Source organism: Wandonia haliotis (assembly GCF_039523435.1).
Lineage (GTDB): Bacteria > Bacteroidota > Bacteroidia > Flavobacteriales_D > Crocinitomicaceae > Wandonia > Wandonia haliotis.
Genome location: NZ_BAAAFH010000007.1, coordinates 1 through 57,671, shown reverse-complemented (window position 1 = coordinate 57,671; position 57,671 = coordinate 1). Strand labels below are relative to the sequence as shown.

Sequence of the window (57,671 nt, the reverse complement as noted above, 5' to 3'; positions counted from 1 at the left end):
CCCGTATCAATAAGAATTAATTTATTGTCTTGTTCAATAAGCATACTGCGCATGGCCCAGTTACACATATTATTCTCATCGGCCGGATTGGTACGTTGCCAAATTGATTTCGGAACAACACCAAACATAGCTCCGCCATCTAATTTAAACATACCGGTGTTGAGAGGATGTATTGTCATTTGTCTGTATTATTTCTTTGTCTAAAATAACAAACATTTGGAGAATTCGGGAAAGGAAAGGGACAAAAACAAAAAATCCCGGGATTTTCCGGGATATATAGTACTGGGGTAACAATAGGATTATTTTTTAGTAATCCAGTTTACGATCTCCTCATCAAGTGGTTTGGTTCCGGAATAAAACACTTTTTCCAGCTCTCCTTTTTCATTAATCAGATACTTCTGAAAATTCCATTTTACCTTGGTGTCCATTACACCATTTTTGGCAGATTCTGTGAGGAATTGATAAATGGGGTGTATGTCATCTCCTTTAACGCTGATTTTTTCCATCATTGGGAAGGTGACACCATAATTTTTTTTACAAAACTCCGCGATTTCTTCATTACTTCCCGGTTCTTGCTTCATGAAATTGTTTGCAGGAAATCCCAGTATGACAAAGTTGTCATCTTTGAATTGAGTGTATAGTTTTTCCATGTCTTCATACTGGGGTGTATATCCGCATTTTGAAGCGGTATTAACGATCATGATCTTTTTCCCTTTGAACTGATCCAGACAGATTTTTTCTCCTTCTATGGCGTTGGCACAAAGGTCATAAATACTCTTAGGTTGTTGTCCTTTTAGTGTAAAAGAGAGAAGTGTGCCAAGGATGGCTAAAACTCCTGTAAATAGTAATTTTTTCATAATTAATCTATTTTATGTAAAACATTCGATCAGGTTGATTTGTTCAAAAAACGGGAAACGCTTTTGATCGTGTTTCCCGTTTTTAGAATACTCAGTGTTTTTTTATTTCATTAGAGGTTCCATCACTTCCGCAGAGATACGTAGCGTTGTGATAACAGGATCTGTATTTGCTTTTACAGTAACTGTTTTGGACTGATTTCCTAACTGATTGGGTTTCGGACTGAAGATAACTTCAATTTCTCCCACTTCTCCCGGAGCAATCGGAGCTTCCGGTTTTTTAGGTACAGTACAACCGCAAGTGGCAGAGGCATCTGTTATAATCAAAGGAGCCGTACCTGTATTGGTTACTTTAAAAACGTGTTTGTTATCCGTGCCGGCAAATACTTTTCCGAAATGATGCTCATAGGTATCAAAAGCCAGTGTTGTATATTGCTTTTCGTTCGGATTTTGCTCCGGTTCTTTGTAATCCTCTTCAGACCATCCGTCTGCAGCCATTTTACTTCTTACTTCTTCCGATTTTACGGTTCCTTCATTTCCTTTTTCTTCAGAACATGCAGTAAATAATGCAACTGCTATTAAGGGAATCCATACTTTTTTCATACAACTTAATTTTTCGCTAATTTAGATTTTTCGTATTCTTTATTTCCTAAAACTTCAACGGCTCTAAGTAAAATTTCGTTGGTTGCGTTGTAAATTTCGTAAAAACGATCGTAATCCCATAGGTTTTGAGCTATAAATGCAAGAACACGCGTTTTGATAAGAAATTCACTTTCTTCGTACTCTTCATTATCTAATGTTAACTCAGGATCTTCTTTTGTTAGATAGGCCCGGAATGCTTTTTCAACTTCAGGATAAAACGTATCCAAAGAAGCTTTATAAGATTCGAAAGTCGGGAATCGCTTCTTTAATTGTTCACGATTATCATTTACGTAATCAATAGAGAAACCATTCATGTGTCCTTTTCGGGCAAGGGTGCGTAAAACATCTGTTACACCGATTGTGTCCAATGGTACGAATATATCGGGCATGATACCACCACCTCCGTACACTTCACGTCCACTGATCTTGGTACGGTGTAAAAGAGAGTCCGGAAGACGTATGCTGTCTTTGTGCATATACTCCCCTCTCAGGTAACGGTTGACAGCATCTTTTTCATAAGCTTCGGAATCTTCGTATGGTTTTTGAATGAAGCGCCCGGAAGGTGTGTAATAACGAGCGATAGTCAGACGAATCTGTGCTCCGTCAGAAAGATCAATAGGACGTTGTACCAGACCTTTTCCAAAGGAACGGCGACCGACAATTAATCCTCTGTCCCAGTCCTGAACTGCTCCGGATAAAATTTCACTGGCAGAAGCAGATCCTTCGTCAATGAGTATAACCAAACGACCTTTTTCAAAGATTCCCTTTTGATCGGCCAGGTATTCCTGGCGAGGTTGTCTTCTTCCTTCCGAATATACAATCAATTGGTCATCGCTAAGAAATTCATCTGCTACAACTTTGGACGCATACAAAAGACCTCCTCCGTTACCTTGCAGGTCAAAAATAAGGTCTTGCATTCCTTTGGATTTCAATTCTTTGATGGCTTCACGTACTTCGTCTACCGTTGTTCTTGAAAAGCTGGTCAGTTTGAGGTACCCGATTCGATTGTCAATCATATAATGGCTGGCAACGGAATGTAAAGGAATTTTATCCCTTTTGATTGTGTATTCCAAAGGTTCAGTTTCATTTTTACGCTTGATGGTAACGTTTACTTTACTACCTAATTCACCCATTAACTGATCACGTACATCAGCATTCTTTATTCCTATTCCGGCAACATTTTCACCATCTACGGCAATGATTTGATCACCTGCACGAATTCCTAATTTTTCAGAAGGCCCGCCGGGGATCGGATTGACGATCATTAAAGTGTCCTTAATGATTTGAAAACGGACTCCGATACCTACAAAACTTCCGTTAATCTGTTGGTTGGCATCGTCTACATCTTCCTTTGGAATATATACTGAATGCGGGTCTAATTTTTCCAACATTGCAACGATGGCTTCATTAGCAAGCTCTTCGGCATTTACGTCATCTACATACAGGTAATCAATAAAACTCAGGGCTTCTGAAACCCTGTTTTCCGGTCGTATTGCTGTTTGTTCCTGAGCCTGAATCGTGACTCCGGTTAGTAAACAGACAAAGAAAGCAGATATATATAAGCGGAATTGTATCATCGTGTTCATTTGTTTTATGCCGTAGCCTAAAATTACAAAAATATCAGGAACGGGGTTATTTATTAACGAATCATTATCAAAATCCGAGCCATTTTTGAAAGAAAAAGAGAAAAGAAATGGTGTCTCTTTATTCTGTAAGTTAACAACGGATTGTGTATTAGATGTCCGATAGAGCAGGAGAGGCGAACGTTATAATTACGATTTTTGTTCGTAATGAAAATGGGTAGCATGCGCAATTTTGTTTTTCTTTTTATACTGTTCCCTTTTCTGGCAGCCGCACAGATAAAGGAATTCGATCAGGTGGAAATGTTGTATGATCAGGGACACTACAAAAAAGTACTGAGAAGGTCTAACAGATTGTTGGATAATCCGGAGTACGATTTTTCAATGATTCCGACTTATTATAAGAGTTTGGCATTGTTTCAACTCTACCGGGATGACAACTGGAGAAAACGAAACGGAACTGCTTTTGACGAGGCAATTGCTTTGTTTCAGGAAGTAAAAAAAGAAGATACCGGAGGAAAAATTTTCCGCGCACATTATTATGAATTACAGGCATTGAAACAAGACTTACAATCATTTGCCCTGCTTTGTAAGCAAACAGGAAATGAGGAACTTTTTGCAAAAATAAATACTGCACTTACAACTTCATTTTCAGGTATTGAAGGCCTGGATGAGTTGGAGTCAATAGTAGAGACAGTAGAGCCTTCACCTGAAATGAGTGATAAAGGAGACGATCATCATGGAACAGAGCGCGCTAAATTAGTTGCCTTTGCTCAAAGTTATGTGGGTGTGCCATACAAACCGGGAGGAATGGATCCGAAAGGGTTTGATTGCAGTGGGTTTACGTCCTATGTTTTTGAGAAGTATAACCGACAGCTTCCGCGAATAGCACGAGATCAACAGCGTTCTTCACGCAAAAAGGATATGGGAGGTGCTCAACCCGGAGATTTAATCTTCTTTAGTAGCGGATCGGGTGTCAATCATGTAGGTATTGTTGTTGAAAATCAGGATAAGTCAATCAAAATGGTACATGCCAGTACGAGTCAGGGGATTATAATAACGGATGTGCAGTCATCAACGTACTGGAGCAGAAGAGTACATAGTGTTGGTTCCTATCTGGATTAATCTTTTATTTGAAATCAGGAGATTTTTTGTCAATAATCATCCGGAGTGAACTGAGAAAACTCAATCCTATCAACAGAAGAATACTGTTAAAGAGTGAATTGTTTGGATAAAAAGCAAATAAGACCGATAATACAATTGCAACCAAGGTGAAAATAAAGGTCAGTTTTCCAAACAGATGTGATGGTGATTTTGCTAAAACTCCGGAATGATTGATAAGCAGAGTTCCAAGGCTTATCATAAATGAGAAGATCAAATAATCGGAAGCTTCCAATATAATGAACCGAATGGGGAAAAGACTAACGGGAATTACGGGAAGAAGACTAAAAAATGTAAATAGAAAGCGAATCCTGTTTTTATTGTCTTTATGGTAATCAATTAATTGGTTTAACACTACAATAAATATAGCTGCAATTATAAGCAACCATCGGATATCTCCCGGGAAATTTAATTGGGATGGATCTAAACGTAATGCCATTCCTATTGCCAGAATTGGCAGGAGTAGTATTAATGCAAGTGACAGATAATATATTTTCTTTCTCATACGCGTACGGCAAATATGCAAACATCATCAATTTGTTCCATATTCCCTTTCCAGGATTCAAACTTTTCTTTCAGAATAATTACCTGTTGATCCATGGGAAGATGATGTATTTGTGTCAACAGTTCTTTAAAGGGCTTTGATTTGAATTTTTTTCCTCCATTTTGGGCATCAGGTCCTCCAAACTGATCAATGAAACCATCCGTATACAGATAAATAACATCCCTGTCCTGAAGAGTTATACTCTGTAATCCAAAGGGGGAGGAGTATTCGTACTGTCCTACCGGTTGTTTATCCGCTTTCAGTTCTATGATCTCTCCGTTTCGTATAATGACACACGAGTTATTTGCTCCGGCAAACAATAATTCTTTTGTAGAACTATTCCATGAACATAACGCAATATCCATACCGTCTTTTACTTCCGACTGATGTTGTCCTTTAAATGATTCAATTACAATTTCCCTGAGCTTATCCAGTATTTCATTGGGTTTTCGCAATGAGAATTCGTTGATTGCACGGATGATTCCATTATGTCCCACAATACTCACGAATGCTCCCGGAACACCGTGTCCGGTACAGTCCGCTGCTGCAAACAAAAACAGGTCGTCCAATTGTTCAGCCCAGTAGAAGTCACCGGAAACAATATCTTTCGGTTGGTAAAGAACAAAATGCTCGGTATGTAAGTTGTCCAGTTCTTCTTTATCAGGAAGTATTGTATTCTGAAGTCGTTTTGCATAACGAATACTGTCCACAAGATCCCGGTTGATCGTCTCGATTCTGTTCTTTTGTTTTTCAATTTCCTGAGTTCGTTCTGAAACGGTGTCTTCAAGACGTTGATTTTGTTGTTTTACACGTAACAAAGAAACACGAATCAACAGGTAAATAATGGAAGCTATTCCTATCAGATAAAGCAGATAAGCCCACCATGTTCTGTACCAGGGAGGAAGAATAGAAAAAGTATAGGTCGTTACTTTGCTTTCTCGTCCATACTGGTCACGCGCCTGAACGAAAAATTGATAGCGACCTTCACGGAGTTTATTATATACAACAAAACCGTACGAATTCCAGTCCGACCAACTTTCTTCCAGTCCTTCCAGTTTGGTTCTGTACTGAAGTTTATCTGTTCCGGTAAACAGATAGGAAGTAAATTCAATTTTCAATGAGTTTTGGTGATAGGAAAGAGGAGTTGGAGATTCTAATTCGATTGATTGTTTATGAAGAGTATCCAAAGAATGAACACGTCTGATAAAAACGGGAAATTCTGCAGTAGTATTATCTATTGCATTTTCGTTAAGAACATATACACCTCGTTCTCCTCCGAACCAGGTTTTACCTGACTGATCGGAAAAGATAGCGTGAACAACATCTTCTTCTATTTCAGTAACCGGAGGATGATGCCAGAACCATCTGTTTTTTGCGTCTTTTTCGAGATAGCCGATTTCTCTATACTCTGATTCCATGTCTTCGTTGTAAAAAAGAACCATCCACAGTCGTTGATTGTTAGCATTGTATAATCTGTGAACATAAAGATTCTCTTGAATAAGTGATTTGTTTTCGATGTTGGAAAAAGGTACAAACTGATCTTTTTCTATTCTGAAAAGTCCATTGTTTGTTCCTGCAAATAGCTGGTCTTCAAAATGACAGATATAATACACGTCATTTCCGGTTTGTTTAGGTTGCTCTGTTATAAATCGGACACTACTGTCTCTAAAATTATAAATACCAACTCCCTTATTTTTTACAGAGAAATACAGATTCCCGTTGTTTTCGACAATACTTCTGACTTCCCCGTTCACTCCTGTCAGAAGAGGAGTATAAGTCCACGTATGATCTAGTTTTTCTAATCGTCCTATTCCTCCCGGAGTATCCAGTCCACAGTAAAACACATTTTTGTTTTCTTTCGACTGAACAATTGTCCATGTATAGGTGCCTTCCTGTACCGTTTGTTTTTTTAAATCCTTTGTTAACTCGTAGATACCATTATACCCCACAATAAGACACGTTTTCCCGAAATCTGTATCAAACACCCGGATACCAAAAGTGGGTTCCCGAATCAGGTGGGAGTTGGTGAAAAGGGATAATCCTCCACGGTTTTCATACATAAACAAATCTGTTCGCGTTGCCAGAAGGTAGGTATCCATAAAACGAGTAATAGCTTCTGTAGCAGCTGTAATTCCCTGCTTTTTGTAAAAAGAAGTGACCGGTGATGAGGTTTCGATAAGTGAAATACCATTGTCTAACAAACACCACAGGTTATTATGATTGTCAAAGAACAGTTCGAAAACCGATATGTTTTGCATCCCTTCCTCCGGACCAAATTGCCGAACAATATTCCCTGCTCTGTCATAGACAACAACGCCTTCGTTGTCTGTTGCAATATAGATCAGACTTCCTTTGCTTTCTACTTTATTGATTTTTAATGCGTGCAGGGCATCATAGACAACCTGATTGGGAATCCAGTGAAATTCAGATTTCCCTGTCTGCAGAGCAGTAATATGTTTTCCTCTTTCGTCAAACAGAACCAAGGTATCGTTATACTGAACAGTTCCTCTGATGTTTTTTAGTTTTGTTGCTTCCGGAGAAGGGATTGCTGTAAACTGATACGAATGATCGGGGAGGTATAATAGTTTTACATTGTCTTTTATTGCCTCTGGATTTTTAAGGAGAATAAGTATTCCTTTTCCAAAAGGTTGAGAAGTTGTGATTTTATCTTTTTTGATTTCTAGAACTACCTCAAAGGAATTGTCATTTTTCTTAACAAGTACTCCTCGCTCGCCAAAGAAGAGTATATCACCGGATTGCCGTTCCAGTATGTTCCATATCGTTCCGAGGGTATGTTGTCGAAGCAATTCTTCTGCCAGTGGTAAGATTTCAATTTTTCCTGTCAGGTCTTTGTGTAGTATTCCGATTTCATTGTCAGCTCCCACATAAATGGTGCCGTCGGCAGATCTGAATAAGCGCGTAACAGGTGTTTGTCCCGGGGTTTGTATTCTGGACCACCTGTTACCGTCAAAAGTAATGACACCTTTATTGTTGGCAAAGTACAACTGTCCGTTTTTGTCCTGTGTGCCATGCCAAATTTGTGGAGCGGCTTTGTAATCGTTGACAGAAAAGTTGATTGCTTCTGGAAATGAACCGAAAGTAATTTCGTTTTGCGTCCGTCCCTCGAGAGGGAATACAAATAGAAACACGATAAGTAACGAAATAAACCTGTCCACCTGTACTTGATTCAGTTAATCAAATGTACAAAAAAGGCTCGTTTTTTGAAAGTGTGAAAAGTTAATTGATTATCAGTAGTAAAACAGAGATTACTAGTAGTTGAATTGCAAAAATGATGAAACCGAATCCTATAGCTTTACGCCCACTTTTGTATAAATTTGCAAAACTGATTTTCATTCCAATGGCAGTCATTGCCATGGTTAATGTAAGAGTCGCCAAAAAGCCGATTACTTCTTTTATTTCTGCAGATAGTGGAATATAGGAGCTGAAGAGCGTAACAGCGATAAACGCCCATAAATAAAAAGGGAGTTTGAAGTAATCCCGAAAATTCTTTATCTGTTTTCTATTGATTAGTAAAGTAAAGAAAATGACAGCGGGAGCAAGTAATGCGACACGAATCATTTTTACAGTCAGAGAAATTGCACCTGTTTCTTCTCCCATTGCATACCCGGCTCCAGTCACATTTCCGACACTGTGAAGTGATCCTCCTATGACTATTCCATCCTCCAGATTTGAAAGATCGAAGTAGGGGAGAATCAGAGGTAGAATAACCATTCCGATACCTCCGATAAGGTTGACAACAGCCATTGATACACCTATGTCCTCTTTATTTTTTGTAATACCGGGTGCGACAGCAGCGATTGCTGATGAGCCACAAATAGCTGTTCCGAAGCCAACTAAAAGCCCGCTTTCTCCCGGGCATTTTACTAATTTACTGGTTAGCCTTGTCAGAAGTAAGACGAGGACTATTGTTGCAATAATAATAGTCAGTGTTGTCCATCCCATTTTACCGATTTCAGATAAATTAATATCGAAAGCGAGTAGGACAATTGCTATTTCCAGGACACGCGAACTACTATAATTAATTCCGGGTTGAGTGCTTAGGGGGAGTTTGATAAGGTTTCCGGCAATTAAACCAAAGAGCAAGCCGAGTAATACGGAATTCATTCCGGGAATAAGTGGCGCAAGAAAATAAGCTGCAATTGCAAGTACTACGATAAATCCTAAACCCTTTGAATATACTGAGAAGTTAAATTTCATTATGGTATGTATAATATCAGAATATGCAATTTGTCCCAGACAAAAGTAGGTTTTCCGACGAAAAAATAAGGTGACAAAAGTCACATAACTGAACTTAATTTTTTCGGTTAACCGGGATGTAGCTTGTGTTTGACGGGTATTGCTTTAGGTGGAAATTAGTTCCGTCAAACTCTCCGTATGTAAAATAGCTGATCCAATCTCCCAGGTTGATATAGGTAGAAGCTTGTTCCAGATCAATAATTAAAGGGAGATGTCTGTGACCAAAGACAAAATAATCAAAATGTTCCTGTTGTAGAATTTCCTTGCAATATATGGCTAGCCATTCTTTGTCCTCTCCTAAAAAAACAGCATCCTGATTTCCTGTTGATTTTCGGCTTTTCGCAGACCAGTAATTTGCAATTCCTATCCCAAGGTTAGGATGGATTCTTGCAAATAACCATTGGCAGAGTTTTGAAGCGAATATTTTTTTCAGGAATTTATATCCGTGATCTCCGGGACCTAAGCCATCACCATGACCGATAAATAATTTTTTTCCTTCAAATTCGATTTGTACTGGTTCGCGATGTAGTTGCACTCCTAACTCCTTTGGCAGATAATCAAAAATCCACATATCATGATTTCCTGTGAAGAGATGTACAGGAATACCTTTGTCGGTAAGTTCGGCTATTTTTCCCTGTATCCGGGCAAACCCTCTTGGAATAGCATGTTTGTATTCAAACCAAAAGTCAAACAGATCACCTACAAGATAAACTGCTTCTGCGTCTTCAGCAATCTGATCAAGCCAATTAACGAGTAGCTTTTCACGCTCAAGACTTTTCTCATAAGAGGGAACGCCAAGGTGAACATCAGAAGCGAAATACAACTTTTTTTTCACAGTAGTCATTAAAAGCCGAAAATCGAAGCAAGTGTCATTTCGAGTTGTTGTCCTCGCAGGTTTTTCTGGATTACTTTCCCGTCTTTATCAATCAGGACAGTAAAGGGAATACTGGAAACCTTATAGAGTTTAGCCAGATCACTTCCCCATCCTTTCAGATCGGAAACATGATGAGGCCATGTCAGTTTATCAGACTCTATTGCACGAACCCAGGGTTCTCTGGATTTATCCAATGAAACGCTATAGATGGTGAATCCTGCGTCTTTATATTTTTCGTACAGCTTCACTACATTAGGGTTTTCCCGTCTGCAGGGACCACACCAGGAAGCCCAAAAGTCAATCAGTACTATCTTTCCTCTCAGGTCAGAAAGCTTACTGTCTTCCCCATTAATATCTTTCGTAACGATATCGGGAACTTCCTGTCCCGGACCTAAAAACTGCGAAGCATTATAACGTTGCTGCTGCTGTTCCAGCATGGTTTTTAACGACGCGGCAGTAGGACTTCCTTCCATTGCAACAATGACTCCCTCTGTTAACGATTTGTACAGGTCAAATTCATTCATAGGGTCAACAGACTGAAGGGGAGCAATAAGTGCCGGAGAGTTTGTGTTTTGACGGATGAAACTAGTCCGGTAATTTTGAAAAGACTGTAATTTTGGACGGAAGAAAGCATCCAATTCTCTTACTTTTTCAGGGTCCGTATTAGCCACTCGTTGAACAGAATCCCGTAGCGTATTAAAGCTATTGACTTCTCTGAAAAATAACATCATTTGTGTACTGGCTTCATTGCCGATGATGTTGGTATAGTATAAAAGGTTTTTTCCATCTCCATATACCTGAATAGTATCCGGTGAATTAATTGCCAGATTAATGGTTTGTTCCCCTACACGGAGCACATAAAAATCTTTATTAGGCAGCGTGTAGTTGATAGAAAAATTCCCTTTTTCATCAAGGGGAGTAGAGGTAAAGTCTTTATAGGAATTGTTCCCCTGGAAAACTGATAAACTGATCTCTTTTACGTCTGTATTGAAAATCTGCCCCGAAATTACGACAGGTAATTCCTGTTGGGCAATATAAATGCCTGAATAGATGAATAGTGATAAAGTCGTGAACAAATGGGTTAATTTCATCATTTCGTTTTTGGTTTTCAATTTACAAAAAATAATCCTATCGGTTATTTACCAAGTAACTCGATCAATTTTTGTTCCAATTCTGCTCCTCTCAGATTTTTCGCCAGTATGACACCATTTTTATCCAGCAATACTGTGTGAGGAATTCCGTTGAATTTGTACAATTGAACGACTAATGAATTCCAACGCATCAGATCTGAAACATGGTTGGGCCATACTAGTCCGTCTTTCTGGATTGCTTCTTTCCAGTTAGAGGCATTGTCATCCAGTGAAACACTGTAAACAGTAAAGCCTTTATCTTTATACTGATGGTATAAACGTACCACATTAGGATTTTCTCGTCTACAGGGCCCGCACCAGGATGCCCAGAAGTCAATCAGTACGTAATTTCCCCGAAGTGAAGAAAGTCTGAGTTCTTCACCGTTTGGCGTGTCAAGAAGGATGTCAGGTGCTGTGTCACCAATTTCTACCGGTTTGTTAAGGTCACCATAGAAAGCAAGTCTTTCCTGATATTTTTCATATTGTACGAGAGAACCTTCCCAGGAAGTAATCTGCTGTTGAAGTGAAGTTGTAAAGCTGGCATCCGGATACTCTTTTTTGTAGGATGAGTGTACTTTTTTCAGGACTTCCATGTTACTTTTCTCCCAGAACTGAAATCCGTTATTCGGAAAGAGTTGTGCGGTTAATACCTGATTAAGAGGAGAAGCTGGGTTTTCATCAATATATTCGATAGCGAATATTTCTAATGAACGTTTTTCCTTCATTAGTTGGCGCATTAATCCGTTGATACTGGAAGTATCGGAGGGATCTTGTTGCTGAATTTTTTGAATAAGAGGCTCTTGTTCTTTCAGGAATGTACTGAGTAATTCCATATACTCATTCATGACAGAAGCATAAGGGATATTAGAAACAGAGTAATTGGTACTCATATTCGGGTACCCGGTTTCTATATACACGGAGTCATTCCCTCCAAGCGGAACCGGAGTCCCGTTAGTGTTATCAACTACCAGCTGACAATAGAGGAGTTCTTTTGGAGCTGTTAGATGAAATGTACCTTCTCTGTCAATTTCATAAGCAGATAACGGATTCCATCTTTGTCCGTCAAAAGCCATTAACTTTATTGTTTTCCCCTCAGCTCCAGGAATTTTTCCGGCTACGATCTGACGCTCATTATCGGATTGAACGACGGCATCCTCTTTCTTTTCTCCTGAGCAGGAAAATAAAAGTAAGACTGAAACTGATAGGGAGACAAAAAGTTGTTTATTCATAACTGTATTATTTTTCTAACAATTCACGCATTAGTTTGTTGGCAGCTTTCGGATCTGCTTTCCCTTTGGATACTTTCATTAATTGTCCCATAAAGAATCCGACAAGTTGCTTTTCTCCGTTTTTATAGCGTTCAACTTCACCTGGATTATTTTCCATTACTTCTACAATAAATCCTTTAATACTGGATTCATCACTTTCCTGAAGGAGATTCATTTCTTCAGCAACCTGAAGAGCCGTTTTATTCGGAGTATTGATCAATTCGGGAAAGATTCGTTGAGAAGCAACCGAATGAGAAATCTTCCCTTCTTCTATCAGCTTGATAATTTCTGAAATACGTATGGCTGAAACAGGGAAATTTTCTATTTCAATTCCCATTTGGTTCAGGTAGGATTTAACTTCTACCATTACCCAGTTTGCTGCCGATTTATAGTTTTGCGTATTTTCAATCAACTGCTCAAAATACAAAGCAATCCCTTTATTATCTGTAAGAACCAACGCATCGTATTCCGAAAGGCTTAATTCCTGTGTATATTTCATGAAAAGGTCACGTGGAAGAGCAGGTAGCTTGCTTTTCACAGATTTGATGTAGGATTCGGTAACCTGCAAGGGTAATAAATCCGGTTCAGGGAAATAACGGTAATCATTCGCTGCTTCTTTCGAACGCATCGCTATAGTTATTCCTTTAAGTGCGTCAAAAGAACGTGTTTCCTGGAAAAGTGGTTCCCCGTTTTCAACTGCCTGAATCTGACGTTCTACTTCAAATTCAATGGCGCGTTGAACATTTCGCATAGAGTTCATGTTTTTGACCTCTACTTTGGTGCCAAAAGTCGTACTCCCTTTTAGACGTACCGATACATTGGCATCACAACGCAGTGATCCCTCTTCCATATTCCCGTCACAGATGTCAAGATAGCGAACAAGTTTACGAACTTCTGTGACGTAATTGTAAGCTTCCTGAGAGCTTCGGATATCCGGTTCGGATACGATCTCGAGAAGAGGAACTCCTGCACGGTTAAGGTCTACCAGTGTGTCAAAAGGATCAACATCATGAATACTCTTTCCGGCATCTTCCTCCATGTGAATACGTGTGAGATTCACAGCTTTTTCCTCCCCGTTTTCGTCTTTTATGAAAATATGCCCTCCCGTACAGATTGGAGTTGTATCCTGTGTAATCTGATAACCTTTGGGAAGGTCAGGGTAAAAGTAATTTTTTCTGGCATAGTGCATAGTCGGGGCGATATTGGCATCTACAGCCAACCCCAGACGAACAGCATATTCTATAACCTTTTTATTTGGACGAGGTAGCGTTCCGGGGTGTCCCAACGAGATAACACTGACGTTTGTGTTGGGAGCAGCACCGTATTCGTTGGCATCATTGGAATAAGCCTTTGATTGCGTCAAAAGCTGCGTATGTATTTCCAACCCAATAACCACTTCATATTTATCACGGATAGATTTATCTAACATATCTGTTTCTTAGATTCTACTAATCAATTCTTTCATTATCAGTGTCATTTTTGGCTCCTGACGGGAAGCTACATTGATGACATCCTGAACACTTACTTTTTTAATTTTCCCAGGTACTCCAAGGTCGGTAATGATAGAAATCGCAAACGTTGGAACTTCCATGTGTCGTGCTACGATTACTTCCGGTACTGTTGACATTCCTACAGCATCTGCTCCGATTACGCGAACATATTTATATTCAGCCGGAGTTTCCAATGTAGGGCCGGTTAATCCTAGATAAACACCTGTAGATACTTTGATGTCGTTCTCTCCTGCTATTTTTTGAGCGAGCTCAATCATTTCAGTATCGTATGGTTCACTCATGTCAGGGAATCGTGGTCCCAATTCATCAATATTCTTACCGATTAGCGGATGAGCAGGCATCAGGTTAATGTGATCATTGATGATCATGATCTCTCCAACTTCAAAGTCAGGATTAACCCCTCCTGAAGCATTCGAAACAAACAAGCGTTGAATTCCCAGAATTTTCATCACCCGAACAGGGAAAGTTACTTCCTGCATAGAATACCCTTCGTAATAATGAAAACGCCCCTGCATTGCAACTACCGTCTTTCCTCCGAGTCTTCCCAGAATCAATTTCCCTTTGTGACTTTCAACTGTAGAAACAGGGAAATGAGGGATGCTCTCATAAGGAATTTCATCAATCACTTCGATTTCTTTCACCAAACCACCCAGTCCGGTTCCAAGTATGATACCAATTTCAGGTTGTATGGATGTTTTACTCTGAATAAATTCAGCTGCTTCGTTTATGGCTTTCAACATATTGTATTATTTCATTAGTAAACCTTCCGCTGTCTTCAATGTCGACCTCTATCGGGAGCATGAACCAGGGAAATTCATTTGTCTCATTTTTAAACTCTTCTGTAAGCAGACGCATAGCGTCTTTTACCGTTGTTACGATAATTGCTTTTCCGTGGGTAAAATTACGGAATATTTCGTGAATGCGATGGATATCTTGGAGGGAAAAGCGATGGTGATCAGGGAATACTACCGGAGTAACTTTTGCTTCCGAAGATAAATATTCCCGGATAGGTTTGGGATTAGCAATCCCTGTTACAAGGATGATGTCTGAAATGTCTGAAGGTATTGAGTGTCCTGATAGCGGAATTAGCGAGCCATAAACAACAGAAGAAAAGAAAACCTGTTGCGGATTGTGAAACGTTGAACGATAGTGTGTTTTGTTTTGTTCAGATAGTTCCGGAGGACACTTGGAAAAAATGCAAAGATCAGCCCGTTTTTCTCCGTCTTTCCATTCTCTTAAGTTTCCTGCAGGTAGAACAAAGTCTCTAAAAAAAGGACGGGAATAATCGCTGATAAGAATTGACAGACCGGCCCGGACAGCTCTGTGCTGAAAGGCATCGTCCAGTAAAATTAGATCTGTATCAGGAAACTGTTTCAGTATCATCTCAATACCTGTTTTTCGTTTTTCACAAACAAAAACCTGCACATCAGAACCGAATTTTGACTTATACTCCAGAGGTTCGTCTCCGACATCTGCTGCTATAGAATCTGTGGTGACAACTAAAAAACCTTTCGTTTTTCTTCCATACCCTCTGCTGAGAATAGCGATGTTATATTTGTCCTTAAGAAAGGATGTCAGATACGCCACATGAGGCGTTTTTCCCGTTCCACCAACGCTAAGATTTCCAACGATAATGGAGGGGACAGGGATTTCATAAGAAGAGAAAATACCGACTTTATATAGCAGGTTGCGGATTCCGGTGATCGTACCGTAAAGGATCGAAAACGGCAACAATATAAGTCTCCATCGGTTCATAGGAATCAAAGGTAATAAAATTGTAAGTCTGTAAAGTCAATAAAAGCAGGGGACATTGAATAATGTTCTCTTCAACCTTTCGGAAATGAAATATTTACATATATTTGGTTTATGAGGTGTAGCTTATCTTTTTACAGGATACTGACTCTTCCCGAGCTTTTATGCGGCCTGTTTTTGTTGTTGGTATTTGCTTCGTCAGCGCAGGATGACAAGGCATCTTCTGTGAGTATATACCGTTCGAAAGCAGATGCTTTTTATGGAACAAACCCCGATTCATCTCTTCATTACATCCAGCTGGAAGAACAAGACGTTAAAAAAACATTTTCCGGAGAAAATAAGGAAGAATATCATAATTCTCTCGGAGAGATAAACTACTTTATTGGTGTTTTGTATCACAGGAAGGGGGAGTTTGATGAAGCTATGGAAGCATACAGAGTTGCTTTGCGACATTACCTGCGGGGGGGAGATCAGACAGGGCTTTCACTCACGCTAAGTACCATAGGAATTACTTATATGTCTCGTGGAGATTATGTGAAGGCGTTGAAATATTTTAAGTTAGCTCTCCGGATTAAGGAACGGATAGGGGATAAGCAGGGAGTGGCTTATGTTTTGAATAATATTGGGGTGGTTTTCAGAGATTTGGGAGATTATGATGCCTCTGCCGATTATTTTAAACGTTCCTACCTGATTTATGAAGAAATAGCCGATTCGTCCGGAATGGCCATGATTCTGAATAACCTGGGGGCTTGTTTTAGTAAAGATGAGAAATTTTCAATAGCGAGAGAAAAATATCTGGAAGCTTTAACCTTGAGAAAAGCGTTAAAAGATACGGTTAATATGGCTTCTACTCTGAATAATCTGGGAGTTGTTTCTTTTCGAATGAAAGAGTTTGGAGAAGCAGAGGGATATTACGATGAGTCATTACGAATTGTAGAACGTTTCAGAGATTTAAAGGGAATGGGGCATACCTATCTGAATCTTGCTGAATTGTATTCTGAGAATAGACAACAAAACAAGGCGATAGCAATGGCTAAAATGTCGCTTGAATTGGGAACGAAAGTTGAAAATGTGGAGATCCAACGTCGTAGTTCCAGATTGCTGGCAAAATTATATGATGAAAAAGGGGAGTCCGGGTTGGCGGCTGAGTTCTATGAGCGCTCATTGAAACTACAGGAAGATCAGACGAGTGATGAGTTGAGAAAGGCAGCTTTGAAAGAAGCAGTGAAATTTGACTTTGAAAAACAAATGGCTTATGAGCGAATGAGCCAGGCAAATAAAGAGAAGGAAAAGAAAAGAGACGCCAACCGACAAAAGTTGATTACCACTTTGGTTTCGGTTATGCTTTTACTGGCTATCATTGCGATCATTGTAGTGTTAAATCGACTGGCGGTAGTAAATCGAAAGAATAAAATTATTGAAGCACAAAATCACGAGCGTCAACTGCTTCTGAAAGAAATACATCATCGGGTAAAAAATAATTTTCAGATCATATCCAGTTTACTTCGTTTGCAGGCCGGGAATCAGGATGATGAACATGTTGTGGAGGCATTTAATGAAGCCGTACAGCGTATTCAGTCTTTGGCTATCGTTCATGAAATGATCTATAAACAGGAAGATTTCTCCAATATTAGTACAACTGAATATTTTCAAACCTTAATCAGAAACCTTGAGGCACTGACGTTAGATAAAAGGGTTGTTTTTACCTTTAAGGATGAATTGGGAGCGTTGGATAGTGAGTTGCTTTTCCCTCTTGGTATCGTTATCAATGAGTTGGTAACCAACTCATATAAACATGCTTTTGGAAAGGATGAAACTATTCAGCCCCGTATTGAAATTCGACTGAAAAAAGCAGGGGATCTTATCTATTTGTATTATCGTGATAATGGGGTTGGTTTTGAAATAAACGAAAGAAGTAAGTCGTTTGGAATGGAATTGATTCGTACGATCATTGAGCAGTTTGACGGTGATCTTGAAAAGGTTAAAACAGAGGATGGACTTTCCTTTATCCGTCTGACTATCCGACCGGATTCTGCCTGATCCGGTTTTAGGAGTAAACATTGTTGTACTTTTGTGGCAGATAAAGAAGCTATGAAGATAAAAGATATAACAGATTTTTTAGAGCGAAAAGCGCATTTGGCAACTCAGGAAAGTTATGATAATAGTGGTTTGTTGGTAGGAGATAATCAACAGCAGGTTACGGGAGTTCTTGTCTCGCTGGATTGCACGGAAGATATTGTTGACGAAGCTGTTCGCAAGGGATGTAATCTGATTGTTTCTCATCATCCGATTGTGTTTAAAGGTTTGAAGTCCCTGACCGGTAAAAATTACGTAGAACGGACAGTTATAAAAGCTATTCAATTCGGGGTCGCCTTGTATGCGATACATACCAATCTGGATAATTATAGATTTGGAGTAAATTTCGAAATAGGAAAGCGGTTAGGGTTGAGTAACCTGAGCGTTTTATCTCCCGTAAAAGGAAAGTTGAGTAAACTGGTTACCTACGTGCCTAAATCACATTTGGAATCGGTACGTAAGGCTGTTTTTTCAGCAGGAGCCGGGACTATAGGTGAATATGATAAATGCAGTTTTTCATCAGAAGGAATGGGGTCTTTTCGGGCACTTGAAAATGCCAGTCCGTATGTGGGAGAAAAGGGGCAGCTACATGAAGAACCTGAAATCCGGTTGGAAGTGGTTCTTCCGGAATACCTGGAAGGAAATGTTGTGAGAGTTTTGCTGGCTGCCCATCCTTATGAAGAAGTAGCGTATGATCTTTTTCCATTAAAAAATAAAAATCAATTCGAAGGTGCGGGAATGGTGGGAGAGTTAGACACACCCATGGAGATGATGGCTTTTCTGGAAAAGGTAAAGCAAGAATTTTCCTGTGGAACGATACGTTATACGGATCTTGTGAAAAAGGAAGTGAAAAAGGTCGCTTTTTGTGGAGGCTCCGGTAGTTTTTTACTTAATCAGGCGATTCGTTCAGCAGCAGATTTATTTATTACGGGAGACTTTAAATATCACGAATTTTTTGATGCTGATGGTCACATTGTTATCGCTGACATTGGGCATTATGAAAGTGAGCAGTTTACAATTGATTTAATTGGTGATAGTATCAGGAAAAATTTTACTACCTTTGCCGTTCATTTGACAGAGTTAAATACGAATCCAGTAAATTATCTATAGCGCATGGCTACTAAAGCAAAGAAAAACGAAGCGAGTATAGCTGAAAAATTAGATGCACTATTCAATCTTCAGAAGATTGATTCTGAAATCGACCGAATCAGAACCATTCGCGGTGAGTTACCTCTTGAGGTAGAGGACCTAGAGGATGAAATAGAAGGACTTTCTACACGAGTTGAAAAGTTGGAAGGTGAATTGTCGGACGCAGAGTCGGCAATAGCAGGTTACAAGAATACGATCAAAGAAGCAACTGCAGCTATTGAAAAATACAAGGAGCAGCAAAACAATGTTCGTAATAACCGCGAATATGAATCGTTGAGTAAGGAGATTGAATTCCAGACGTTGGAGATTCAGTTGAGTGAAAAGCGTATCAAGGAAGCAAAGTTCGATATCGAGAACAAGAAGGAAGTTGTTACTACCGTTAAAGAAACGTTGGAGCGAAGAAAAGGAGATCTTGATGCGAAAAAAGGAGAGTTGGATGAAATCGTAGCTGAAACTCAGAAAGACGAAGAAGATCTTGTAAAGAAATCAGAAAAAGCACGTCAATCAATTGATGATCGTCTTCTTTCTGCTTATGAGCGTTTACGTTCGAATTCAAGAAATGGTCTTGCTGTAGTTCCGATCGAACGAGATTCTTGTGGTGGATGTTTTAATAAGATCCCACCTCAACGTCAAATGGATATTCAGGCTAAGAAAAAAGTTATCGTTTGTGAGCATTGCGGACGAATCCTTGTTGGTCAGGATATGGTTGAAGATATTTAATCTTTCAGTATAATTGAATAAAAAAGGTTGTCGATATCGACAACCTTTTTTTATGAGTTGATAGTTCGTTGTTATTTAAAGTCTACCAGTTCGATCTGGAAAACCAGAGTTGTGTAAGGTTGAATTCCTTGCGTTCCCTGATGACCATACCCCAATTCATAAGGAACGTATAGTTTGTAAATACCGCCTTTTCGCATCAACTGCAGTCCCTGTTGCCATCCCTGGATTACTCCGTTTAGAGGAAAGCTAACCGGTTCTGGTTCCTGTGCATTTGATTCTACAACCTGTCCGTTTATTAATGAAAGCGTATAATAAACCGAAACAGTAGAGTTCAAAGTAGGTTTTGCTCCTGTGCCTTCTTTGATTACCTCAAACTGTAGCCCATTGTCAGCAGTTGTAACTTCAGGACGTTGTTTATTCTTCTCCAAAAATGCTTCGCCTTCTTTTTTCGTGAGCGAGCTAAAGTATTCAGAGATGATAGATACCTGATCGTTAATTGGAATCAAGGTGTCGTAATCAAAAGTACCGTCTTTAAACCCTTTTTTGATCAGGTCGGCGTTCAAATGATTGAAAACTCCTCTTTTTGCTAGAGAGAAACGAATTTCGAATCCTCGCATAAAGCCCATGCAATCCGAGGCTCTGTTAGGTTTAATATACATCGTGTCAAATGAGCCCGGAGTTCCAAAATAGGTAGAAAGTAGTTCATTACAATCATCCGCTTTGCTGGAGTCCGAAGAAGCAATTCCGGAGTAGAAACCATTTTTTAAAGCTTCCTTATTAAAGTATTGGCTATATTTCTCCGAATCAGTGTACTCTCGTAAGTCTCCTGCTGAATTAAAACCAATAGAATATGCCACTTTATCATCCAGTGTTGTAATTTGAAGATCGTCAAATTCATCACTTGTGGTAATAACCGACTTTTTTCCTTCTGTTTCTCCCATTTCCGAATTTTCCTCTCCTCCACACGAGAATAAAAGAATCGGTAATGAAAGAAGTAGTGCAGTCTTTTTCATTAGGCAACTGAAATTAATTCTACATCAAATATTAATGTCATGAAAGGCTTGATCGCTCCACCCGGATGAGGATTTGCTCCGTATGCCAGTTCCTGAGGAATGTATAGACGATATTTTGCACCTTCTGACATTAACTGAAGAGCTTCTGTCCATCCTTGAATAACCTGATGAACTCCAAATTGAGCAGGCGTTCCGCGCTCGATAGATGAATCAAATACAGTTCCGTCGATTAAAGTTCCATGGTAGTGAACAGTTACTGTATCAGCTGCCGAAGGTTTTTTACCATTTCCTTCTGTAAGAACTTCATACTGAAGGCCGCTTTCAGTTGTGTGTACACCTTCTTTTTGTGCATTTTCTTTCAGGAAATTTTCTCCCTCTACTTTGAATTGCTCAAATTGTTTGGTTGTTTTCTCCTGAATAAACTCCTGGATAATCTGATTTGCCTGTTCAGCATTAAATTCCGGTGCATTTTGATCAAGTATATCGGTTAACCCTTTCAAGAATCGCTGAGGGTCAATCTCAGTCAAATTCTGTCCGATTAAGCTCCCGGCTACACTCATTCCGAGGCAATAACTTGCATCCTTTACATTGTGTGACATAAATCTTAATTTTTTACAAAGATAATCTTATCCGGTAATTTGTCGGGGAGAGTTAAGGGAGTCTCTCTGATTTTAACTGAAATTCCTGATAGTCGTTAAGTAAGGTTCACTTTTATCTAAAAGAAAACCCTCGCCGGGTAGACGAGGGCCGTATAAGTTTCGTATCAAAAATGGTTTATTCGATGTTTCCGAATTTCTCAATAACTGGTTGAGTAACTCCGGTGTTTGAGAAACCGCCGTCATGGAAAAGGTTTTGCATAGTGACATACCTTGTAAGATCCGAGAACATCGCCACACAATAGTCAGCACATGCTTCTGCAGATGCATTTCCTAGTGGTGACATCTGATCGGAGAAATTGATGAACTCATCAAATCCTTTAATTCCTTGTCCGGCAGTTGTTACTGTAGGAGATTGAGAGATTGTATTTACACGTACTTTTTTCTTAATTCCGTAGTGATAACCAAAGCTTCTTGTGATAGACTCCAATAGTGATTTAGCATCAGCCATGTCATTGTAATCCGGGAAAATACGCTGTGCGGCAATATAGGTAAGTGCCACAACAGACCCCCATTCATTCAACGCATCCATTTTATGAGCTGTAGCCAGTGTCTTGTGAAGAGATCCTGCAGAAATGTCAAGTGTCTGGTTGTAAAACTTATAATCAATATCTGTATAGTGTTTTCCTTTTCGTACATTCGGTGACATTCCGATTGAGTGAAGAACGAAATCGATCTTACCTCCCAGATGCTCCATAGCTTTCGAGAATAGATTCTCAAGATCTTCCAGGCTTGTTGCATCAGCAGGAATAACCAGACTGTTTGTTTTTTCTGCCAGTTCGTTGATTGCTCCCATTCGCATAGCAATTGGTGCATTGGTCAATACAAACTCAGCTCCTTCTTCATGTGCTTTCAGAGCCACCTGCCATGCGATAGACATATCGTTTAACGCTCCGAAGATGATTCCTCTTTTACCTTTTAATAGATTATTAGCCATAATGATTAATTTCTGTTCTAGTTGGGGGCAAATTTATAATAAAAATCGATTACCCGTTCCAATCAGAAAAAACTACCCTGTTTCCAGATTGAAGCTAGCGATTTGGTTCTTATTTCTTCCGAACGTTTGGTTTTTCGAAAATATAGCATAAATTTGCACCCTTGAATTAATTTTTTAATTATTAACCGGGGTTTCGCACTCCAACTAATAAAAATTATGGCAACAAAAATCAGATTGCAAAGACACGGTAAAAAGCGTAAGCCTTTTTACCACATTGTTATCGCTGACGCGAGAGCAAAGAGAGATGGTAAGTTTATCGAGAAAATCGGTACATACAACCCGAACACAAATCCTGCAACAATCGATATCGATTTTGATCGTGCGTTGAACTGGGTTCAGACTGGGGCGGAAATGACTGATACAGCTCGTGCAATTCTTTCTTATAAAGGTGTATTGTTCAAAAACCACCTTGTAAAAGGAATGCAGAAAGGTGCATTGACTGAAGAGCAGGTTGAAACAAAGTTCAACGAGTGGCAAGCTGCTAAAGAAGCAAAAATCACTGCTAAGAAAGATAATCTTTCGAAAGCAGAGCAGGATGCATTGGAGAAGCGTTTGGCTGCTGAAGCAGAAGTAAATGCTGCCAGAGCAAAAGCAATTGAGGCTAAAAACGCTCCTGAAGAGGAAGTGGTTGAAGAAGCTGAAGCTCCTGCAGAAGAAGCAGCAACAGAGGAAGCTCCAGCTGCAGAAGGTGGTGAAGAAGAGACTGCTGCCGAGTAAAAAAGATGACGAAAGAGGAATGTTACTTATTAGGTAATGTCGCCCGTCTCCACGGGTTCAAAGGTGAAGTAATGATTTACCTGGATGTAACCGAGCCTCTTGAGTATAGCGAATTGGAGTCAGTTTTCGTGGATATTCACGGACAACTGACTCCTTTTTTTATTGAATCTATTCAGATTCAGAATAAGAATTTTGCCCGTGTTCGGTTTGAAGGTGTGACCACCGAAGAAGAGGCAAAAGAGATTTTGAAAAAAGAACTATACCTACCACTTTCATTTCTCCCTGAACTGGAAGGAACTTCTTTCTATGATCATGAAGTTATAGGTTTTGATGCGGTAGAAACCCATTTTGGACAGGTTGGAAAAGTGATTGCGATTTTAGATCACGCAGCTAATCCGCTTATTCAGATTGACGCCAAAGGAACGGAGGTGTTAATTCCGCTTTCTGTTGATACGGTGTCAAAAGTCGATCGATCAAATAAAGCGCTTCATTTTACGGCTCCTGAAGGATTAATAGAACTCTACCTGTCTGGAGAAGAAGCAGAAGATAAAGATCAGTAATGTCACTTTTTCGTTTCAAACATTTTTCTGTAGAGCAGGAAGGGTGTGCAATGAAGGTTGGTACCGACTCTATGATTTTTGGTGCCTGGCTGGAAGTGGATCCTTTGCCGAAAACTATTTTGGATGTAGGGACGGGTACCGGGGTACTGTCACTTATGATGGCGCAAAAGTATCCCCATGCAGAAATTAATGCAGTTGAAATTGATACAACAGCCTGTCAGGTAGCACAAGCAAATTTCAGAACTAATCAGATAGGTGAAAATTGTTCGGTTTGGGAACAGGACTTTTTGGTACTGCCTGAAGACAAAAAATATGATATGATTCTTTCAAATCCTCCGTTTTTTGAGAATGCCTTGAAATCGGGGATAGAACAAAAAGATAAAGCGCGTCATACGGATTCTTTACCCCTATCTTCCTTTTTTGAGAAATCGTTCCGGTTGTTAGCCGACGGAGGTGCTTTAGCGTTGATTCTCCCGGTAGATACAATGGATAAATACAAAGAAACGATTACTGGCTTCTACGTACATTCTGAATTAACGGTGTATGCAACAGAAGTGTTAGTGAAGAGAATGTGTGTTGTTTTCAGGAAGTACCCTCCCTCCAAAATGAAGAAACAAAGTTTGGTTGTTCGGGAAAAAAACGGAATGTATTCCGATGCCTATATTGAACTGACGAAAGAATTCCACGGAACAAAATTGAAAAAATCTATCTCCTGATTTCTACTTCCGAACTGATTTTTTTTCGCATCATTGTACTATGAATATTATGGTTATCTATTCTGTTATTATAGCTGTAGTTATAATAACGACAATTTATCGTAGAAGAATACTGAAACCTGAAAATCAAAACAAATCATGGTACTATAACAATCGTGTACTTGTTGCTTTACTTGCAATGGTTATTATTCCGGTTATAACACTAAACGTTTTTATTCCGGATAAAGAGAACCTGACCCCTGAAGAGGCAATTTCGTTGGGGAGCAAATATGAAAACAGAAATTTATACCTGAGAGGGTTGAGAGAAAAGGCGATAGCCAGCCCCAATGATATACGGGCGCAAATTGAATACATTCAGGAGTTTTCCTATAAACAAACAGAAGCTGAAATAAACTGTAATACTCTTATCAATCTGTATGGTGATTCGGAAGAGATACATAAGCGAATGGCTTATGAATACGCGATGTACTTTTGCGGAGAGAAAGAGATGAATATTGCTTACCTGAACACACTTCCCGATACAATGGCGTATGTCAACTTCATGAAGTCAGTTTACTATATTCAGAATAAACGACCTGCAGAAGCTGAAGTGTCTTTACTACAAGAGGAGAGGGTAAATCCTGGCTTTGAACAAACGTATATGATGCTTTACCAGATGTATTGGTTGGAGACTTCTGATTCTTTGCAGTCACTCATGCAAAACAGGGATAGAAGTAAATACTTACCGAATCAGATTCAGAATGATTATCATTTTTTGAATGGAAACTGGGAGCTTTATTTTATCAATTTACTGGATTGGAGGCTTTCCGGAGTAGGGCTGTTTACGTTTATAGCGGCTTTTGTTATCTCATTCATTTGGGTTGTCTTTTTGCGTACAATGGACATGTATAACCGGGAAAAATGGCGGGATATTTTGATCGTATTTGTGTTAGCCTGTTTTTCGACTTTCTTATGCCTTCCGATTTATGATTATGCCCGGTTAGTTGCCAATTGGACCTTGAATGGGGACGTATGGAATGATTTCATGTATTGTACGGTGGTTATTGGTGGAGGAGAAGAATTGGTAAAGGTAATCCCATGGATTCTCTTTGGTATCTATGCGAAAAAACTGCGGGAGCCATTCGATTATATTCTTTATGCCTCTGTTTCTGCACTTGGTTTTGCATTTGTAGAAAATCTGATGTATCTGGAGCATTATGAAAACATAGTGGTACGCTCAATTATGTCAACTGTCGGACATATGTTTGATGGGGCTATTGTAGCATACGCCTTTATCATAGTCCGGTTCCGTATGCCCAAAGATTCTGCCTGGAAATGGCTGGTTATTCTTGGTGGTTTCGTAGTATCTATGTTGGCCCATGGGTTTTATGATTACTGGTTGATAAGTCCTGCTGCAAAAGGTCTTAGTGCGGTAACCATTGTGTTCTTTCTGTTATCATTGCGTGTTTGGTTTTATTTCAAGAATAATGCGATGAACCATTCTCCTTTTTTTGCGGGAAATCAAAAATTCAGAATTACATTACAACAGGATATACTGACCATTTCGATGGTGACTGTCTTAATGCTACAGTTCATTTTTATGAGTCTGGAGGTAGGAGCTTTAAGTGCGATGCCAACTTTCATCAGCGGTGCTGTGTATGTTGGAATTTTTGTTGTATTTATTTCTGTAGAGTTGGACAACTTTAAATTGGAAAGAGGAGTTTGGAAGCGTTTCAATTTGAGGCGAAAGTTCGGCTCGGGAAAACTGAAAAGATTGTTACACTATTTCAGTAATCATGGATATACTACTCAGGATTCAAGAAGGGTGGTTACGAATCTTTCCGGGTTGAAATTACGTCTTTTCGCACCTAAAACGAATCCGTACCTTGGAGATAAGTTACCGGTTTCCGGAGAATGTATTCGAATGATTGAGGTAGGAGGTAGCCCGGATTGGTATGTATTCAAGCTAAACAAACCTGTTGTATTCGGGAGTTATGTTCAGGATACGATTATAGTCCGAAACAAACGATCGGATCAATCATTGACAGAAGATAAAGTAGAAATTTATTTTATGTTCATCCCATACCCTGAGTTATTGACCAGAAGCAAAATAGCGATTGAAGAACTCCGCTATGCGGGAAGGGTATATTCACGACCGATTGAATAAAAGACTATTCGTTATTAGATTGAGTTTTCTCAAGAAAAACGGTTTCGAAGTCAGTACTTTCTGTTTGCAGAATCCGGTCATAAAAAGTGAAATATAAACCGAAGTTTTTTGTGTAGTATTTGTGATGCTGACTATGGTGAGTCGCTCCGATTACCCATTTTCCTATTCCGGTTCGGGCCATCCACCCTGGATAAATCTCGATATTGAGATGGTTAATAGTAGCGGATACGGTCATCAATACCAGTAGAAAAAATAAGCTGTAAATATGTAAGGGAACAATTAGTGTTACCAATGGGATGATGATAGCCTGTAGCAGAGTTTCCAGTGGATGAAAAGAAAAGGATGTCCAGGCAGATGTGATGATACTGTCATGGTGTACTTTGTGAAAGTGTCTGAATACTTTTGGGTGATGCATCCACCTGTGCAGAAAATAATAGTAGGTTTCATGCAAGAATAATACCAGTAGTATACTCAGTGGAATATACCAGATGTCGTGAAGAGAAAACTGATCGTATAGTAATGTTTTATTTTCGGTATAAGCGTATAAAAGCAGGGTTCCGGATATAGCAAAAATAAAGGATGATAAACACGACCACATTACTTCTTTCCATTTTTGCGAAGGCGGACGCAATGAAGTATTGATTTTTCTTGTTGTCATGGAATTCTGCAAGATACGGTCAAATACAAGGATGAAAACTCCACAAATCAGAACATAGCGAAAAAATATAGCAAAGAATGTTACTAATGTGAAGCGCAAAACCGATACCGGATTTTCAAAATTAATAATGTCCTCTAATGTCATTTGTTACGGATTGTATTCTTCCAGAAAGGTTGCTGTCTGCTGTATACTTTGAATTGTAACCTGAGTAGTAAAACCATGTCCCTCTCCAGTAAAAAACTGGTGGAAATGAGGAACGGAATACGTTTGTAAGGTGTCTAATAATAGTTCACTTTGACTCAGGGGAACCACGTCATCATTTGTGCCATGAAAAAGAACGGTGGGAACCGAATTGGAAGTGATATAATTGATCGGACTGGAACTGGAATAAAGTTCAGGTAAATTTGCAGGTGTACCACCGGTTAAGGTCGATAATACATAAGTGGAGAACCAGTTATAATTATAAAATGAAGCTAGTTCAGTAGGAGGGAAATAGCTGACTGTAGCTTTAATAAAACCATTGGTATTGTGTTTATACGCCTGAAGAAGACACAAGTGCCCTCCGGCACTGGCGCCGGCAATGACCGCTTTATCCGAAATATTCCATTCGTTCAGATGAGATTGAATATATTCTACCGCCAGTTGAATATCGTTTTCCTGATCGGGAAACATATGGTCAGTAGTAGAGGAAGTATATAATCTGTAATTTACAGAAATATAAGCATAGTCCGGTAAATAGTAATCCAGAGATGATTTGAGGTTAGCAAACTCAGATTTGTCTCCTTCCATCCATGCGCCGCCATGAATCCAAATGAACAGCTTGGTTGTCTCACTGGTGCGTCCTGCGGGAAGATAGACATCCATCCGGTTTCTTTCATCCGGTCCGTAAGAAATGTTTTTTAATACTTTTTCCTGAGAAGTATCATTCACAGGGTCTTTTTCCTTCTTTTTACAAGAAACAATCAATGTTCCGAAAATAAAGAGATAGAGTAAGAAAGGAATTGTTTTCATACTTTGCGTTTTGGATAAAACGCTGAAAAATAGGAAAATATTTTTAGTAGTAAAAGGTCCCGAAGGAGAAAATAGTCACCTTCGGGATGTATTTGAAGTTATGCTTCGAAAATCTCAATCTTATCGATAGTATCACCCTGGCGTATAGCATCCAGTGTTTCCAGTCCTTCAATCACTTTTCCGAAAACTGTATGATTTCTGTCAAGGTGTGCTGTGTTTTTACGACTGTGGCAAATGAAAAACTGCGATCCTCCTGTATTTCTACCGGCGTGTGCCATAGAAAGAACGCCTCTGTCGTGAAACTGATTGTCTCCGTCCAATTCACAGTCAATACTGTATCCGGGACCACCTGCACCAGTTCCGTCCGGACACCCTCCCTGAATAACAAAATCAGGAATAACGCGGTGCCAGTTTAAACCATTATAAAATCCGTCGTTTGCCAGTTTTTTAAAATTAGCTACTGTGTTAGGAGCATCCTTCTCGTAAAACTCAACAATCATTTCACCTTTGTTGGTTGTTATTTTTGCTTTTTCCATTCTATTCGTTTTGTGCAAAAATCACCATTTTTTTTCACTCCTGAATGGTTTTACCGGAATAAATTCCTTTTACTCTTCCGTCTTGCAACAGGTAGAATCGTTACCTTTGTGGCATGCAAATTGAACGAATAAATCGCAGCGAATTACCTTTTTTTTCGGAGTTACACTGCAAGTTAGCATATCAACAAGAGGCTTTACAGGGATTTTTGGGGACGCCTTTTTCCAAAGAAGCTTTTGGTGAAGTAATGAAAAGAAAAGATCGCCAGTATACTGCTGATAACAGGTCACGTCTGGTAGAGGTTCTTAAAGAGCAATATAATCGTTGGGGAATAGAACAAAGTGATGCGTTGACCCGTTTGTTGGATAATTCTACGTATACGGTTACAACAGGGCATCAGCTTAATCTGATGACAGGACCGTTGTTTTTTATCTATAAAATAGCTCATGTTATCAAATTGGCTAAAGAGTTGAAAGAGGAGTATCCGGATAAGAATTTTGTGCCAGTTTATTGGATGGCTACCGAGGATCATGATTTTGAAGAAATCAATCATTTTCATCTTTTTGGGAAGAAGATAGAGTGGCATACCGGACAGTCAGGACCTGTAGGACGATATGAAGCGGAAAACTGGGATCGTTGGCAACAAGAGGTCTTTGATCTCTTTCCGGATAAAAAAGATGAATTAGAACTATTGTTCAGTCATTATTCTGGAGATAATCTTGCTGAAGCTACCGGGCGATTAGTACAGTATTTGTTTGGTAAATATGGTGTGGTGATCATTGATGCGGATCACGCAGACCTAAAGAAACTATTCAGAAAGACTATGGCAAAAGATCTGGTTAGTTCTTTTGCTTTTCATCAGGTTGAAAAAACATCAGCGGAACTACATGAAATGGGTTTTAAGTCTCAGGTTATGCCACGACCGGTAAATTTATTTTTTATTGAAAAAGGACACCGTGAGCGACTTGTACCGGATGGAGGAAAAATAAGTATTGAAGGTAAGGGAGAATTTTCTCCCATGGAGTTAATGGATCTGCTGGATAGCCGTCCAGAATTATTTTCTCCGAATGTAGTTCTTCGTCCGCTTTATCAGGAGACGATTCTACCGAATCTTGCCTATATCGGCGGCGGCGGGGAATTGGCTTACTGGTTACAACTAAAAGGTGTTTTTGAAGAAGCAGAAATTCCTTTTCCGTTATTGGGATTAAGAAGCTCTCTGCAATTTATAGATAAGAATACAGCAGGGAAAATTAATGATCTGGGATTGTCATTTTCCGATTTTGCTAAGCGAATAGAAGACTTGCGCAAGGAATATGTTTTGGAAAAGTCAGGAAATGAACTGGATTTTTCTGATGAAGAAACCTTATTGGAGCAATTAGAACAAAGCCTGAAATACAAAGCCGAACAGACTGATGCCTCTCTGGCGGGAATGGTTGGAGGAGAAATGGCGCGATTCCGAAAGTCCCTTGATAACGTAAGAGGGAGACTGTTAAAAGCGGAAAAACAGCGATTTGAAAATGATTTGAACCGGATGGAAAAAATACAGCAGAAATTGTATCCTAATCAGGGCTTACAGGAGCGATATGATAACTTTTTACCGATGTATCTTAAAAATCCAGATGCTTTTGTTGATCAGATTATAGATATAATTCAACCGTTTAATCCTGATTTTATTATTGTGACGGATGAATAGATCAAAAAAAATGTAAAAACACATACGGTTTACTGGCGACTAAGGGGCTGTTTTATATCTTTATAGGCAGAATGAACAGATTATGATAGAAGTTGAAAACTTATACAAAGAATTCACGCTTACTGCCAAACAAAAGAAAGAACTGAATACCAGAGAATCGAAAGCCATTGCAGTTGACGGAATATCTTTTACATGCCAACCGGGAAGAATTTTTTCCTTACTGGGACCAAACGGAGCCGGAAAAACCACGACAATGCGGATGTTGTCGACGATTTATCGTCCAACATCGGGTGGAATTAAAATCGGGGGAGTAGATGCGATAGCATCACCTCAGGAAGCAAGAAAGAAAATTGGTTTCCTAACAGGATCAACAGGATTGTATGCGCGTCTGACACCAAACGAAGTCATTGACTACTTTGGTAAATTGTACGAGGTGCCATCTGCTCAACTCAGAGAAAGAAAACAATACCTTTTCGAATTGTTGAATATGACTGATTTCATTCATAAGCGCATTGGAAAACTGAGTACGGGAATGAAGCAAAAAGTATCGATTTGCCGTACAATGATTCATGATCCTGAAGTAGTTGTTTTTGATGAACCTACCAGTGGATTAGATGTAATTACATCTGCCGGAATTATTCAGCTGATCCGCAATTGTAAAACACAGGGAAAGACAGTAATTTTTTCCAGTCATATTATGTCGGAAGTGGATTTATTATGCGATGATTTGGCGATCATTCATAAAGGAAAATTACTGCATAGCGGAACAATGGAAGAATTCAGGGAAAATATGCAGGAAGATAGTCTTACTGGTGAGTTTATACGAATTGTAAATCAGGGATAACATGAAGCAGATAATCACAATTTTTACAAAAGATTTATTAGAAACATTGCGTGATCGCCGAACATTGATGACAATGATTGTGATCCCGGTACTTTTATTTCCTGTTATTCTTACTGTATTCGTTAACGTTTCAGAAAGCTTTCAAAAGGATGCTATGACGAAGAAAATGATTATTGCTTATGATCAGCAGTTTGAGAATAACCCGATTGTTACTGCGTTGAAAGCTTTACCTGATAGTTTGTCCAACCTTGATTTTGTTGCCGTTTCTGATCCGGCGGTTATGCAGGAACTTGTTCAGGAAGATAGCGTTCAAGCTGCAGTATCTATACCGGCAGGTTTTGATGGAGATATGAAAAACCACAGAACAAGTAAGGTAGAAGTATTTGTAAATGCAACAAAAATTGGAAATAAAGAACGGGTAAAAGGATATCTGGATGCGATCTCTGAAGCGATGCGTATTCAGCGACTGAATGAAATGGAACTGTCTGTTGAGAGTGTGACACCGGTCCAGATTACTTATACGAATACAGCAAGTGACAAGGAAACATTGGGAAAACTTGCAGGGGGAATACTTCCGTATTTATTTATAGCTTTTGGTTTTATCGGATGCATGTACCCGGCTATTGATTTATTTACAGGGGAAAAGGAAAGAGGTACCATAGAAACCCTATTGACAACACCGGTTGAACGTTGGAAGATCCTGATTGGTAAAATGATTGTTGTCGTTTTATCCGGTTTAATGGCGGCATCTCTTGCATTATTCGGATTGTTTATTTCCATAGAGGTCCTGGATTTGATCAAAGATCCAAAATTGCTTGAGATCATGTACAGTATTTTGAGTGGAGAGTTCTTAGGTATGTTGTATTTACTTTTGATTCCTCTTACCGTTTTCTTTGCGGGAATGATGATTCCGATAGCAGTATATGCGAAATCATTCAAAGAAGCGCAGAGTATTATTACTCCACTAAACTTTTTGGTCATTCTGCCTGCAATGGTTGGATTCTTTCCGGGAATAGAGTTGAATGTGGCAACAGCTGCAATTCCTATTGTAAATGTTGTACTGGCTACAAAAGAGTTGATTGCCGGAACACTCGATTTCGGACTACTGATGATTAGTTTTGCAACAATGATTCTTATTGCGGCAGCTGCAGTTTTTGTATCGTTTAAGCAATTTGACAAAGAAACCAATGTGGTACTCTAAAACATATAGTTTTACCCTTCTTGTATTCGTTTTTTTTACTCTTTCAACCGCTTTTGCTCAAAAATATTCGGTTAGTGGTTACGTAAAGGACGGAGAGACGGGAGAGACAATGATAGGAGCACAGGTTTATTTTCCTGAAGTTAATCAGGGAGTGGTAACTAATACCTATGGTTTTTTCTCTATTAGTCTTCCGGAAGGACGATATTTTTGTAAAATATCTTTTTTAGGATTTGACAGCTATACAGATACGATCGAACTCTTAAAAGATATTTCCCTGGATATTTCTCTTCTACCCGAATCACGTGTTACAAGCGAGGTGGTTGTGACGGCCGTAGACGAAAATAAGAATACAGAAAGTACCGAAATGGGGACAATCTCTCTGGATGTTTCACAAATGAAAACCCTCCCGGCTTTTTTGGGAGAGGTGGATGTTATTAAAACAATTCAGCTATTGCCCGGAGTTGCATCAGCAAATGAAGGGGCACAAGGTTTTTACGTCAGAGGGGGAGGTCCCGATCAAAATCTGGTTTTATTGGATGAGGCAACCGTTTATAATGCATCTCATTTGTTTGGATTCTTTTCTGTTTTCAATGCAGATGCGATAAAAAACGTTAATCTTATTAAAGGGGGCATGCCGGCTCAATTCGGAGGAAGGTTAGCATCCGTTCTTGAAGTAAATATGAATGAGGGGAATAACAAACGATTTTCTGTTTCGGGAGGAATAGGTGTTTTGTCGTCACGCCTTACGGTAGAAGGTCCCATTGTTAAAGATAAAGGATCTTTTATTCTGAGTGGACGAAGAACGTATATCGATTTGTTTATGAAAGCATTTGTACCCGAATCGTCAAATTTTCATGGTTCCAGTTATTTTTTTCATGACTATACTGCCAAACTGAATTACAGGATTTCAAAGCGGGATAAAATTTACCTGAGCGGTTATTTCGGAAAGGACAAATTTATATTCAATAATGCAAAAGATGATTTCAGAGTTGAAATGCCCTGGGGGAATGCTACAGGGGTGATCCGGTGGAATCATTTATTCGGAGAGAAATTGTTTATGAATATATCCGGGGTCTTTACAGATTACAATTTTCAGTTTAACTCGGAGCAGGACGAGTTTAAATTTTCATTGTTTTCAGGTGTTCGTGATATAGGAGGGAAAATTGATTTTTCGTATTATCCTACCCCTCGGCATGAGATAAAATTTGGAACGGCATATACTTATCATGTTTTTACACCAACAAGTGTTTCAGCTGAGTCAGCAGATGTAGTCTTCGATACGGGAGATATTCAACGTATTTACGGACAGGAAGGAGCTGTTTATATACAGGATGATTTTGCTGTGACAGAATGGTGGAAAATTAATTTGGGACTTCGGTACTCCTGGTATCAGCATTTAGGTCCGTTTGAACGGTATATAAAAAATCCGGGGCAGGTGAACGATAGTTCGATTGTGTACGGAAAGAACGAAGGAATTAAGTTTTACGATGGGTGGGAGCCAAGAGTTAGTACCCGTTTTATGTTAAAGGACAAATCATCGATTAAGGCTGGCTTTAACCAGGTTACGCAGTATATTCACCTGGCCTCGTTAAGCTCGGTTTCTTTACCAACGGATATTTGGTTTCCGAGTACAGATATTGCAAGACCTCAACGTGGTTGGCAGGCTTCTTTAGGGTACTTCAGGAATTTCTTCAAAGGCATGTTTGAAACTTCCGTTGAAGTCTATTACAAGGGCATGAAAAACCTGATTGAATACCGAGAGGGAGCATTACCGGAACAAACGGTGAATGATAACCCGGATAACTTGCTGGTATTCGGAACCGGGAGATCATACGGAGTAGAGTTTTTTATCAGGAAGAATATAGGGAAGCTGACAGGTTGGGTAGGGTATACTTTATCCAAAACAGAGCGGTTATTTCCCGATTTACAACCGGACTATTTTCCCGCCAAGTACGACCGACGACATGATTTGTCGATAGCATTGACTTACAAACTAAGTGAACGCTGGACATTTGGAGCTGTTTTTGTTTATGCTTCTGGAAATACGATGACACTTCCGGTTTCGTGGTATTTGAATGGAGAACAAATAATGTATGAATACGGAGAGCGGAATTCTACCCGTATGCCAGCCTATCACAGATTAGATTTTTCTGCTACGTGGTATGATAAACCTACGAGAATGAAAAAAGACAAGGCTACAGGAGAGAAAATTGAGGTAAAGAAAAAACTTCGAAGCAATATAAGTATGTCTGTGTATAATGTGTACAACAGACAGAATCCATACTTTATTTATGTCGATACAGATGGTTCTCCTGCAGGAGGAGATTTTCAGATCGGATTGAAACAGGTATCCCTTTTCCCGATCATACCAAGTATCACCTGGAATTTTAAATTTTAGACGCATGAGAAGCAATTATATACTTTTCTGGATTACCGCTTTTCTTTTGCTGGCTTGCGAAAAAGAGGTGAAACTGGATTTGCCGGAATTTCAACAAAAAATAGTCGTTGACGGTAGAATAGAACCGGGAATGCCTCCGATTGTTGTACTGACTCGCTCGCAGGATTTGTATGCACCTACAGATATTAATGCGTTGCAAAACAATTTTGTAAAGAACGCCATTATTACGGTAGATGACGGGACAAATGAAGTTGTGCTGGATGAATTCTGTATGAATAACCTTCAGCCGGAGTTAATTCCGGTTATTGCAGCCGCTATTGGAGTTTCTGAGGAAACACTGCAGCAGTTGAATTTCTGCGCATATTCCACATTTGACCCTAACTTTTTCGGACAGGTTGGAAAAACGTATGGGCTGACCATTGAAGTGGAAGGTAGCACATACACTTCTTCCACAAAAATAATCGACCCTCCGGTGTTGGATTCCGTTTATTTTAAACTTAACGGTGAGTTGGAAGAGCACGGATTCGGATGGATTCTTATTAATGATAACCCCACCGTGTATAATACCTATTTCCTGGAAATGAGAAGAATTCATCAGAATAGTGCCGGCGAACCTGCCGATAGTCGCTTTTTACCGGCTTTTGGTCCGGTGTTTGACGATGAATTTTTTAACGGATTAGTATTTGACTTTGGCTTCGGAAATATGGGGAGCTATGAGGATAATGATATTCCTGACGAATTCAAAGGATATTTTAAAACGGGAGACACAGTTGTTGTAAGAATATCCTCTATGGACTATGCTGCGTATGAGTTTATGAAAATCAAATATATTCAGGACAGTAACGGAGGTAATCCTTTTGCTTCTCCGGCAAATGCCCCGACAAATATACAGGGTGGGGCACTGGGCGCCTGGGTTGGCTTTTCTCCTCTTTTAGATACACTTGCGTGTTATCCCCAATAAAATGTGGATTATTCATTTCCTTATTTATTGCTATAAAATAAGTTTGAAGTAATTTCGCTATATTGTACAAAAAGCAACAGTATGAGCAAACAGGTCACAGATAAACTACTCATTGTTTTTTTGGACTCTCCATTGTCTGTTGATGCACACGAAGTTAGCGCCTGGGATCAATCACTTTTTGAGCAAGTTGAAGAGCATACCTGCGAAGTAGCCCGTTCAGTTGATGCAAGAAGACACGTGTATTATTCTTCAGAGATTATTGAAGACGATAGATGGAGTCGTACGAGGTTTATCAAATATAAACAGTCCGAAGGAGATAAAGGAGAACGTCTGAAAGAGGCATTTCGAAACGGATTTAAAAAGGGATACGGGCGTATTGTATGTATAGGTGTATGTTGCGGTGATATTCATACGCAGGATATTCAGAAAGCATTTGACTTACTCAATACACGAAATGCGGTGATGGGACCATCAACCAACGGTGGATATTACCTTCTGGGACTTTCCTCTCCTTTTGAGCCTATTTTTGATGAGAAACCATGGGGAAAAGATACCCTGTTTAAAAAAACATATCTTGAGCTAATGATGTACAATAAGTCAATTGCATTGTTGGAAGAAAAAGTGATGAAGTCAGCTAAAGATATTGTCGTGTAGTATGAAAAAGAGTGAGTTGACCAAAAAGTTTGTAGATGTTGAAGAGTTAATTCTCTCCAAAAATCCGAAATTGTATCGTCGTATGCCGCGCTTTATTTTGAACTACCTTAAAGCGAAGGTACACGAAGATGAGGTAAATGCCTTTATGGAAAAACATAAAGACAAAACCGGGATCGGCTTTTGTGATGCTATCATTCATGATTTTAATATTGAGATTGAACTGTTCGGGGAAGAGAGAATTCCGCGTGAGGGAGGAGTGATTTTTGTTGCTAATCATCCGTTGGGAGGAATGGATGCCGTAGCTATAGTTTCAGCTTTGAAAGGAATTCGAAATGACCTTCGGTTTATTGTAAATGATTTACTACTTCAGATTAACAACCTGAAAGGACTTTTTGTCGGGGTGAATAAACATGGGAAAAACGCAACGGAATCTTTGCTTTCTGTTGATGAATTATTCTCGTCAGATAAAGCGGTATTTATTTTCCCTGCAGGTTTGGTTTCCCGTAAAATAGACGGTAAAATCAGGGACCTCGAATGGAAAAAAACGTTTGTATCCAGAGCGAAAAAATACAATAAAACGGTTGTCCCGGTTTTTGTTGACGGGAAGTTATCTTACTTCTTTTATTTGTTGTCAACCTGGCGCAGACGATTAGGAATAAAAGCGAATATTGAAATGCTTTTTCTTTCGGATGAAACGTTTAAGCAGAAGAATAAAAAAATAAGAATCTATTTTGGAGAACCTATTCCCTCGGATCATTTTGATAGCTCAAAAAGTGATCAGGAATGGGCAAATGAAATAAAAGAGATCGTTTACAAAGTAGACGATAGTTTTAAGAAATAACTGGATGAACGAAATTATTGCACCTATAGACAGGGCTCTTTTAGAGTCAGAATTAACCAACGAACGATTCGTCAGGTATACCAACAAAGGAAATAATGAGATTTATATAGTAAATCATCATAATTCTCCGAATGTCATGCGCGAAATAGGAAGATTACGAGAATTATCTTTCCGCTCTGCTGGAGGAGGAACGGGTCTGGATTGTGATATTGATCATTATGATACAGATGAGATTTGTTATGAGCAATTGATTGTATATAGTCGGGAAGATAAGGAGATAATCGGTGGATATCGGTTTATTGAAGTGAATAAAGCTATCCAACCTGATGGAACTGTAGGTATATCTACAGCAAGTTATTTTGATTTTTCTGAAAAATTCTTGAAAGAGTATGCTCCGTATACTGTAGAGTTGGGAAGATCCTGGGTTCAACCGGGCTATCAACCTGCTGTAAATCCCCGAAAGGGTATCTTTGCGTTGGATAATATTTGGGACGGCCTGGGAGCACTCACGAAGTTATATAATGTCCAGTATTTCTTTGGAAAAGTGACGATGTATCCTAATTACGATCCGAAAGCCAGAGATATTCTGCTTTATTTTATGAACTACTATTTCCCGGATACAGATAATTTGATGAAACCCAAAAAACCATTGGAGATAAAGTCTGATATAAAAGAATTCGAAGAGATATTTGATGGACTTAATTTTACGGATGGATTTAAAGCTTTAAATTCGTATGTGAGAGCTTTAAATGAAACTATTCCACCTTTGGTTAATATCTATATGGGGCTTTCTCCTACGATGAAAACATTCGGAACGATGGAAAATACGGATTTTGGAAATGTGGAAGAAACCGGAATCATGGTGACGATTGCAGACGTTTACGAAGAGAAAAAAGAAAGACATATTAATACATTTGATCTGTAACACCTTACTGATAGATGCTGTATGAGGTGAAAGATAAACTGAAGTCTGATCAGGTTGTTAAAGTAGCACCATTCAGGAAGGAGGTCAGGAAGACTACTGCCCATAAACATAATAAGTATCTGGAAATCGTTCTGTTAACAAAAGGAGAAGGGACACATACAATTGATATGCGTTCGTATGAAATACATCCTCCGCAGATTTTTTTTATCAGGAAAGACCAACTGCATCACTGGGATATAACTACAGAACCGGAAGGAGTAGTACTTATTATTAAAAACGACTTTGTCAGGCAGGTATTGGACAAAGAGTTAATCCGACTAGTAGAACAACTGAGTAGTATGACGGAGTTGAAACTCCGGGAAATCGAATTTATCAGTGATATATTCAGGTTACTTTTGGAAGAAATGAATGGGGAGCATCCTTCGCAAATTGTTTGGGAGGGATTATTAAAAAGTGTCTTGTATAAAATTATTCAACAGGGAGATAGGTTGTCTTGGAGTAAATTGGGAACTATTTATGAAGCCTATCTTAATCTGTTATATGATTCACGGGAGTTGGTAAATAATGTTGCTTTTTATGCTGAGAAACTAACTACTACTCCTCAAAACCTAAACCGGATTTGCCGACAGCAGAAAAATAAATCGGCATCAGAAATACTGGCAGAAGCGATCCTTTCTGAAGCAAAAAGAAAGTTGGTGTATACCGACCTTCCGGTAAATGCTATTGGCGATTCATTGGGGTTTAAAGATGCGTCACATTTTACAAGGTATTTCAAAAAACATATCGGATACACACCGTCAGTATATCGTAGTATATCTTGCTAGTTTATACCAGTATTGTTTCAAATATGCCGTTCCGGAGATTGATCCGGTGTCTACTTTTGTAGTAACACAAAGAATATGAAAAGTAATCAAATGACGGAACGGCAAAAACTCGTTGAAATCGCTGGTGTTTTTTTCAAACTGGGAGTAATTTCATTTGGCGGTCCTGCTGCACATATTGCAATGATGGAAGATGAGGTTGTAACCAAGAGGAAATGGATGACAAGAGAACATTTTCTGGACTTGGTTGGAGCCACCAACCTGATTCCCGGGCCTAACTCGACGGAAATGACCATGCATTGCGGACATGAACGAGCCGGGTGGAAAGGTTTATTTGTTGCAGGGGGAAGTTTTATTTTTCCCGCTGTCATTTTAACCGGAGTTTTAGCCTGGTTGTATCAGGAATATGGGAAATTGCCTTATGTAGAGCCCTTTATTTATGGAATCAAACCTGCCGTAATAGCGATTATTGTATTTGCGGTTTACCGGTTGGGAAAGAAGGCTTTTAAATCGGTTGAACTTGCCATAATGGGTGGGATTACGCTCATTGCAACACTATTGGGTGTACATGAGATTATTGCTTTATTTTCCTGTGGACTACTTGGTGTTGTTTGGTATTCGGTAAAACGAGGACAGAAAACAGTAAACTCTTTATTGCTACCACTATTTCTTCAGGTAGGAGTAGCTAATCTGGGAGGGATGAAACTTTTTCTGACTTTTTTGAAAGTAGGAGCCTTACTGTATGGGAGTGGTTATGTACTATTCGCATTTCTGGATGCAGAATTGGTTTCGGCAGGCTATTTGACACGACAAGAGCTGATCGATTCGGTTGCTGTGGGACAGTTTACGCCCGGACCGGTACTATCAACAGCTACTTTTATCGGTTGGCAGCTAAATGGTTTTTCAGGTGCGGTATTAGCTACATTGGGAATTTTTCTTCCTTCTTTTCTTTTTGTTTGGATATTGAATCCACTGGTAGCGAAGATGCGAAAGTCGGTATTGGTAGGTTCTTTTCTGGATGCAGTAAACAGCGCGGCAGTTGCTATTATTCTTTCGGTTGGAATAACGATGTTTTACGACTCTGTTACTGATTGGAAGACAATGATAATAACCCTGATGAGTTTATCGTGTATGATCCTTTTTACATCTGTGAATAGTGTATTTATTGTTCTGGGAGGTGCTGTAACCGGTTATTTATTCAGCTTTTTCTGAAAAAAAGAATCATTAATTTAAGCGAGGATCCAATGGGAATTTGGACATCATCTCGTATTTTCCTCCCTGGCTAGACATAAGATCTTTCCAGATTGAATCATAATCAGTGTTCATAATTTGTTCGGAATCAAACTGATCCACTACCAACCACGATTTTTCACTAAGCTCATTGGCGAGTTGTCCCTGATTCCAACCGGAATACCCCAGGAAAAACCGAACATGTTTCAGTAAGGATAAGTCCGCCAGAATTTTTTCAATTAAAATATCATATTCGCCCCCCATGTATATTGAATCGGCAATGAGAACGCTTCCCGGAATCATTTCCCCCAGTGAGTGAATAAAGTACAGATTTTGATTCTTTACCGGTCCACCGAGTGAAATTCGTGCAGGAATATCCGGAAAATTAGTGCTGACTTCATGTAGATCAATATCCAGATAATTATTGAGGACAAACCCAAAGCTACCTTCCTCATTGTGTTCACAAAGTAAAATAACGGATCTACTAAAATATTCATCCTGTAAAAATGGCTCGGAGAGTAATAACTTTCCTTTTGCGGGGTCTATATGGTTGTGTACACTTAAATCTAAATCTTTCATTTTCTCATCTTTTGACTTACCAATTCCTATTTCTGGAGTACGGGAAAGTCAGTTTCTATTTTGGTAACCCGATCATGAATCACAATGCTACCTGCAACGGCAACATTCAATGAATGATTCCCCGGAAGTTTTACCAAAAAGTGACACCGGTCAATTACATCTCTGGGTAAACCATTGTCCTCAGCTCCCAACAGGTAAACAGCACGTTTCGGATGAACAAAATCGTGTAAAGGTTTAGCATTCTTATCGATTTCAATTCCAACAACCCGGCAATCATAAGGAATTTGCTTAAAAAACTCATCCGCCGTTTCATAATGGAAAAGAGGAATTCTTGCCCAGGAGGAAAGAACATCAGAACTTTGTTTTTTATAATTTTTTCCGATTGTAAAAATGTATTTGGCTCCCAATATAAAAGCGGAACGCCATAAACTACCTAGATTGTGATCTCGTTTGTGTCTGAAAATACCGATTGCGTAATATCCTGTGTCTTTCATTTCTATTGATTGACCCTAAAAATAATTATCTTCGGGATTGAATAAAAATTTAATCATAAAAAAAGCACCATTATGCACTTTTTGCCGGATGACATTGACGAATACAGCGATAATCATACAGAAAAAGAGGGAGAGTTACTTTATGAATTAGACCGGAAAACTCATTTGAATGTGCTACAGCCGAGAATGCTTAGCGGGCATTTTCAGGGAAGATTATTGAGCTTATTATCTCATATACAACAACCAGAGAAAATTCTGGAAATCGGTACGTACACAGGGTATTCGGCAATTTGTCTTGCGGAAGGTCTCCGGGAAGGTGGAAAATTGATAACGATTGATATCAATTACGAACTGGAAGATATGGTAAAAGAGTATATCGAACGTTCAGGAAATAAGGGTAAGATAGAGATGATTGTTGGGGATGCAATGGAGATTATTCCCGGGCTGAAGGAAACATTTGATATGGTTTTTATTGATGCGGATAAGTCCAATTATATCAACTACTACAACCTTGTGTTACCGATGATACGACCGGGAGGCTTAATTATTGCAGACAATGTATTATGGAGTGGAAAAGTGACAGATCCTCATAAAAATAAAGATCTGGATACACAGGTGCTGGTGGAATTTAATAAGTTGTTGCAGGAAGACGATAGGGTACAAAATGTACTGTTACCTGTTCGGGACGGACTTATGGTTGCCCGAAAAAAGTGATAGGATATGATTGATTTCAGAAGTGATACTGTAACGAAGCCCTCGGAAATGATGCGGGATTTTATGATTCGTGCAGAAGTAGGGGATGACGTGTTTGGTGAAGATCCGACGGTAAATGAACTAGAAAAGTACGCGGCCGGATTATTTGGTAAAGAAGCGGGTTTGTTTTGCTCTTCAGGCACGCAGACGAATCAGATTGCTATTTCTGTGTATTGCCAACCCGGAACAGAAGTAATCTGTCATGAGGATGCACATATCTATAAGTACGAGGGAGGAGGAATTGCACGCAATGCGAATGCCTCCGTTCGTTTGTTGAAAGGAAACAGAGGAAGATTATCCGCAGATGAGATTAGTAAATGGGTAAATAACCCTGACGATGTTCATCTGCCACTAACTGCTCTTGTATCAATAGAAGATACAATGAACCGGGGAGGTGGTTGTGTCTATGACTTCGCAGAGATACAACGAATCCGTGAGTTTTGTACAAAATCAGGATTGCCATTACATTTGGATGGAGCAAGAGTCTTTAATGCCTTGGTAGTAAACGGAGTGGATGCAAAAGTATACGGAGATCAGTTTGATTCGATCTCTATTTGTCTATCGAAAGGATTAGGCGCTCCTGTAGGATCTGTTCTTATTGGTTCTGCCGATTTCATCAGGAAAGCCCGTAGGGTCAGGAAAGTGATGGGCGGTGGAATGCGACAGGCAGGAATAATTGCAGCCGGAGGACTCTTCGCACTTAAAAACAATGTGGATCGGCTGGCGGATGACCATCATCGGGCTAAACAGCTAGAGGTAGCATTGAATCAGGTAGATTGGGTGAAGGAAGTTATTCCCGTTGAAACTAATATTGTGGTTGCGATCCTGAAAGATTCACATAGACAGGAGGAATTACTTTCAGGGTTAAAAGAGAAGGGAATTCTGGCAGTAGCATTTGGTACAGGCATGATACGCTTCGTTACACATCTGGATATTAATGACAAGGACATCGAACAATGCATACAAGTTATAAAAGAATTGGAGTAGTTTTTATTGCCTGTTGTTTGTTGCTTTCGTGTGAGGATACATCAGAGAAGGAGGAGGCAGTGCTGGAAGATTTTATTCCGAAAGCAAAGAGAGATTATTCTTTCGATGAGGAGCAGAAAGATACGCTCCAAAAGAAGGAATTATCAATACCCTATTTTGTAGAGATTGTTGAACAGATTAGTGCAGATTCAATTGAACTCGAAGAAAAAGTAAAAAGTTCCTACCCCGAGCGTTTTGGATATTCGGCAAAAATGTCATTGACAGAACAGAGTCTGGGAGGAGAAATCAACTGGTATATCTTGTCGTATGAAGATAGTTTACTAACTGTTAATGCGATGTACAACTGGCTGGATTGCTTTACAGAAGATTGTATCTCTCTGAAATTAGGCGAAGAAAGAGCATTAAAAAATTATGGAGGTGTTTGGATGACGGATACGTTGCTTGTTTTCTTTCATTCCGAAAATATAGATCTGGATAAAATGCGAAGAAAAGCTATAACGCGCTATTTGGAAAAAGACCTGAACTTATACATCGGGTGGAAAAATAAGAGAAAACCGGATTGGATACTGCCGGATGATCAAAGTGAGGAATAATTTTGAATCCATTCGGGTTGGGTGACATCCCTCAGTATTTTCCAGAAACTGGTATCTGCAAAAAAATCGGTATTTAGATTATAAACTCCGTATTCTTCATACAAATACTGTTGTTGCTTGGCCGAGGGCATATAATTTCCATGCGCCCATCCCTCACTTTTAAAATAATAAGGGTTGGTATTGTATTTTACTTTCCAGAGAGAGTCCAGTGCCGGGCAAAATAAACTTTCTTCACCACTAATTGAATCAACAAATAAACCGCCGAATACGTCGTGTTCTTCAAACAGGTTTTCCTGATGAGGATTAATAGGGTGCTTCCATTTTCCGGAGGCAATATGTAAAAAGTCATTTCTGGATATATGCGTAACTGTAACTCTTCCCCCGTATGTTGGACGAATAATGGCAAATGTCATGTCATTACCTACAGGGCTAGTAGTAATTGACACCCCAAAATAGGGACGACTCCCCTGAGAGAAAGGAGTAAAATTTCTGTCTCCGAATGAAGCTCCACATACAATACTGATAGAGACAAGAAGTAGGAGATATGTCCGTTTTTTTAGCACAGCCAAAATTTACAAAATCTGACTGAAACTAAATAATTATGAGTAATAAGATTGTATTAATCCAATAGAGGGTCATCGTCGGATTGACTATTTTCCGGAGCGATTATTTTATTAATTTCTTCTTCTGTTTTATTTAGTTTTTCCCGACAGAATTCAACCAGTTCTTTTGCTTCAAGAACCGTTTGTGCGAGATCATCAATTTTAACTTCTCTGTTTTCAAGTTTTCGCACAATTTGCTGTAGCTTTTGGAGGGCTTCTTCGTATGTTTTTTCAGCCATTTTCGTCTTTTTTAATGGGTTCCTGTTTACTAATTATACTTGTAATTAATGAATGTGTAGTCAATGTCTTTAATTCCTTTCCAACTAAATCTGAAGTAAGTTGGTAGAGGTCTTCATTATCAATCGTAGAGAGCGTATATCCTGATTGTAACAATTTTTCCGGATTAATAATTTCCAAAAGATGCTCAAGGTTTTTTACTTCCAGATGATTCTGGTTGATAAAATTCGTACCTAACAGACCGATCTTTTCAAGAAGTGCAGAAGTTTCAATATCCCTTGTTAATCGTATTTTGTGAATAGCAGCTCCCTTTCCTTTCTGTAAAAACAACTCCAGATCCTGACGATGAATGGAAATAAAATAATGAATGAGTCGGTGAATTTGGTGTGTATTTCTTTCCAGAGAAGAACGATAGTCGGATAAAAGACGCTGACTGTGATGCAGAAAATACTTGCTGAGATGAGAAAATTCATCTTTAGCAAAACTAAGTTGAGTCATGGACTGTTTGATTAATCCGTCAAAAGCTGCGCGAAGTTCGGAAGAAAACACAGCAATCTGGACATATAAATGTTTAGCGGCAGCGGTTGGTGTGATGCAGTTTAACCGACTTACTAAATCTGCCACCACTTCATCTGTTTCGTGTCCAATTCCGGTGAGTATAGGAATTGTTGTTAGACAAATCTCTCTGCAAAGAGCATAATCATTGAAAATATTCAGGTCCATCTTACTTCCACCTCCCCGAATGATAACCATAACATCAACGTCATATTGACGGGCTTCCCGGATCGCATGAATCAGTTCCCCCGGAGCTTTTTCGCCCTGTACGCTGGCAGAAAATGTTTTGATAGCAAAGTTGGTATAGACCGAATTTTGTCGTAGCTCATTCATAAAATCACGGTATCCGGAAGTCTGCGGAGACCCGATTACGGCAATACGTTTGGCTATTGTAGGTAAATACAATAGTTTTTGTTTTTGAAATATACCTTCTTCTTTTAATTTTCGGATGGTTTCCTGTTTCTTGCGCTCAATATCTCCATAGGTATAGGTCGGGTCAATGTCAAGAATGTTAAGTTTTAATCCGAAGATACTATGGAATTCAATTTTGATATGGAGGAGTACATTATTTCCCGGCTTAAGAATAGCAACAAGATCACTTCCGACTCTTTCCTGTACATTTCGGAAATTAGCAGCCCACATATAAGCAGAAACCTGCGCGATTAATCGGCCATCAGTTGAATCAGCCAGTTCAAAATACTTGTGTCCGCTTTTTTCAGTGATTTTGGTAATTTCGGCAGTTACCCAAAACTGACGGGAACCAAAGTGCTTCATAATGAACTTCTCCAAAGACAGATTTAACTGGGACAGGGAGTATATTTTTCGCTCGGGTTCCTCCATATTTGTAAAGGTAATTATTTGCGTATAATTTGTTCCTCTCCTGATGAAAAACAGAATTCAAACACGCCTAAATTGATTATCTTTGCTGCAAAACAGAGATGAGCATGCAACTTTTAGACGGAAAAGCCACAGCGGCTTCAATAAAATCGGAATTAGCAGAAGCAGTAGCAAAACGAAAAGCATCCGGAATGAAAGTTCCGCATTTGGCAGCGGTTCTTATTGGAGAAGATGGAGGTTCAGTTACCTATGTAAATGCAAAAGTAAAGTCATGCGAAGAAATAGGATTCGAAAGTTCTTTGTTACGCTACGATGCTTCCATTACTGAAGAAGAGTTGTTAAAAGTTGTACAGGATCTGAATGAAAATGACCAGATAGATGGTTTTATTGTTCAGCTTCCTTTGCCGGCTCATATTGATGAGAATAAAGTAACCATGGCAATCGACCCGTCAAAAGATGTGGATGGTTTTCACCCGGTTAATATTGGTAAGATGGTATTGGGACTACCTTGTTTTCTTCCGGCAACACCCGCAGGGATCGTTGAACTGTTGAAACGCTATTCGATTGAAACATCCGGAAAACATTGTGTGGTGTTAGGTAGAAGTACTATTGTAGGTACACCGGTCAGTATCATGCTAAGTAGAAATTCAAACCCGGGAAACTGTACTGTAACATTGGCACATTCCCGAACGGAAAATCTGAAAGAAGTGTGCAAGTCTGCTGATATTCTGATCGCAGCTATTGGAAAGCCGGATTTTGTTACTTCTGATATGGTAAAACCCGGAGCTGTTATCATAGATGTGGGAACTACCCGAGTAGACGATGCAACAAAAAAAGCAGGATGGCGTTTGAAAGGAGATGTGAAATTTGATGAAGTGAAAGATATTTGTGGTGCGATTACCCCGGTTCCCGGAGGAGTTGGTCCCATGACAATTGCTTCGTTGATGATTAATACACTGCGTGCTATGGAACTGAACGGAAAATAATCCGGTATAGGCTTATGTCATTGAAAAAGCTCTTCGCGTTATTGGTAATTGTATGGTGTTCGGGAATGTCTGTTGCCCAGTACAATTTTTATGAGCGGAACTATCTGGAACCCGGGGCGGATACTGTTCTCTTTGACAAAAGGAGCGGAACCCGTCATATCGATTCACTTGACCGGGCATATTATAATTATCAGCCTTCCTTATTCAATAATGGACGAGCCTATCTTCCCGAGTTCAGAGATGTTAAAGATTGGGGAACCTACAGACATCTTTTTGCAGATGAGCGTCCATTTTACAAAGCGGATTATCATTTCACAGCTCTTCCGTATGTAGGTTTTTTCTATAGTTTTGGAGGAGGGGGAGACCAGGTGTTGGATTTACGTTATACACATAATTTTGGTAATAGAGTCAACTTGTCTTTTCGCTACCACCGTTCGGCAGATAACGGACAAATGAGAAATATGTCTGTTAATAACAACGATTTGAGTTTGAAATTATCGTATCGGGGGAATCATTTCCGATCGTATCTGGATGCCTATTATGGGTATGATAAATACTCAGAGAGTGGAGGGGTCACTGCTTCACAGGATCTGGAACCTTTTACGATTGACTTATTCCAGACGAGAAAAAATGATGCAAGAGCAAAAGTGCAAAGAGCGTATATCACCAGCAAAAACTTTTTGGTGTTGGGAAAGGATTCGCTCAGTCTCTGGAATGTCTACTTTTCTCCTTCCTGGTATGTGTATGAAAGACGATATGAAGAAACGTTGTCAGATACAGCCTTGATCAATAATGCAAATTACAGTTCGACGTATACGAGTGATAATTGGCAGGAACCGCATTTACTTTTGGATGCCGGAATACTTTTTAACAAAGGGAAGTTTCGTTTTTCAGCGGGGTATACCTATGATTACTGGGTATATTCCAACCACGCAAACCGAATTGCTTCCAGTGATAATTACCTGGTTTCAGGACTAAAATGGGATTTTGGTAAATTTAGGCTAGACAACGATTTCCGGTTTTTTATTACCGGAAACCCCTTTGAGTTTTCAGATAAAGCAAAGTTGACATTTGCCTGGAATGAAAAAAATAGAGTAGGAGCTGAGTTTTTGATCGAAAATTACTTTCTGGAACCTTTTCAGATGCGATACAGTGCCAATCATTTTGACTGGTCTAACGCATATACAAATTCCACATCAACAAAACGTATTTTTGGAAATGTGTTTTATGAGTTTTCTGGAAAGCAGAAAGTTCGTGTAAATATTCGGCAGCTTGTAATTAATAATCAGTATCTGTTTGAAAATGGAAACTGGTCCGCAACAGGGACTACACAAAGCGTGTTCACCCCTTCTTTATCAGCATCTCTTCGTTTTTGGAAATTTTCGAGTAATACATCTGCCGAATTGTTTGTAAGTGATAAAAGTGTATTGCAACACCCGGATTACCGGATCCGTTCCCGTTTCTTTTTTGACAGTCCCGTGTTTAAAGCTAAACGATTAAAGATAGCCACGGGAGTAGAAGTAAATTATATTCCAAACTATAGAGTGGCATCTTATATCCCCGAACTGGGATTATTTTATTATTCGAACGCAATACAGAATAACTCCATTAATTCATTACAGTTGGATTTCTTCCTGAACTTTGAGATAGAACGTTTCCGTTTCTTTGTTTCGGCTAACGGATTAAATAATTTATGGGATAATTCTCCCCGGTTTTATGCAGAAGGTTATCCGGTACGTCCCTTTTTCCTGCGCTTGGGGTTGAGTTGGGATTTCGTAAACTAAGCGATCAATATCCTCCTTGTTGAATTTCTTCCAGATTCTTAGCTTCTTCTTCGGTAAACAGACGACTTTTAATAAGAAACCGTTTTCCATAGGGAATTTCCAGTGAGAAACTAGCTCCTCTTCCATTGGTAACATCGAGTGTAAGATGCGTGTGTTTCCAGTATTCGAATTGATCCGCACTCATGTAAAAATTACATCCGTTAATTTCTCCGAGTAAAACATCCGAATTTCCAATCTTAAAATCTCCTTTTTGAAAACACATGGGACTGGAACCATCACAACAACCTCCGCTTTGATGAAAAATGAGTTCTCCGAATTCCTGTTTTAACTGATTGACAAGTTCGGTAGCCTCGGGAGTTATTGAAATACGTTTGTATTTTTTCATAATAATTGTTTATAGAAAAGGGAGGCTGAAACCAGTCTCCCTTTACATTATCATTGGTGATTAGAAAAAACCAAGCTTGTTTTTGTCGTAAGAAATAAGAAGATTTTTGTTTTGACGATAATGATTGAGCATCATTAAATGAGTTTCACGTCCGAAACCAGACTTTTTATACCCTCCGAATGGAGCGTGTGCCGGGTAAGAGTGGTAACAATTCACCCAAACTCTTCCGGCTTGTATAGCGCGGGGAACTGTATAGGCTTCATGAGCATCTCTTGTCCAAACTCCGGCTCCAAGTCCATAAAGCGTATCGTTAGCAATTTCGATAGCTTCCTCGACAGATCCGAAAGTGGTAACAGAACATACCGGTCCGAAAATTTCTTCCTGAAAAACACGCATTTTATTATGCCCTTTCAAAAGAGTAGGCTGAATGTAATATCCATTTTCAAGACCACTGTTCAGGTTAACAGGAGCTCCTCCGGTCAAAACTTCAGCGCCTTCCTGCTTTCCAATTTCAATATAATTCAGAATTTTTTCAAATTGATCCTGCGAAGCCTGTGCTCCCTGCATGGTATTCAAATCAAGAGGATTTCCTACCTGAATAGCATTAATCCGCTCAATTACCCGCTCAATAAAACGGTCATAAATACTTTCGTGGATGAGAATCCTGCTGGGACAAGTACAGATTTCTCCCTGATTAAGGGCAAACATAGATGCTCCTTCTAAACATTTATCAAAGAATTCATCGTCTGCATCCATAATAGAAGGGAAGAAGATGTTAGGAGATTTCCCCCCAAGTTCCATAGTCACCGGGATGAGATTCTCAGATGCGTACTGCATAATGAGTCGTCCGGTAGTTGTTTCACCCGTAAAAGCGACTTTATTAATACGAGGAGACTGGGCAAGCGGTTTCCCACATTCAGGACCAAAACCGTTTACTACATTCAATACACCGGGAGGAAGAAGATCTCCGATCAACTCCATCAATACCATGATAGAAACAGGAGTTTGCTCAGCGGGTTTAACGATTGTACAACACCCGGCAGCCAGCGCAGGAGCCATTTTCCATGTAGCCATAAGTAGCGGGAAGTTCCACGGAATAATTTGACCAACTACACCTACAGGTTCTTTGATATTCATAGAAACTGTCGTTGAATCAAGTTCTGATGCAGTTCCTTCTTCCGCGCGGATACACCCGGCGAAATAACGGAAGTGATCAACAACAAGTGCCAAATCCGCATTGATAGTTTCACGAATAGGTTTACCGTTGTCAACCGTTTCCACGGCAGCCAAATACTCCAGATTTTCTTCGATTCTGTCGGCAATCTTTAGTAAGATATTGCTTCTTTGCGCTACAGAAGTCTTTCCCCATGTTTTGAAAGCTTCATGAGCAGCATCCAGAGCAAGGTCAATATCTGCAGCTTTTCCTCTGGCAACTTTTGTAAATACTTTTCCATCAAGAGGGCTGATAACTTCAAAATAGCTTCCGTCAACCGGGGCAACAAACTTACCTCCGATGTAATTATCATAATGAGACTTAAAGTCCGGACGTTTTATCAAAGTAGATACTTTTTCTTTTTCTACTGATTCCATAATGTTTTGAGTTTAAAGTTCGAAAGCTAAATGTCTCCTTATTTTCTGTATTCGAATGTCAGGATTGATGCATTGAATAGCACAATAGTATCATTTTGCTTTTAGGTTTGTTTTTTTTCTGTGATGTAAGTACCTTAGGGAATATTAAATACTGATCTGTATCACAAATGTTAGAGGGTGTAAACTTAAAGGAGAAATACAAAATTTTCAGTAGTCCCATAGATGAAGTGGAACACCGGACTGCACACCATGCAGATCATGCGTTGTTAAATGTTTTTGAAACCAACCGGGAGGCATTTAAGTTTGACCTTCAATTTGACAACCCGACAGTTGTTAGTATGATTCAGGGAAAAAAAGTGATGCATCTTAAATCAAAAGATCCCTTTGACTTTTCTCCAGGTCAGACGATAATAATGCCGTCCTCTGAAATGATGTACATTGATTTTCCCGAAGCAGATATAAGTAACCCTACTCAGTGTCTGGCATTAGAAATCAGTGAAGGGTTTGTTCAGGAAACATTAATCTGGCTGAATGAACTTTTTCCCAAAACTGAGGGAGATCTTTGGAGTTGGAGTAAAGAAAGCTTTTTACTTCTCAATAACCCTTCTGTTCAGCAAAATCTGAATCGCTTGATTCGGGTAATGGTAGACAACAATTTCGGAAAACAACTCCGTGCTTGCAATACGACCAAAGAACTTATTGTTTCGCTGATGCAAACCCAGGCGCGTTACTTCTTGTTGGAAAATATAGACAAACTAAGTACGCGAAATCGGTTAGCCCATGTCATAAAATATATCCGTAATAATATTCATAAGAGTTTGTCTGTAGAAGAACTTGCAGGGCAGGCTTGTTTGTCACGGGCTCAGTTCTTTCGTGCTTTTCAGCGGGAATTAGGTGAATCTCCGGTGCATTTCATTAACCGGGAGCGTTTACAACTTGCCAAACACAAATTATTTGGAGGAGGTTTGTCAGTTTCGCAAGCTTGTTTTGATAGTGGATTTAATAGTCTGAACTACTTCTGCCGGGTATTCAGACAATTCGAAGGCATAACTCCTGTACAATGGAAGGAGCGACAAGTTAAACGTGTTCAGGAAAAATTTGGAGTAAAATAAGCAAATAGCCTTATTTGATTTTTAAATCCAACAGTTTTTCACCGTTCAGGAATCCTTCCAGATGGTCTCCGATCTGAACAGGTCCCACTCCAGCAGGAGTTCCTGTAAACAATAAATCTCCGATTTTTAATGTCATAAATTGAGAAACATAAGCAATCAGTTTGTCTATAGAAAAAATCATATCCTTCACGTGACCTGATTGAACGGCAACTCCATTTTTCAATAATTCAAAAGAAGTAGTATCGAGATCCAATTCCTGTATTGGTACAAATCGCTCTGATAAAGGAGCTGAATGTTCAAAGGACTTCGCTATTTCCCATGGAAGTCCTTTCTCTTTACATTCCTGTTGAAGATCCCGGGCCGTGAAATCAATACCTAATCCAACTTCATTATAATACTCATGTGCATATTTCTCAGAGATATTTTTCCCCAATCTCGCTATTCTCACAACGAGTTCTAATTCGTGATGAAGATCTTTTGTAAAGTCCGGGTAATAGAAAGGATTACGCTTCGGCAAAAGAGCCGTATCCGGTTTCATAAAAAAAACAGGTTTTGAAGGTAGGGGAGCGTTCATCTCTTTTGCATGATCGCTGTAATTTCTTCCAATACAAATGATCTTCATAGTCACATGATTATTTACCAAACTTAGCTTTTAGAGCCGCAATTTTCTCGTCCATGGATAAGTTATCCTGAGGTTCTTTTTTTCTTTTGACCTGAGGTTTCTGAGATGCATTTCCACTAGTTGCTCCGGATAATTTGTTCTCATCCTTTATTTTTTCCATTTCGCGTCGGAGAACTTCCTTAGTATATAGAGGGAAGTTGGCATTCAACATCCATCCATAGTATCCGGGTTCTTCCTCATTAACCTCGCGGATTGTTTTTCCCTTATGTTTCCCGAAGTTGTATATCACTTCACCGTCACTGTTAAGAGCTACTCTTCCGGCGAAATCGAGAATTTTGTTACTTCCCTGTCTGGAGAAATCAGCGAGGAATGAAATGTCCTTTTCAAGATTTTCGTATTTATCCAATTGCGCAAGGAATACGTCTTTAGTCGCTTCTATATCAGCAAGAGCTGAATGTGCATTTTCTAATTCCTTGTTGCAGTAAAACTGATAGGCTGCCGCAAGTGTACGCTGTTCCATTTTGTGAAAGATGTTTTGTACATCTACAAATTGTCTGGCTGACACATCAAAATTATTTCCTGCCCGAAGAAACTCTTCTGCGAGTACAGGAATATCAAATTTATTAGAGTTGTATCCTGCCAAGTCAGCATCCCCAATAAAAGCGGCTACTTCTTCTGCTATATCAGCAAAAGTAGGAGCATCTTTAATCATTTCGTTCGTGATCCCATGTATTTTGGAAGACTCTTCCGAAATTTCTATTTCAGGATTAACACGTTTTTCATACGTAAGAGAAGAACCATCCGGTAGCAGTTTTATTATAGCTATTTCTACAATTCTGTCGTTAGTAATATCAAGACCTGTTGTTTCCAGGTCAAAAAATGCAAGAGGTTTGTGTAATTGTATCATGATAAAATTATTCTGGCGCAAATATCGGGTTTCTTAATTGATATCCTTTCCGTGTGTAGCGCTTTTGTTTCCTAAATTTTTATCCATAAGGTAGATCAGACTGGCAATTGACGCACAACCGAGTTCCAGTTCCCGTTTGTTAACCGATTCAAAAACATCAGCTTCCGAGTGGTGAAAATCAAAATAACGTTGTGAATCTGGAACAAATCCGATCAGGGAAATCGAGGGGAAATAATCTTTTAATGGATTAATGTCCACGCCTCCGTAACCTTTTTCGAATTTATGTAATTCATAAGGGGCTAAAACCTTAGAGTAGGATTGTAGTAGTTGAAGCATAGGATGCGTTCCATCAAGTGTAAAACCGCGGGGAGCAAAGCCTCCGCGATCGCTTTCGATAGCGAGAATGTGCTCTTCTCCTGACTCTTTAGAAGATGCAGCGTAAGTTTTTCCACCCATATTTCCATTTTCTTCATTCATGAACAGAACTACCCGGAGTGTATGAATGGGTGTGTAATTAAGTTCATTCAGAATACGAAGGGCTTCTATGGAATGAACAATTCCGGCTCCGTCGTCATGTGCACCTTCTCCTAAATCCCAGGAGTCAAGATGACCACCAACTGTAATTATCTTATTCGGATAGTGTTTTCCCGTAATTTCACCAATTACATTATACGATTGTTTTGGCGGATAAGACCGACAGTCCATTTCAAAGACAAAGGATAATTTCTCATTTTTCAGATGTTCTTTCAGGTATTCAGATTCTGCGGTAGATAAAGCAGCTGAAGGAATTTTCTGAATGCCTTCTTCATACTGCATGGATCCTGTATGCGGATGATAATCAATTGACGAACCAATAGAACGGATAATGACAGCAATAGCCCCTTTTTTAGAAGCTTCAATTGCTCCGTTATTACGCATAGGGTAACAGCCTCCATAAGCATGAAAAGTAATAATCTGTTTTTCATCCATTGGTTGATTGATAAAAACAATTTTTCCTTCAAGCGCACCATCGGGGATTTTTCTTAACTCATCTGTGGTAGAAAAATAAACTATTTCACCTTCCATCTTACCGTTTGTAGCAATGGAGCCACCTAAAGCAGTAATGGATACCTTTTTTAGTTTGCCATCCGAATGTTTGATCCAGGCAGACTCTTTTGTCCCTCTTTCCCAATGTGGAACCATAACCGGTTGTAGGTAAACCGTATCAAAACTATAGGATTTTAGTTTGTTTTTACCCCAGTAAACAGCCATTTCAGCCTCAGCTGACCCGGAAAGACGGGCACCGATATCTTTACACAAACTACGGAGATCTTCATATGCTTTTCCTTCAGAAAGAGCTGTATCAAAAATACGACGAATAAAGAGAGAGTCTGTATTTTGAGCGAATGTAATAGTAGAGAAAAACAAAATGAAAACTAACCTGAACATATCGTTTACCTGAAAATTTCCCGAAAAATACTATTAATTCACTAATTAAGGAAAGGGATAGGGGATTGTGATGAAAAATATAGACCAGGAAAAAGAGAAAACAAATCTGTTAAACACACAATTTTCATTAATTTCAACGCAAAATATATAGGTTATGAGAATAGGAGTGAATGGTTTCGGGAGAATAGGGCGTTATTTCACACGTCTTTCTTTGGAACGTGAGGATATGGATGTCGTGATGGTAAATGACCTTGCGCCGATTGAAACGTTGGCACATTTACTTAAATACGATTCTGTACACGGAAAACTAAAATATGATTTTACGATACATGGAAATGAAATACACTTTTGTAACGGAAAGAAATTGAGTTTTACCTCAGAAAAAGATCCTGCACAAATTAACTGGGGGGCGAAACAAGTTGACTATGTGTTGGAGTCTACCGGATTATTTCGGAGTTCAGATAAGGCAGCTCTTCATTTAGGAGATACAGTTAAGAAAGTGGTGATAAGTGCTCCGGCTAAGGGAGACGATGTTAAGACTGTTGTTATAGGTGTTAACGATCATTTGTTAGAGGCGGAAGATACAGTTGTGTCGAATGCATCCTGTACAACAAACTCAGCAGCACCTTTGGTAGCTGTTTTAAAAGAAATATGTACTATTAAGAGTGCCTATATAACAACGGTACATTCGTATACATCGGATCAGCGTCTACATGATGCACCTCATTCTGATTTGAGAAGAGCCCGAGCCGCAGCTCAGTCGATTGTGCCTACTTCAACAGGTGCTGCGAAAGCACTAACCAGAATTTTTCCGGAATTAGATGGTTTTATGGGGGGATGTGGTATTCGTGTTCCGGTTCCTGACGGATCATTGACGGATTTAACAATAGTGGTGGATAAGGCTCCGACCGTAGCTGAAATAAATGCTGCTTTTAAAAAGGCTTCTGAAACAAACCTGAAAGGAATTCTATCTTATATAGAAGACCCGGTTGTTTCTGTTGACATTCTGGATAATCCACACAGCTGTATTTTTGATTCATTACTGACAAGTGTTATTGGAGACAATATGATTAAGGTAGTGGGGTGGTATGACAACGAGGCAGGTTATTCCAACAGATTAATTGATTTGATGACCAAGTTGAAGTAGCCCGATGAAGTGGTTGAACCTGTGTATTGGCTTTTTATTATTTGTAATCCTTCTTTTTTTGGGAGAGAATAGCCTTTTATATAGTGCGATTGGTTTAGCTGCCTGGATGGTGTACTGGTGGATTACGGAATGTGTACCTTTATATGTGACCGCTTTGCTTCCTATTTTATTGGGACCTCCTTTAGGGTTAATAGACACCAAAGAACTGGCACAGGCCTATGGTCATACCATGGTTTTTCTTTTCTTAGGAGGTTTTTTGATCGCGTTAGCTATTGAGAAGTGGAATGTTCACAGGAAGATAGCCTCTTTGATTGTTCAGCAGACCGGATCTACTCCGGCTGGAGTGCTTTTGGGCTTTATTCTGTCCACAGCCTTTTTAAGTATGTGGTTAAGTAATACCGGTACGGCAATCATGATGATGCCCATGGCTATGACTGTCGTTTCTGTTCTTCCGGAGAGTAGGTTTTCATCGCGTTTCTCGACAGCCTTATTATTAAGTATTGCTTTTGCTGCTAATATAGGTGGTACAGCAACTCTGATTGGCTCTCCTCCAAATGTTCAGATGAGTGGGATATTGGCTGATAACTTTAATATACAGGTGGATTTTTTAAGTTGGATTGTAATAGGTCTCCCTTTTTCCGTTTTACTCCTTATTGCTTTATTCTTTTACCTGAGAGCTACTTTTCTGAAAACGGATGAACATGTGGAGATTGCTTTTCGCGATAATTCACCCTGGAGTACGAATCAAAAAAGAGTTTTAATTGTTTTTTTTCTGACAGCTATACTCTGGATTGTAAAGCAATTTATTAATAAGGCATTTGATTGGTCTGTTACAGATACGCAGATTGCAATACTCGGAGGAATATTACTTTTTATTATTCCGGCTAAGGGGAAAGAGGAGAAGACGGGAGTGCTGAAATGGGAGGATACAAAAAATCTTCCCTGGGGAATTCTATTGCTTTTCGGAGGAGGACTGGCGTTGGCAAAGGCACTTTCGAATGCAGGTGTTTTATCTCTTTTTGCAGATTGGGTCAGTGAACATGGAGGAGATAGTTATTTTTGGTTGCTTTTTATTCTGGTTGTTGCGGGAGTATTTCTTACTGAACTGATGTCTAACCTGGCTTTGGTTACAATATTGATTCCTATTATAGCAGAACTTGCCATAAAAATGGATTACCCGGTTCTTGCATTATGTTTACCTGTGACTTTGTCAGCCTCTTGTGCTTTTATGCTTCCAATGGCGACTCCCCCCAATGCAATTGTTTTTTCATCCGGTAAACTCAGAGTAAGTACAATGGCAAAAGTTGGGGTAATAATGAATATTGTTTCCGTAGCTGCCGTTCTTGGAGTCGCTTATATATTGACACTAATATAATAGTAGAAGAGATGGGAATTGAAATTGAACGAAAATTCTTGGTTGATAAGAACAAACTAAGCGAAGAAATTCAAAAGAATAACTTTGATAAGGTGTTTTCAATTGCTCAGGGGTATTTGAAAAATGAAAAAGAACAAACGATTCGGGTTCGTATAAAAGGAGAAAAAGGATTTCTTACTATAAAAGGAGAACAGCAGGGAGCCATTCGTGCAGAGTATGAATATGAAATTCCTGTTGAAGATGCAGAACACTTATTATATACATGTAAGGAAGGACGTATAATAAAGAAGAGATATCTCATACCTTATAAAGGTAAATTGTGGGAGGTTGATTTCTTTGAAGAAGAAAATGAAGGGTTAGTTGTAGCAGAGATAGAATTGTCAGAAGAAAGAGAGGAGTTTGCAAAACCGAAATGGTTAGGAGATGAAATAACCAGTGATTTTCGCTATACAAATGCTGTTTTAGTGAAAAGACCGTTTAAAACATGGTAAATCCCCGTTGTTAACATCCTCTAATGTAGCCACTTGGTAAAAATAGTACAAAAAAGGTCAAAAAAGTTGTTTGAATAGTTAAAAAAGTGTGTATCTTTGCCCCCGCTTTCGGG

At 39.3% G+C, this 57,671-nt stretch carries 56 protein-coding genes (1 of these 56 running past the window's edge); 27 read left to right on the top strand and 29 right to left on the bottom strand.

Features of this window, described 5'->3' with window-relative positions; all coding sequences use genetic code 11:
* The 4 genes from ABDZ97_RS06430 to ABDZ97_RS06415 form a co-directional block, all read right to left on the bottom strand.
* A protein-coding gene (locus tag ABDZ97_RS06430) for an MBL fold metallo-hydrolase (RefSeq protein WP_343785766.1) crosses the window boundary here: on the bottom strand, positions 1-179 show its 5' end (the start). The gene continues 670 nt to the left of window position 1, outside the view; the window shows 179 of its 849 coding nt (coding positions 1-179); its start codon is at positions 177-179; the stop codon falls past the left edge of the window.
* Between the two features lie 120 nt (positions 180-299).
* Positions 300-857 carry a glutathione peroxidase gene (locus tag ABDZ97_RS06425; protein WP_343785765.1) on the bottom strand — a complete coding sequence of 186 codons (558 nt, stop codon included), beginning with the start codon at positions 855-857 and terminating at the stop codon, positions 300-302.
* A gap of 102 nt (positions 858-959) precedes the next feature.
* On the bottom strand, positions 960-1,457 hold the full coding sequence (locus ABDZ97_RS06420) for a DUF1573 domain-containing protein (protein ID WP_343785764.1): 498 nt from the start codon (positions 1,455-1,457) through the stop codon (positions 960-962).
* Positions 1,458-1,462: 5 nt separating this feature from the next.
* On the bottom strand, positions 1,463-3,073 hold the full coding sequence (locus tag ABDZ97_RS06415) for a S41 family peptidase (protein WP_343785763.1): 1,611 nt from the start codon (positions 3,071-3,073) through the stop codon (positions 1,463-1,465).
* Positions 3,074-3,301: 228 nt separating this feature from the next.
* On the opposite strand from ABDZ97_RS06415, the gene ABDZ97_RS06410 reads away from it, so the two are divergent.
* Positions 3,302-4,201: a C40 family peptidase gene (locus ABDZ97_RS06410; RefSeq protein ID WP_343785762.1), complete on the top strand. Its 900-nt coding sequence runs from the start codon at positions 3,302-3,304 to the stop codon at positions 4,199-4,201.
* A 4-nt stretch (positions 4,202-4,205) separates the two neighbouring features.
* Here ABDZ97_RS06410 and ABDZ97_RS06405 read toward each other — a convergent pair whose 3' ends face one another.
* The 9 genes from ABDZ97_RS06405 to lpxK all read right to left on the bottom strand — a co-directional run bounded on the left by ABDZ97_RS06405 (position 4,206) and on the right by lpxK (position 15,576).
* A complete protein-coding gene (locus ABDZ97_RS06405) occupies positions 4,206-4,742 on the bottom strand; it encodes a hypothetical protein (protein WP_343785761.1) in 537 nt (178 codons plus the stop codon).
* Complete coding sequence (locus ABDZ97_RS06400; protein ID WP_343785760.1) at positions 4,739-7,957, bottom strand: SpoIIE family protein phosphatase; 3,219 nt, start codon at positions 7,955-7,957, stop codon at positions 4,739-4,741. The genes ABDZ97_RS06405 and ABDZ97_RS06400 overlap by 4 nt, the downstream gene beginning before the upstream one ends.
* Positions 7,958-8,018: 61 nt before the next feature.
* The gene (locus tag ABDZ97_RS06395; protein WP_343785759.1) at positions 8,019-8,999 is read right to left on the bottom strand and encodes a YeiH family protein; all 981 of its coding nucleotides are present in this window, start codon (positions 8,997-8,999) and stop codon (positions 8,019-8,021) included.
* A gap of 94 nt (positions 9,000-9,093) precedes the next feature.
* Positions 9,094-9,882, bottom strand: coding sequence for a UDP-2,3-diacylglucosamine diphosphatase (locus tag ABDZ97_RS06390; RefSeq protein ID WP_343785758.1), 789 nt, complete (start codon positions 9,880-9,882; stop codon positions 9,094-9,096).
* On the bottom strand, positions 9,882-11,006 hold the full coding sequence (locus ABDZ97_RS06385) for a TlpA family protein disulfide reductase (protein WP_343785757.1): 1,125 nt from the start codon (positions 11,004-11,006) through the stop codon (positions 9,882-9,884). The genes ABDZ97_RS06390 and ABDZ97_RS06385 overlap by 1 nt, the downstream gene beginning before the upstream one ends.
* A gap of 41 nt (positions 11,007-11,047) precedes the next feature.
* Complete coding sequence (locus ABDZ97_RS06380) at positions 11,048-12,271, bottom strand: TlpA family protein disulfide reductase (RefSeq protein ID WP_343785756.1); 1,224 nt, start codon at positions 12,269-12,271, stop codon at positions 11,048-11,050.
* Positions 12,272-12,278: 7 nt separating this feature from the next.
* Positions 12,279-13,739: an Asp-tRNA(Asn)/Glu-tRNA(Gln) amidotransferase subunit GatB gene (gene gatB, locus ABDZ97_RS06375; protein WP_343785755.1), complete on the bottom strand. Its 1,461-nt coding sequence runs from the start codon at positions 13,737-13,739 to the stop codon at positions 12,279-12,281.
* A gap of 9 nt (positions 13,740-13,748) precedes the next feature.
* Complete coding sequence (locus ABDZ97_RS06370; RefSeq protein ID WP_343785754.1) at positions 13,749-14,561, bottom strand: purine-nucleoside phosphorylase; 813 nt, start codon at positions 14,559-14,561, stop codon at positions 13,749-13,751.
* Entirely contained in the window at positions 14,533-15,576 is a 1,044-nt protein-coding gene (gene lpxK, locus ABDZ97_RS06365) for a tetraacyldisaccharide 4'-kinase (protein ID WP_343785753.1), read from the bottom strand. The genes ABDZ97_RS06370 and lpxK overlap by 29 nt, the downstream gene beginning before the upstream one ends.
* 111 nt (positions 15,577-15,687) lie before the next feature.
* On the opposite strand from lpxK, the gene ABDZ97_RS06360 reads away from it, so the two are divergent.
* The 3 genes from ABDZ97_RS06360 to ABDZ97_RS06350 are packed head-to-tail and all read left to right on the top strand — an operon-like array spanning position 15,688 to position 19,518.
* Positions 15,688-17,613 (top strand): tetratricopeptide repeat protein, encoded by a 1,926-nt coding sequence (locus ABDZ97_RS06360; protein WP_343785752.1) that lies wholly within the window; start codon positions 15,688-15,690, stop codon positions 17,611-17,613.
* Positions 17,614-17,646: 33 nt separating this feature from the next.
* Entirely contained in the window at positions 17,647-18,759 is a 1,113-nt protein-coding gene (locus ABDZ97_RS06355; protein ID WP_343785751.1) for a Nif3-like dinuclear metal center hexameric protein, read from the top strand.
* A gap of 3 nt (positions 18,760-18,762) precedes the next feature.
* Complete coding sequence (locus ABDZ97_RS06350) at positions 18,763-19,518, top strand: zinc ribbon domain-containing protein (protein ID WP_343785750.1); 756 nt, start codon at positions 18,763-18,765, stop codon at positions 19,516-19,518.
* Positions 19,519-19,589: 71 nt separating this feature from the next.
* Here ABDZ97_RS06350 and ABDZ97_RS06345 read toward each other — a convergent pair whose 3' ends face one another.
* The 3 genes from ABDZ97_RS06345 to ABDZ97_RS06335 all read right to left on the bottom strand — a co-directional run bounded on the left by ABDZ97_RS06345 (position 19,590) and on the right by ABDZ97_RS06335 (position 22,124).
* Positions 19,590-20,531: an FKBP-type peptidyl-prolyl cis-trans isomerase gene (locus ABDZ97_RS06345; RefSeq protein WP_343785749.1), complete on the bottom strand. Its 942-nt coding sequence runs from the start codon at positions 20,529-20,531 to the stop codon at positions 19,590-19,592.
* Entirely contained in the window at positions 20,531-21,130 is a 600-nt protein-coding gene (gene bamJ, locus ABDZ97_RS06340; protein WP_343785748.1) for a BamJ family beta-barrel-assembly machinery protein, read from the bottom strand. The genes ABDZ97_RS06345 and bamJ overlap by 1 nt, the downstream gene beginning before the upstream one ends.
* A gap of 175 nt (positions 21,131-21,305) precedes the next feature.
* Entirely contained in the window at positions 21,306-22,124 is an 819-nt protein-coding gene (locus ABDZ97_RS06335; RefSeq protein ID WP_343785747.1) for an enoyl-ACP reductase FabI, read from the bottom strand.
* 216 nt (positions 22,125-22,340) lie between these two features.
* On the opposite strand from ABDZ97_RS06335, the gene ABDZ97_RS06330 reads away from it, so the two are divergent.
* From ABDZ97_RS06330 to ABDZ97_RS06315, 4 genes are read left to right on the top strand one after another with little or no spacing between them, the layout of a single operon-like run.
* Entirely contained in the window at positions 22,341-22,901 is a 561-nt protein-coding gene (locus ABDZ97_RS06330; RefSeq protein WP_343785746.1) for a 30S ribosomal protein S16, read from the top strand.
* Between the two features lie 5 nt (positions 22,902-22,906).
* Positions 22,907-23,461 carry a ribosome maturation factor RimM gene (rimM, locus tag ABDZ97_RS06325; RefSeq protein WP_343785745.1) on the top strand — a complete coding sequence of 185 codons (555 nt, stop codon included), beginning with the start codon at positions 22,907-22,909 and terminating at the stop codon, positions 23,459-23,461.
* Positions 23,461-24,177 carry a tRNA1(Val) (adenine(37)-N6)-methyltransferase gene (locus ABDZ97_RS06320; RefSeq protein ID WP_343785743.1) on the top strand — a complete coding sequence of 239 codons (717 nt, stop codon included), beginning with the start codon at positions 23,461-23,463 and terminating at the stop codon, positions 24,175-24,177. The genes rimM and ABDZ97_RS06320 overlap by 1 nt, the downstream gene beginning before the upstream one ends.
* Before the next feature lie 40 nt (positions 24,178-24,217).
* On the top strand, positions 24,218-26,323 hold the full coding sequence (locus tag ABDZ97_RS06315; protein WP_343785742.1) for a PrsW family glutamic-type intramembrane protease: 2,106 nt from the start codon (positions 24,218-24,220) through the stop codon (positions 26,321-26,323).
* Between the two features lie 4 nt (positions 26,324-26,327).
* Here ABDZ97_RS06315 and ABDZ97_RS06310 read toward each other — a convergent pair whose 3' ends face one another.
* The 3 genes from ABDZ97_RS06310 to ABDZ97_RS06300 form a co-directional block, all read right to left on the bottom strand.
* On the bottom strand, positions 26,328-27,125 hold the full coding sequence (locus ABDZ97_RS06310; protein WP_343785741.1) for a sterol desaturase family protein: 798 nt from the start codon (positions 27,123-27,125) through the stop codon (positions 26,328-26,330).
* A gap of 3 nt (positions 27,126-27,128) precedes the next feature.
* The gene (locus ABDZ97_RS06305; protein ID WP_343785740.1) at positions 27,129-27,992 is read right to left on the bottom strand and encodes a prolyl oligopeptidase family serine peptidase; all 864 of its coding nucleotides are present in this window, start codon (positions 27,990-27,992) and stop codon (positions 27,129-27,131) included.
* Positions 27,993-28,090: 98 nt separating this feature from the next.
* Positions 28,091-28,528: a peptidylprolyl isomerase gene (locus ABDZ97_RS06300; RefSeq protein ID WP_343785739.1), complete on the bottom strand. Its 438-nt coding sequence runs from the start codon at positions 28,526-28,528 to the stop codon at positions 28,091-28,093.
* 113 nt (positions 28,529-28,641) lie between these two features.
* Between ABDZ97_RS06300 and bshC the strand changes: the two genes are divergently transcribed.
* The 10 genes from bshC (at position 28,642) to chrA (ending at position 40,076) form a co-directional block, all read left to right on the top strand.
* Positions 28,642-30,219, top strand: a complete 1,578-nt coding sequence (bshC, locus tag ABDZ97_RS06295) for a bacillithiol biosynthesis cysteine-adding enzyme BshC (protein ID WP_343785738.1) — start codon at positions 28,642-28,644, stop codon at positions 30,217-30,219.
* Between the two features lie 82 nt (positions 30,220-30,301).
* A complete protein-coding gene (locus ABDZ97_RS06290) occupies positions 30,302-31,063 on the top strand; it encodes an ABC transporter ATP-binding protein (protein ID WP_343785737.1) in 762 nt (253 codons plus the stop codon).
* A 1-nt stretch (position 31,064) separates the two neighbouring features.
* Positions 31,065-32,264: an ABC transporter permease gene (locus ABDZ97_RS06285; RefSeq protein WP_343785736.1), complete on the top strand. Its 1,200-nt coding sequence runs from the start codon at positions 31,065-31,067 to the stop codon at positions 32,262-32,264.
* A complete protein-coding gene (locus tag ABDZ97_RS06280) occupies positions 32,251-34,662 on the top strand; it encodes a TonB-dependent receptor (RefSeq protein WP_343785735.1) in 2,412 nt (803 codons plus the stop codon). Before ABDZ97_RS06285 ends, ABDZ97_RS06280 begins: the two co-directional genes overlap by 14 nt.
* A gap of 4 nt (positions 34,663-34,666) precedes the next feature.
* The gene (locus tag ABDZ97_RS06275) at positions 34,667-35,623 is read left to right on the top strand and encodes a DUF4249 domain-containing protein (protein ID WP_343785734.1); all 957 of its coding nucleotides are present in this window, start codon (positions 34,667-34,669) and stop codon (positions 35,621-35,623) included.
* 81 nt (positions 35,624-35,704) lie between these two features.
* A complete protein-coding gene (locus tag ABDZ97_RS06270; RefSeq protein WP_343785733.1) occupies positions 35,705-36,277 on the top strand; it encodes a DUF2064 domain-containing protein in 573 nt (190 codons plus the stop codon).
* Between the two features lies 1 nt (position 36,278).
* Positions 36,279-37,118: a lyso-glycine lipid O-acyltransferase GlsA gene (glsA, locus tag ABDZ97_RS06265; RefSeq protein WP_343785732.1), complete on the top strand. Its 840-nt coding sequence runs from the start codon at positions 36,279-36,281 to the stop codon at positions 37,116-37,118.
* A gap of 4 nt (positions 37,119-37,122) precedes the next feature.
* A complete protein-coding gene (gene glsB / locus ABDZ97_RS06260) occupies positions 37,123-38,043 on the top strand; it encodes a glycine N(alpha)-acyltransferase GlsB (protein ID WP_343785731.1) in 921 nt (306 codons plus the stop codon).
* A gap of 26 nt (positions 38,044-38,069) precedes the next feature.
* Positions 38,070-38,867, top strand: a complete 798-nt coding sequence (locus ABDZ97_RS06255) for a helix-turn-helix domain-containing protein (RefSeq protein ID WP_343785730.1) — start codon at positions 38,070-38,072, stop codon at positions 38,865-38,867.
* 90 nt (positions 38,868-38,957) lie between these two features.
* Positions 38,958-40,076, top strand: a complete 1,119-nt coding sequence (chrA, locus tag ABDZ97_RS06250; protein WP_343786349.1) for a chromate efflux transporter — start codon at positions 38,958-38,960, stop codon at positions 40,074-40,076.
* Positions 40,077-40,088: 12 nt separating this feature from the next.
* Here the strand turns inward: chrA and ABDZ97_RS06245 are convergent, their stop codons facing one another.
* Together ABDZ97_RS06245 and ABDZ97_RS06240 are read right to left on the bottom strand one after the other, a co-directional pair.
* A complete protein-coding gene (locus tag ABDZ97_RS06245) occupies positions 40,089-40,673 on the bottom strand; it encodes a YqgE/AlgH family protein (RefSeq protein WP_343785729.1) in 585 nt (194 codons plus the stop codon).
* 26 nt (positions 40,674-40,699) lie between these two features.
* Positions 40,700-41,167: an RNA methyltransferase gene (locus tag ABDZ97_RS06240; protein WP_343785728.1), complete on the bottom strand. Its 468-nt coding sequence runs from the start codon at positions 41,165-41,167 to the stop codon at positions 40,700-40,702.
* Between the two features lie 72 nt (positions 41,168-41,239).
* Here ABDZ97_RS06240 and ABDZ97_RS06235 point away from each other — a divergent pair, with 72 nt between their 5' ends.
* Genes ABDZ97_RS06235 through ABDZ97_RS06225 form a run of 3 tightly spaced genes read left to right on the top strand, consistent with a single transcriptional unit; the run spans position 41,240 to position 43,500 of the window.
* Positions 41,240-41,881 carry an O-methyltransferase gene (locus ABDZ97_RS06235; protein ID WP_343785727.1) on the top strand — a complete coding sequence of 214 codons (642 nt, stop codon included), beginning with the start codon at positions 41,240-41,242 and terminating at the stop codon, positions 41,879-41,881.
* A 6-nt stretch (positions 41,882-41,887) separates the two neighbouring features.
* Positions 41,888-42,907 (top strand): threonine aldolase family protein, encoded by a 1,020-nt coding sequence (locus tag ABDZ97_RS06230; protein WP_343785726.1) that lies wholly within the window; start codon positions 41,888-41,890, stop codon positions 42,905-42,907.
* Positions 42,877-43,500, top strand: coding sequence for a hypothetical protein (locus ABDZ97_RS06225; RefSeq protein ID WP_343785725.1), 624 nt, complete (start codon positions 42,877-42,879; stop codon positions 43,498-43,500). Before ABDZ97_RS06230 ends, ABDZ97_RS06225 begins: the two co-directional genes overlap by 31 nt.
* Here the strand turns inward: ABDZ97_RS06225 and ABDZ97_RS06220 are convergent.
* From ABDZ97_RS06220 to xseA, 3 genes are read right to left on the bottom strand one after another with little or no spacing between them, the layout of a single operon-like run.
* On the bottom strand, positions 43,485-44,063 hold the full coding sequence (locus tag ABDZ97_RS06220; RefSeq protein ID WP_343785724.1) for a hypothetical protein: 579 nt from the start codon (positions 44,061-44,063) through the stop codon (positions 43,485-43,487). The two genes, ABDZ97_RS06225 and ABDZ97_RS06220, sit on opposite strands and share 16 nt — an antisense overlap.
* 56 nt (positions 44,064-44,119) lie before the next feature.
* Entirely contained in the window at positions 44,120-44,341 is a 222-nt protein-coding gene (gene xseB, locus ABDZ97_RS06215) for an exodeoxyribonuclease VII small subunit (RefSeq protein ID WP_343785723.1), read from the bottom strand.
* A complete protein-coding gene (gene xseA, locus ABDZ97_RS06210) occupies positions 44,334-45,734 on the bottom strand; it encodes an exodeoxyribonuclease VII large subunit (RefSeq protein ID WP_343785722.1) in 1,401 nt (466 codons plus the stop codon). The genes xseB and xseA overlap by 8 nt, the downstream gene beginning before the upstream one ends.
* A gap of 104 nt (positions 45,735-45,838) precedes the next feature.
* Between xseA and ABDZ97_RS06205 the strand changes: the two genes are divergently transcribed.
* Both ABDZ97_RS06205 and ABDZ97_RS06200 read left to right on the top strand, forming a co-directional pair.
* Positions 45,839-46,717 carry a bifunctional 5,10-methylenetetrahydrofolate dehydrogenase/5,10-methenyltetrahydrofolate cyclohydrolase gene (locus ABDZ97_RS06205; protein WP_343785720.1) on the top strand — a complete coding sequence of 293 codons (879 nt, stop codon included), beginning with the start codon at positions 45,839-45,841 and terminating at the stop codon, positions 46,715-46,717.
* A 14-nt stretch (positions 46,718-46,731) separates the two neighbouring features.
* Positions 46,732-48,501 carry a putative porin gene (locus tag ABDZ97_RS06200; protein WP_343785719.1) on the top strand — a complete coding sequence of 590 codons (1,770 nt, stop codon included), beginning with the start codon at positions 46,732-46,734 and terminating at the stop codon, positions 48,499-48,501.
* Between the two features lie 4 nt (positions 48,502-48,505).
* On the opposite strand, the gene ABDZ97_RS06195 is transcribed toward ABDZ97_RS06200, so the two are convergent.
* Both ABDZ97_RS06195 and ABDZ97_RS06190 read right to left on the bottom strand, forming a co-directional pair.
* Positions 48,506-48,886 (bottom strand): DUF779 domain-containing protein, encoded by a 381-nt coding sequence (locus tag ABDZ97_RS06195; protein ID WP_343785718.1) that lies wholly within the window; start codon positions 48,884-48,886, stop codon positions 48,506-48,508.
* A 60-nt stretch (positions 48,887-48,946) separates the two neighbouring features.
* Positions 48,947-50,476, bottom strand: a complete 1,530-nt coding sequence (locus ABDZ97_RS06190) for an aldehyde dehydrogenase family protein (RefSeq protein ID WP_343785717.1) — start codon at positions 50,474-50,476, stop codon at positions 48,947-48,949.
* Positions 50,477-50,643: 167 nt separating this feature from the next.
* Between ABDZ97_RS06190 and ABDZ97_RS06185 the strand changes: the two genes are divergently transcribed.
* A complete protein-coding gene (locus tag ABDZ97_RS06185) occupies positions 50,644-51,588 on the top strand; it encodes a helix-turn-helix domain-containing protein (RefSeq protein WP_343785716.1) in 945 nt (314 codons plus the stop codon).
* 10 nt (positions 51,589-51,598) lie between these two features.
* On the opposite strand, the gene ABDZ97_RS06180 is transcribed toward ABDZ97_RS06185, so the two are convergent.
* From ABDZ97_RS06180 to ABDZ97_RS06170, 3 genes are read right to left on the bottom strand one after another with little or no spacing between them, the layout of a single operon-like run.
* Positions 51,599-52,210: a fumarylacetoacetate hydrolase family protein gene (locus ABDZ97_RS06180; protein WP_343785715.1), complete on the bottom strand. Its 612-nt coding sequence runs from the start codon at positions 52,208-52,210 to the stop codon at positions 51,599-51,601.
* A 10-nt stretch (positions 52,211-52,220) separates the two neighbouring features.
* Positions 52,221-53,117: an exonuclease domain-containing protein gene (locus ABDZ97_RS06175; protein ID WP_343785714.1), complete on the bottom strand. Its 897-nt coding sequence runs from the start codon at positions 53,115-53,117 to the stop codon at positions 52,221-52,223.
* 33 nt (positions 53,118-53,150) lie between these two features.
* The gene (locus tag ABDZ97_RS06170; protein WP_343785713.1) at positions 53,151-54,545 is read right to left on the bottom strand and encodes a M28 family peptidase; all 1,395 of its coding nucleotides are present in this window, start codon (positions 54,543-54,545) and stop codon (positions 53,151-53,153) included.
* Positions 54,546-54,699: 154 nt separating this feature from the next.
* Between ABDZ97_RS06170 and gap the strand changes: the two genes are divergently transcribed.
* The 3 genes from gap to ABDZ97_RS06155 are packed head-to-tail and all read left to right on the top strand — an operon-like array spanning position 54,700 to position 57,558.
* A complete protein-coding gene (gene gap, locus ABDZ97_RS06165; protein WP_343785712.1) occupies positions 54,700-55,692 on the top strand; it encodes a type I glyceraldehyde-3-phosphate dehydrogenase in 993 nt (330 codons plus the stop codon).
* Between the two features lie 4 nt (positions 55,693-55,696).
* The gene (locus tag ABDZ97_RS06160) at positions 55,697-57,067 is read left to right on the top strand and encodes an SLC13 family permease (protein ID WP_343785711.1); all 1,371 of its coding nucleotides are present in this window, start codon (positions 55,697-55,699) and stop codon (positions 57,065-57,067) included.
* A gap of 11 nt (positions 57,068-57,078) precedes the next feature.
* Positions 57,079-57,558, top strand: a complete 480-nt coding sequence (locus tag ABDZ97_RS06155; protein ID WP_343785710.1) for a CYTH domain-containing protein — start codon at positions 57,079-57,081, stop codon at positions 57,556-57,558.
* The last annotated feature ends 113 nt before the right edge of the window (positions 57,559-57,671 follow it).

Coding starts and splice junctions, on each gene's coding strand:
- ABDZ97_RS06425 (WP_343785765.1), bottom strand. CDS start 857: ATGAAAAAATTACTATTTACAGGAGTTTTAGCCATCCTTGGCACACTT.
- ABDZ97_RS06420 (WP_343785764.1), bottom strand. CDS start 1,457: ATGAAAAAAGTATGGATTCCCTTAATAGCAGTTGCATTATTTACTGCA.
- ABDZ97_RS06415 (WP_343785763.1), bottom strand. CDS start 3,073: ATGATACAATTCCGCTTATATATATCTGCTTTCTTTGTCTGTTTACTA.
- ABDZ97_RS06410 (WP_343785762.1), top strand. CDS start 3,302: ATGCGCAATTTTGTTTTTCTTTTTATACTGTTCCCTTTTCTGGCAGCC.
- ABDZ97_RS06405 (WP_343785761.1), bottom strand. CDS start 4,742: ATGAGAAAGAAAATATATTATCTGTCACTTGCATTAATACTACTCCTG.
- ABDZ97_RS06395 (WP_343785759.1), bottom strand. CDS start 8,999: ATGAAATTTAACTTCTCAGTATATTCAAAGGGTTTAGGATTTATCGTA.
- ABDZ97_RS06390 (WP_343785758.1), bottom strand. CDS start 9,882: ATGACTACTGTGAAAAAAAAGTTGTATTTCGCTTCTGATGTTCACCTT.
- ABDZ97_RS06385 (WP_343785757.1), bottom strand. CDS start 11,006: ATGATGAAATTAACCCATTTGTTCACGACTTTATCACTATTCATCTAT.
- ABDZ97_RS06380 (WP_343785756.1), bottom strand. CDS start 12,271: ATGAATAAACAACTTTTTGTCTCCCTATCAGTTTCAGTCTTACTTTTA.
- gatB (WP_343785755.1), bottom strand. CDS start 13,739: ATGTTAGATAAATCTATCCGTGATAAATATGAAGTGGTTATTGGGTTG.
- ABDZ97_RS06370 (WP_343785754.1), bottom strand. CDS start 14,561: ATGTTGAAAGCCATAAACGAAGCAGCTGAATTTATTCAGAGTAAAACA.
- lpxK (WP_343785753.1), bottom strand. CDS start 15,576: ATGAACCGATGGAGACTTATATTGTTGCCGTTTTCGATCCTTTACGGT.
- ABDZ97_RS06360 (WP_343785752.1), top strand. CDS start 15,688: ATGAGGTGTAGCTTATCTTTTTACAGGATACTGACTCTTCCCGAGCTT.
- ABDZ97_RS06350 (WP_343785750.1), top strand. CDS start 18,763: ATGGCTACTAAAGCAAAGAAAAACGAAGCGAGTATAGCTGAAAAATTA.
- ABDZ97_RS06345 (WP_343785749.1), bottom strand. CDS start 20,531: ATGAAAAAGACTGCACTACTTCTTTCATTACCGATTCTTTTATTCTCG.
- bamJ (WP_343785748.1), bottom strand. CDS start 21,130: ATGTCACACAATGTAAAGGATGCAAGTTATTGCCTCGGAATGAGTGTA.
- ABDZ97_RS06335 (WP_343785747.1), bottom strand. CDS start 22,124: ATGGCTAATAATCTATTAAAAGGTAAAAGAGGAATCATCTTCGGAGCG.
- ABDZ97_RS06330 (WP_343785746.1), top strand. CDS start 22,341: ATGGCAACAAAAATCAGATTGCAAAGACACGGTAAAAAGCGTAAGCCT.
- rimM (WP_343785745.1), top strand. CDS start 22,907: ATGACGAAAGAGGAATGTTACTTATTAGGTAATGTCGCCCGTCTCCAC.
- ABDZ97_RS06320 (WP_343785743.1), top strand. CDS start 23,461: ATGTCACTTTTTCGTTTCAAACATTTTTCTGTAGAGCAGGAAGGGTGT.
- ABDZ97_RS06315 (WP_343785742.1), top strand. CDS start 24,218: ATGAATATTATGGTTATCTATTCTGTTATTATAGCTGTAGTTATAATA.
- ABDZ97_RS06310 (WP_343785741.1), bottom strand. CDS start 27,125: ATGACATTAGAGGACATTATTAATTTTGAAAATCCGGTATCGGTTTTG.
- ABDZ97_RS06305 (WP_343785740.1), bottom strand. CDS start 27,992: ATGAAAACAATTCCTTTCTTACTCTATCTCTTTATTTTCGGAACATTG.
- ABDZ97_RS06300 (WP_343785739.1), bottom strand. CDS start 28,528: ATGGAAAAAGCAAAAATAACAACCAACAAAGGTGAAATGATTGTTGAG.
- bshC (WP_343785738.1), top strand. CDS start 28,642: ATGCAAATTGAACGAATAAATCGCAGCGAATTACCTTTTTTTTCGGAG.
- ABDZ97_RS06290 (WP_343785737.1), top strand. CDS start 30,302: ATGATAGAAGTTGAAAACTTATACAAAGAATTCACGCTTACTGCCAAA.
- ABDZ97_RS06285 (WP_343785736.1), top strand. CDS start 31,065: ATGAAGCAGATAATCACAATTTTTACAAAAGATTTATTAGAAACATTG.
- ABDZ97_RS06280 (WP_343785735.1), top strand. CDS start 32,251: ATGTGGTACTCTAAAACATATAGTTTTACCCTTCTTGTATTCGTTTTT.
- ABDZ97_RS06275 (WP_343785734.1), top strand. CDS start 34,667: ATGAGAAGCAATTATATACTTTTCTGGATTACCGCTTTTCTTTTGCTG.
- ABDZ97_RS06270 (WP_343785733.1), top strand. CDS start 35,705: ATGAGCAAACAGGTCACAGATAAACTACTCATTGTTTTTTTGGACTCT.
- glsA (WP_343785732.1), top strand. CDS start 36,279: ATGAAAAAGAGTGAGTTGACCAAAAAGTTTGTAGATGTTGAAGAGTTA.
- glsB (WP_343785731.1), top strand. CDS start 37,123: ATGAACGAAATTATTGCACCTATAGACAGGGCTCTTTTAGAGTCAGAA.
- chrA (WP_343786349.1), top strand. CDS start 38,958: ATGACGGAACGGCAAAAACTCGTTGAAATCGCTGGTGTTTTTTTCAAA.
- ABDZ97_RS06245 (WP_343785729.1), bottom strand. CDS start 40,673: ATGAAAGATTTAGATTTAAGTGTACACAACCATATAGACCCCGCAAAA.
- ABDZ97_RS06240 (WP_343785728.1), bottom strand. CDS start 41,167: ATGAAAGACACAGGATATTACGCAATCGGTATTTTCAGACACAAACGA.
- ABDZ97_RS06235 (WP_343785727.1), top strand. CDS start 41,240: ATGCACTTTTTGCCGGATGACATTGACGAATACAGCGATAATCATACA.
- ABDZ97_RS06230 (WP_343785726.1), top strand. CDS start 41,888: ATGATTGATTTCAGAAGTGATACTGTAACGAAGCCCTCGGAAATGATG.
- ABDZ97_RS06225 (WP_343785725.1), top strand. CDS start 42,877: ATGCATACAAGTTATAAAAGAATTGGAGTAGTTTTTATTGCCTGTTGT.
- xseB (WP_343785723.1), bottom strand. CDS start 44,341: ATGGCTGAAAAAACATACGAAGAAGCCCTCCAAAAGCTACAGCAAATT.
- xseA (WP_343785722.1), bottom strand. CDS start 45,734: ATGGAGGAACCCGAGCGAAAAATATACTCCCTGTCCCAGTTAAATCTG.
- ABDZ97_RS06205 (WP_343785720.1), top strand. CDS start 45,839: ATGCAACTTTTAGACGGAAAAGCCACAGCGGCTTCAATAAAATCGGAA.
- ABDZ97_RS06200 (WP_343785719.1), top strand. CDS start 46,732: ATGTCATTGAAAAAGCTCTTCGCGTTATTGGTAATTGTATGGTGTTCG.
- ABDZ97_RS06195 (WP_343785718.1), bottom strand. CDS start 48,886: ATGAAAAAATACAAACGTATTTCAATAACTCCCGAGGCTACCGAACTT.
- ABDZ97_RS06190 (WP_343785717.1), bottom strand. CDS start 50,476: ATGGAATCAGTAGAAAAAGAAAAAGTATCTACTTTGATAAAACGTCCG.
- ABDZ97_RS06185 (WP_343785716.1), top strand. CDS start 50,644: ATGTTAGAGGGTGTAAACTTAAAGGAGAAATACAAAATTTTCAGTAGT.
- ABDZ97_RS06180 (WP_343785715.1), bottom strand. CDS start 52,210: ATGAAGATCATTTGTATTGGAAGAAATTACAGCGATCATGCAAAAGAG.
- ABDZ97_RS06175 (WP_343785714.1), bottom strand. CDS start 53,117: ATGATACAATTACACAAACCTCTTGCATTTTTTGACCTGGAAACAACA.
- ABDZ97_RS06170 (WP_343785713.1), bottom strand. CDS start 54,545: ATGTTCAGGTTAGTTTTCATTTTGTTTTTCTCTACTATTACATTCGCT.
- gap (WP_343785712.1), top strand. CDS start 54,700: ATGAGAATAGGAGTGAATGGTTTCGGGAGAATAGGGCGTTATTTCACA.
- ABDZ97_RS06160 (WP_343785711.1), top strand. CDS start 55,697: ATGAAGTGGTTGAACCTGTGTATTGGCTTTTTATTATTTGTAATCCTT.
- ABDZ97_RS06155 (WP_343785710.1), top strand. CDS start 57,079: ATGGGAATTGAAATTGAACGAAAATTCTTGGTTGATAAGAACAAACTA.